The organism is Acidithrix sp. C25, from assembly GCF_904848545.2.
Window position 1 is genome coordinate 1,095,761 of sequence record NZ_CAJHCI020000002.1, and the last position, 57,671, is coordinate 1,153,431.

A 57,671-nucleotide genomic window follows, 5' to 3' on the forward strand; every position below is an offset into this window, starting at 1 on the left:
GTTCGTGCAAGGTGGCGTATCTCAGTCGCAATCGTCTCAATCGTCGCCGCCATTGAGGTCAATGCATATACATATTCAGCATGGCGATCCCTCGCTATAACTTGGGTGGCAGGCGTAGGAGTAAGACCAAGTGCGCCACAAACAATCTTTTCGACCTCAGGATCTATGTTCGAATAAGTTCCAACCGCACCCGACAATTTACCGACTGATATTCCAGAGATAGCTCGTTCCAAACGCTCATAATCACGGTTCAGAGCCAAACAAAAAAGAGCGAGTTTGTTGCCGAAAGTTGTGGGCTCGGCGTGCATTCCGTGTGTACGGCCTGCCATCACCGTATCTTTATATTCCACTGCCTTGTTGTAAAGCGCAAGTATCGCACCTCGCACTTGGCCGGAAATTGCCTTACCAGCCTTTACAAGAATGACCGAGAGAGCGGTATCTACTACATCCGAAGAGGTCAAACCGTAATGGACCCAACTAGCTGCGCTCACGCCGATATGAGACTGAACCACATCGACGAAAGCGGCCAGATCGTGATTTGTTATCGCTTCTCGGGCACCAACCTCATCCACAAAAGCCCGGTCGATCTTTGGCGCTAATCTGCGTACCAAAATGGCATCTTCACTTGGGATCTTTCCTAAGGTTGCTAACGCCTCGACGGTGAGCAACTCGACCTCCAGCCAAGCCGTCATTCGAGACTCATCGGAAAATATCTCGCCAATCTCTCCTATGGTATATCGATCGATCACTCTTTTGCTCCTTGGCCTAGTCGGATAATTAAAGTCAATAAGGACTAAAATAGTCCCAAAATTAGCTCATCAAATAAGACGCATCAAAACACGTCTCAAATACATATGACAATCTATTCGCCAACGATCCCTATTGCCGAAAAAGCAAACCTAGGAATCAGAAGTGATGCATAAACAATTAAATGCAAAAAGAAATCCTTAGCCAACAGATCTCGATCAACCATTAAGAAGGGATCCCTACTCTTCTCTCGCTGCTATATCCCTTCGGAATTGTGCCCCATCGAAGGAGATGCGATCTACCGCACGATATGCCTTGGAGATAGCGCCTCGGAGATCTTCATCAAAGCCACAAACTCCTATTACTCGACCTCCGCCAACCACAATTGCACCTTGGTCGGTCAATTTAGTTCCGCTGTGAAAGATTCGTACACCATCAAGTTTCGCAGCTTCGCCAAGACCGATGATCTCTCCATTTACCTTGGGCGACTCAGGATAACCAGGTGCGGCCATAACCACGACCACACCATTTTTCTTATTTGGCACGATTGCACTATCGAGGTCACCTTTTGCTGCGCTGAGCAAAAGCAATCCTAATTGGCCCTCTAGCTGCGGAAGAATAACTTGAGCTTCTGGATCTCCAAATCTCACATTAAATTCAATCAGCTTAGGACCCTCTTGGGTAATGATCAGTCCCGCATAGAGCAGACCACGATAGTCGATTCCCATTGAAGTCAACTTGGCCAAGGTTGGATGCACTATCTCGTCCATCGCCCTTTGGGTCATTCCTTCATCGAACCAAGCGACCGGAGAATACGCACCCATTCCACCTGTATTTGGACCAAGGTCACCATCACTCAAACGTTTATGGTCACAAGCACACGGTAATGCCAATGCGCTTTTACCGTCACAAACGACCATCAAAGAGATCTCATTACCAACTAGACACTCTTCTATGATGACCTTTCGCCCTGCATCTCCAAAACTAGTACCACTTAATTTTTGGGTTACATCCAAGATTGCTTCGTCTAAGTCGCTTGTTACAAGCACGCCCTTACCAGCCGCTAGACCGTCGGTCTTTATCACGTAGGGACCATCGGTTCCTCTTAGATAAGAAATAGCTAGTTCCAAATTATCAAAAGTACGATAATTTGCCGTAGGCACCTTCGCACTCGCAGCAATCTCTTTCATAAAGTCTTTAGAACCTTCAAGCATTGCGCCGTCGCGTCCAGGACCAAAGACCGACTTGCCCTGCTGGCGAAGGCGATCAGCGAGACCATCTACAAGTGGAGCTTCTGGTCCAATCACAAATAGGTCAGCTTCTAGCTGTGTTGCATCCAACGAAGAGGTACCACAAATTTGTGCAATTCCCGGATTGCCAGGTGTCACTGTAACACTATGACCCTCGCGAACAAGCGTGTCGGCGATAGCGTGCTCTCGCCCTCCACCTCCGACAACGACGATCCGCAAATGGGGACTCTGAGTAACCGCGGTCACCATTAACCCTGTACGAACTGTTCGCGCTCTGGTCCAACACCTATTGTCGTAATAGGCACACCAAGATTCTCTTTCAAGAATTCAACGTAGACCCGAGCCTCTTTTGGCAAGTCGCTAAGTTTTCGCGCAGCAGAGATATCGGTCATCCAACCTTGGAACTCTTCGTAAATCGGCTCAACCTTATGAAAAACACTCTGATGATAGGGGACCGAATCTAGGATCTTATCCCCATCTCGATATGCTACGCATACCTTTATTGTCTCAAAGCTATCGAGGACGTCCATCTTGGTAAGAGCAATCTCTGTCAAAGAGTTCAAGCGTGCTGCATGTCGCACCAAAACTGCATCAAACCATCCCGCCCTACGTCGACGTCCAGTCACCGTTCCGAATTCATGACCGATCTCTATGAGGCGATCGCCGGTCTCATCCTTTAGCTCAGTTGGAAATGGTCCAGCTCCCACTCGGGTGAGGTATGCCTTTGAAATTCCAATGATCGATCCGAGTTGTCGTGGTCCAATTCCGCTTCCGATGCAGGCACCACCAGCAGTTGGCGAAGAGGAGGTGACAAATGGATAGGTCCCATGATCTATATCCAAGAAGGTAGCTTGGGCGCCTTCGAGAAGAATCTCTTTACCCGCTGCCACAGCATTTTGTAAAATCTCAACCGTATCAGCGATATGAGGAGCAATCTTAGAGGCATATTCGCCTAGATAACGATCGGCAATCTCATCGCCCGAGAGCGGAAGACGGTTATATACCTTTGAGAGGACAGCATTTTTCTCACGCAATGCCACGTCGAGCTTTTGGCGAAAGATCTTTTCATCGAGGAGGTCTTGAACTCTAAGGCCAATTCGGTTGGCCTTGTCGGCATAGGCGGGTCCGATTCCCCTCTTGGTTGTACCAAGGGCATTCTTTCCAAGGTAACGTTCTGTTACCCTATCGAGCTCTAGGTGATAGGGCATTATCAGATGTGCAGAGCCAGAGACCAGGATGCGAGAGGTATCCACACCTCTCGCATTTAGCGCCTCCATCTCTTTGATTAAGACACCTGGCTCAACCACAACGCCATTACCAATTACGCAAGTGGCACGCTCGGATAAAATTCCAGAGGGAATCAACGAAAGTGCAAAAGACTCTTCCCCCACCACTACAGTATGGCCGGCATTATGACCACCCTGATAGCGAACCACATAGTCACACTGTGCGGCCATGGAATCGGTGAGCTTTCCTTTGCCCTCGTCACCCCATTGCGTACCTACTACGACCTTTACTGGCAAGATAGGCCTCCTTAGAAATCCCAGAACTTTTCCGGTGAAAAAGTCCAAGTAAATGCTAGGCGCATCTCAATCAATTAAGGGCAACGGCGAGGGGATTAGATGGATCAATAAAGGCATGAATTGTATCTCCCTCTCCGAAGGTTCCACTCAAAATAGCACTCGAGATCGCATTACCAAGAAGGCGCTGCAAAACTCTCCTAAGTGGTCTAGCCCCAAAGGCCGGATCAAAACCTTCGGTTGCAATTAAAGTTCGCAGGCCAGGAGAGACATCCAACGATATCTTACGAAGCGCCAATCGCTCTTTGATCTCATCGATCATCAGATCTGTAATTTTGTCTAGGTCATCCTGACTAAGGGAGTGAAATGTAATAATCTCATCGATACGGTTTACAAATTCCGGTTTGAAGAATGCCCTTGGATCTACAGTTAGATTCGAAGTCATGATCAAGACGGTATTGGTGAAGTTGACAGTTCTCCCCTGGCCATCTGTCAGCCGACCGTCATCTAAGACCTGCAAGAGAACGTTAAAGACATCCTGGTGCGCCTTCTCTAGCTCATCAAGCAAAACCACCGAATAGGGACGTCGTCGTATCGCTTCGGAGAGTTGTCCACCTTCGTCGTATCCAACATATCCTGGAGGTGCTCCGACTAAGCGAGCTACGGTATGTGCCTCTTGATATTCTCCCATGTCGATGCGGGTCATAGCCCGCTCATCGTCAAAGAGAAAGCCAGCTAGAGCCTTTGCCATCTCGGTCTTTCCAACTCCTGTTGGCCCCAAAAATAGGAAGCTTCCAATTGGTCGATTCGGATCACCAAGGCCAGCACGAGAACGCCGAATAGCATTGGCAACAGCTGAGATTGCATCGTCTTGGCCAATTACACGCCGATGAAGTTCATCCTCCATCGCCAGCAATTTACCGACTTCCCCTTCGAGCATCTTTGAAACGGGAATTCCTGTGGCATTTGAAACGACCCCCGCTATGTCGGCGTCGCTCACCTCTTCTCGAAGCATCTTCATATCAGATTGCAGCTCCTCAAGGCTGGCACTTTGGGCCTTTATCTCCTCTTCGATCATCGGGATTCGCGAATATAAAATCTCAGAAGCCTTATCGAGACTTCCCTCTCGCGAATAACGATCAGCGGCCAGTCGAGATGACTCTAGGGACTCCTTGGCTGTTCGTATCGTCTCGATCTTTTCCTTCTCAAGCTGCCAGTGACCAACCATGGTAGATCGCTCTTCGTTCAAATTCGCCAAATCAGAGTCGATCTTGCTCAAGCGATCAAGCGATGATCGGTCATCTTCTCCCTCGAGCGAAATCTTCTCGATCTCCAACTGGCGGATTCGTCGATCAACGACGTCAATTTCAGTTGGCATTGAGTCAATCTCAATACGCAAACGACTCGCAGCCTCATCGACCAGGTCTATCGCCTTATCGGGCAAAAAGCGATCTGTAATGTAACGCTTAGATAGCAATACCGCAGCCACTAGTGCACGATCCTGAATCCGAACACCATGAAAGACCTCATAGCGCTCCTTTAGGCCTCGCAAAATAGCAACTGAAGCTTCAACGGTTGGCTCTTCAACCAGAACCCTTTGAAAACGCCTCTCAAGTGCAGGATCCTTTTCGATGTATTTGCGATATTCATCGAGTGTGGTCGCTCCGACCATCCGAAGCTCACCTCGAGCCAACATTGGCTTGAGCATATTGGAAGCATCCATCGCTCCCTCGCCAGCTCCAGCTCCTACCACAGTGTGCATCTCGTCGATAAAGGTGATTACCTCACCATCAGAGGACGCAATCTCAGCCAAGACAGCCTTCAGTCTCTCTTCAAACTCACCTCGATATTTCGCTCCAGCCACCATTGATGCTAGATCTAAGGCAATTAGACGCTTGGACTTAAGGCCTTCTGGCACATCGCCTTGTACGATTCTTAGCGCCAAACCTTCAACGATTGCTGTCTTTCCTACGCCCGGTTCTCCAATTAAAATAGGATTATTCTTAGTTCTCCTCGACAGAACCTGGATCACCCTACGAATCTCTTCATCTCGGCCAATGACCGGATCGATCTTTCCCCCAAGGGCAGCTTTAGTTAGATCTCGACCATAACGCTCAAGAGCGGCAAAGGTCTCCTCTGGATTTTGAGAGGTCACCCTCTGGCTACCTCGTACCTCTTTGAGTACGCTAAGCATAGAGGCCCTGTCGACTTCAAAGAGAGGTGCCAACTCAAGTAAAAGGTGTTCTACCGAGAGATAGTCGTCACGCATCTCAGCACGATTGAGGTCTGCCATCTTGACTAAATCCAATAGCGCCCGTGACATAGTTGGATCAGCTCCAAAGACCTTTGTCGACGAATCAAGACGTGCCACAATCTTGTTGCGTAATGCTAGAGGCGAGAGGTTCAATTTCGACAGAATCGGCAATGTAAGTCCCTCTCCTTGGCCAATCAGTGCAAGTGCCAAGTGATCTGGAGTCACCTCTGGATTCGAGCGAGCTTTAGCGTCTTCAAGGGCCGCTGAAAGCGCCTCTTGGGTCTTTTGAGTCCATTTGTTAGTATTTATCGTGCTCATATATTAATCCACCACCTATTTCGGGTCCCTAGCTCCGCAATCGATAAACTGAGCCAGAAAATCTTCTAAAAAGCAAACAAGATCCTTGGTCAAACAATCAAACAGTTATTCGCGCCTAAAATTCTCTACCAAGAGATCTAATATTACGTAATCATAATTAATTCAAAGACAAAAAAATAGAAACTTTATCCCCTTTTAATTGGGGAAAATAATCCTGATAAAACAAAAAATCCCAAGAAGCAATCCAAGTTTTATGGACCTCGATTGGCCTTAGTTTTTAACTTTATTCATGGTAACTTCGGATCTATTTTGCGACAATCTCATCTTCGAATTATCACCCTGGACTAACGTCGAAATTTAACTTAATCAAGGGTCATAATTCCAGGTCGATTAAAATGGGCATGTGTTACGGTCTAGCTTCTACTGGGTTGGCTTCTACTGGGTTGGCTTCTACTGGGATAAGCCCTAGGTGATATCTTGTCTGGGGTTGTCTTATGCGGGGCGAAATTAAAACTGTTGGAAGCTGTGTTACCAACAAGATGCCAAAGCCACTAGCTACAAAACCACATTACAGTCAACAATTCTCCCAAAAAAGCAAATTATAAATTTCTCGACGCCCAAATAACAAAGCGACCATTGCTAAAGAAGTGATGCGAGAAAGCGCCTATACCAAAGTCCTACGATCTAAGGCTTCGACCAATATGTCGCCCTTTAAATTCATGGAATGTCAAGGCTACGACAATACTACCGATCAAATTGCCAGGATAAAAGAGTCATTTCGAAAAGATCTCCAAGACCTACATCTAATCGACCTCCAAACCCAAGAAGAAGAGCGCCTTTGATTAAGTCCCCTGAAAAAGATCCCGACCGCTAGATACGCTATGGCAGACGCCCTAAACCCAAAAGCCCTAAAATCAGGTTTTCCAAAGTTAGCTACCACAACGACAACAAAGCACAACTGGGGGATTTATTGCCTGTTTGAAAGAGCCCGGTTGGAATCAACAATTAGGAATCACTAGGCAAAAACGAACTTCCGACAAAGAGCACCTAAAGTGATGCATTCAAAACACAACTCGCTATCAAAATTACAAGAGAAAGGCAGCTCCCAAATGTCGTTCAAGATAGATCACAAAGACACCTCAATGACAATATAGAATCTGGGCTATTTCGGTAATAAATGACCGAAAAATCACTCTGATTCGAAGATAGCTCGCTTTCGGCAAAAGGACACGTTAAAATCCACAATTATGAAAATTTAGCCACCAAAGACTCCCAAAGCATCTCAACGATTCCAAAAGAACTAATCGTTATTTCCAATTGGAAACCTATAGTACATAAATGGAACAACCGCCTGGTTAATCGGGACTAGATCCCTTCGATATTGACGATGGGTCTCATCCACCTCTTCTTTTTTGGAATCTTTAATTCGTTTGATCTCGCTCTTTAGCTCCATCACCTCCTCTTCAAGTTCCAAAATTCGCCGAACACCCTCTAGATTCACGCCAGCTTCAGTTAGATCCGAGATTCTCCTAAGTCTCTCAAGATCACGCTGAGAATAGCGCCTGGAGCCACCGCTAGTACGCTTTGGATCCAAAAGACCGCGCCGCTCATAGATACGGAGCGTTTGCGGGTGCACTCCTGCTAGTTCGGCCGCGACAGAGATAACATATACGGCTCTAAAAAATGATTCATTATAAGATTCGCCTGCCATGGCACCTCCTTAGTGATATAACAAGAAAGGTCACTCAAAGAAGAGTCGAACTAAACCTCCTTAGGTAGGATCCGTGCTAACTCTTCAACTAATTTACGTTGTTCATCAGAGAGATTCTTTGGAATAACGATTTCAATCGTTACCAAAAGATCACCTGGCGTGATCCTGCGACCCGAGGGTGCTACGCCATATCCCTTGGCTCTCAAAACCTGACCAGACTTAGTGCCTGCCGGAACTCTAAGCTTCACACTCGAACGCAATGTCGGAACCACAATGTCGGTTCCAAGCGTCGCCTGGGGAAAAGAGATCTTAGAAGTGGTAACCAAGTCATTTCCGCGCCTGGAAAATCTTGGATCCGCACCCACCTTAATGGTGATATAAAGATCTCCACTTGGGCCCCCATTTCGTCCCGGTCCACCCTTTTGTTTGAGCCGAATGCGTTGACCATCTTCGACTCCAGCTGGAATTCGAACATTGAGCTTTCGATTGGAAGGAACCGTTCCTGTGCCTTGGCACGAATTACAAGGTAAGTCGACTCGTAGTCCCCTGCCACCACAGGCGGGACAGGGTTGAGAAAAGGAGAAAAAACCTTGATTCTCATTTACCGAGCCACTTCCTTGGCATCTCGCACAGACAACCGGAGAACTACCTGGCGCTGCACCAGTTCCATGACAAGTTCGGCACTGGGCCTCCCCAATCACATTTACTGAGGTGGTAAGGCCTTCAATGGATTCGATAAAGGTAATCGACAATGAAGTATCTACGTCGCTACCACGCTGTGGTCCAGCTGTAGGATTTCGCCTACCTTTATTGAAGAGGCCACCAAAGACGTCTCCCAAATCCTCGACTTTGAAGTTGAAGCCTGGCTCTGATCCTCCACCTCCGCCTCCGGTTCGAGGCATAAATGGAGATTGATCCTTAAAGGAGTCGTATTCACTTCTTCGTTTAGCATCTCCGAGCACCTCATAGGCGCTTGAGAGTTCCTTGAACTTCTCCTCGGAACCGGGATGGGCATCGGGATGATATGCCTTGGCCAACTTACGATAGGCATTTCGGATATCTTTTTCGCTTGCCGACTTATCGACACCCAAAATTGAGTAGTAATCCTTTTCGTACCACTCGCTGTTAGCCGACATGGGCTATCACCCCACTACCTTTACCATCGCTGGTCGAATCGTCTTACCCTTCCAAAGGTATCCAGATCTAAATATTTCCGCCACCTTGGCTGGTCCGTCACCATCTTCATGAGCAACAGCTTGATGGATCTCAGGGTCAAATTCAGCACCGACCTCTTCGATAACCACTAACCCTTCATTTGCAAGCGCGCTGAAAATTGGCCTAATTGTCTTTGTTACCAACTCTTCGTCAGGAGCACCAACTTTATGGGCTAAGAGCGAGGCTAAATCATCGAGACTTGGTATCAATCGCTCCAAAAGCGCTACTACTCGTCTTTCAGATGCTTCGGCTTCCAATCGAGCCGTTCGTCGACGGAAATTGTCGAAATCTGCCTTGGTGCGCTGTAGTGCATCCAAATAGTCGTCGCGCTCTTTGGTGATCTGCGAAACCACATCAGCCAAATTATCCCAAGAGGGAACCTCGTCATCGGCCAAGGTCTCATCTATAAGATCGGGAACGATAACCTCATCACCATTTTCCGTAAAATCATCAAAGATGGCTCCGCCGTTGCCGTCGATCTCTTGGTTCTGATCGCCAAACGTACCATCGTCTGCCCTCGTAATTGCTCCTTCGGCTTCCAAAGGCGCATCCGAATCGCTCATTGGTATCCTTTCGGTAAATATCTTCAAACTTACAATGCGTCTATCGCAAAGATCTACTCATAGCACTGTGGGAATCTAATTTCATCAATAAAATTCACTTAGATGCCACAGTGCAACCCAAGAGAGATTTGCAACTCTACATAAGATTGAACTGGTGGCCTTTTGTAATCGGTCAAAATCACAAAAGGCCAATAGCTCCTATGAATAGAGTCAGCAACTCATTAAGCGTTTAGGGCTTGGGGTCGTCGACGATCTCTGCATCGACGACTTCATCGTCACTAGCGGCACTTTGAGCACTTGCATCCTCTTGGTTAGGCGCACTAGCTGCTGCCTTGGAAGCCTCTTCGTAAAGGCGTTGAGTGAAATCTTGCGAGGACTTCATGAGGGCATCTGTGGCATTCTTGATAACCTCGACATCACTGTCGGCAAGCGCCTTCTTGAGTGTCTCAAGGGCGGCCTCCACAGTTTCCTTCTCGTCACCCGAGAACTTCTCACCTTGCTCCTTTAGCAGCTTCTCAGTCTGGTAGACCAAAGTATCGCCGTTATTTCGGATATCAGCCTCTTCGCGACGTCGCTTATCGTCAGCTACGTGAGCCTCAGCATCTTTGACCATTCGATCGATGTCATCTTTGCTTAGCGTGCTCTGTCCTGAGATCGTGATCGACTGCTCTTTGTTGGTAGCGCGATCCTTAGCAGAGACATGAACGATACCATTGGCATCGATATCAAAGGTTACCTCAATCTGAGGAATCCCTCTTGGTGCAGGAGGAAGGCCAACAAGCTGGAACTTTCCAAGGGTCTTATTGTACATGGCCATCTCGCGCTCACCTTGCAAGACATGAATCTCAACCGAAGGCTGACTGTCGTCTGCGGTGGTAAATACCTCAGTACGCTTGGTTGGAATCGTAGTATTTCGCTCGATCAACTTGGTCATCACTCCACCCTTGGTCTCAATACCAAGGCTTAGAGGGGTAACGTCAAGAAGTAGAACATCTTTTACTTCGCCCTTTAGAACGCCAGCTTGCACCGCAGCACCAATTGCTACTACCTCATCGGGGTTTACACCCTTATGAGGCTCTTTTCCTGTGATACCGGTTACTAGCTCTTGAATAGCTGGCATACGAGTCGAGCCACCTACCAAGACAACGTGATCGATCTGCTCTTTGGTTAAGCCAGCATCGCGAATTGCTTGCTCGAATGGCCCACGACAAGCTTGAGTTAGATCCTCGGTTAGCTCTTGGAACTTAGACCGAGTTAGCTTGAGATCAAGATGCTTTGGTCCCTCTGCATTAGCAGTGATAAAGGGAAGGTTAATTGTGGTTTCACCAACGGCGCTAAGCTCAATCTTGGCCTTTTCGCCAGCCTCTTTGAGCCTTTGCATCGCCATCTTGTCGCCAGAGAGGTCAATTCCCTCTGTATCCTTGAAGGTCTTTACGAGCCAATCGATCACACGTTGATCCCAGTCATCGCCACCAAGGCTTGTGTTTCCACTTGTCGACTTGACCTCAAAGACACCGTCACCAATCTCAAGAACTGAGACGTCGAAGGTGCCACCGCCTAAGTCAAAGACTAAAACCGTCTGATCCTCGCCCTCTTTGTCTAATCCATAGGCAAGTGCTGCTGCAGTTGGCTCATTGATAATACGAAGGACCTCAAGGCCTGCAATCTGTCCGGCCTCTTTAGTCGCGGTGCGCTGAGCATCATCAAAATAAGCAGGAACCGTAATTACGGCTTGATTTACAGTATCGCCAAGGTAGCTCTCAGCATCTCTCTTTAACTTTGATAGAACACGTGCCGAAATCTCTTGTGGAGTAAAAGGCTTCCCATCGATATCGATGGTCCAGTTTGTACCCATATGGCGTTTTACGGAACGTATTGTGCGATCTGGATTGGTAATTGCTTGGCGCTTGGCGACTTCGCCGACAAGAACCTCTCCAGTCTTGGAAAAAGCTACGACTGAAGGGGTCGTACGACCACCTTCTGCATTGGGTATTACTACCGGGTCGCCGCCCTCAAGGACGCTAACGACCGAGTTGGTAGTTCCGAGGTCAATTCCTACGGCTTTTGGCATCTTTCTAAATACCTCCTAGTGAAGTTTCATACACATTATATGTGCAATAAAGTTGAGTGTACTCATATCAACTTTGATTTTTGAGATTTTCTTTCCAATTCTGAAAGATTTTTTGAAAATCAAGGCTACCTTTAGAGCTTGTTATGGGACAATTGATACTTTTACGACACGGCCAGAGCACCTGGAACCTAGAAGAGAAATTCACAGGATGGACAGACATCGACCTTACCGAAAAGGGCGTTGAGGAAGCAATAGCTGCCGGCAGGCTTATGGCCAGCGAAGGCCTAGCTCCCGACATCCTTCATACTTCACTATTGCGTCGAGCTATCAAAACCTCGGATCTTGCCTTAGAAGAGCTAGGTCGTAGTTGGATCCCTGTCTATCGTCACTGGCGATTAAACGAACGACACTACGGAGCCCTTCAAGGCCACACTCGAGAAGAGATGAAGGAACGCTTTAGCTCAGAGCAAGTTCATCAATGGCGACGCTCCTATGATGTTGTGCCACCGGCACTTGATAGGAACGACCCAAGTCATAGTCGTCACGATCTTAGGTATAGCGATTTAGCACCAGAGATCATTCCGGATGCTGAATGCCTAAAAGACGTTAGAGAAAGGATGCTTCCTTACTTCTATGACGTAATGGTCCCCCAGCTTCTAGCAGGAAAGTCCCTTTTGGTTTCAGCCCACGGCAACTCTCTGCGAGCCATGGTAATGCATCTTGAAGATATCGACCGCGAAGAGATCCTAACCCTTGAGATCCCAAATGGACTACCCATCGTCTACGACGTCGATCAAAACCTCAAAGCAACACGCACCCACTGGTTGGGACGAGACTAGTTACTTGGCATCAAGTCTCTTTGGCTAAGACTTCCTCGTTCTAACATTGGCTTATTACCAGCGTCTTCTTGGGAGGCGCTGGTCTCTATAGTTCTGCATGACTCTGTGTAGCTCTTTATGGCTCTTATTGCTTATTTACACTTATCGCTCTGTATGACGCTTATGGCTCTTTGATAATTTGATAATTTGATAATTTGATAATTTGATAATTTCAAGCGGCTCTCCAAGAGCACCATTATTAGACATCACCATCCAAAGCCTAGATTTTAAAGCCAAAGCGTAAAGCCGAGGTGTAAAACCAAAGCGTAAAACCAAAGCGTAAAACCAACTCCGGCATCAAACAGGGCTAATAGTCCTAATAGGTTGATCTCAAAGATAGATCTAGATCATGGGTTCGCCGATTTCAGCGCCTTCGCCTTATAAAACGCATGAAAAACGGGGTCCTCATCGATCTTGCAGCTGGCAACCCGGGCAGCTCCAAATAACACCCCAAAGATAATAGAAAGTGCTATTGTGGCGTTGATATCTTAGCGAAACGCCAAGTGAGCAAAGCGTCCAAAGATAACAATATAGCGAGGGACCCATGGCACTTTGAATCGAAATAGCGACCAATTTCTCGACCGACGGCGATTCCTAAAAGGTGCACTAGCTGGTGGTTTGGCCGCCCTAGCGGCGTCTTGTGGAAATTCAAAGACGATCTCAAAGGCAATCGCGATACCTCCAGCTGGGTCAGATCTAGGGGCTATCGAACATGTGATCTTTCTGATGCAAGAAAATCGCTCCTTCGACCACTACTTTGGAACTTACCCCGGAGTTCGAGGTTTCGACGATCATCCAAGTGGCCAACTCGGTGCCTTCTCCCAAGCATTTGCCGCAAACACCACGATACCTCCACTCGGGCGTCTCCTACCATTTAGGCTCAACACCTCATCTAAGGTTGGAGAATGCACCTTTGACCTGGCGCATGATTGGCAGACGCAACACGAATGCTGGGACCACGGTTCGATGGCTAGGTTTGTGAGCACCCATACCGACCCTTTGCATGAAGGTGTGGCAAATGGAGTCCTCACCATGGGATACTATCTTCGACAAGACCTTCCATATCACTATGGGTTAGCCGATGCCTTCACCCTTTGCGACGGTTATCATGCCTCAGTCTTAGGACCAACGCATCCAAATCGCCTCATGTCGATCTCCGGAACGATCGACCCTAACGGTAGCCATGGTGGCCCGGTTCTAATTACCAACTCCTCTCCGTCAGCACGATTTAGCGTCGATTGGACCACGATGCCCGAAGTACTAGAGGATGCCAATATCAGCTGGAAGGTCTACACGCCACCTGGACCCCTATATAGAGTTGACAACCCAGAAGTTCTTTGGATCTCTGACGCAATTCTTCCTTACTTCTCCCAATATCGCCACAAGGGGTCATCGCTCTACGAAAAGGCGTTTACGCCGACATTTCCCGACACCTTTATGACAGACATTCACAACGACTCGCTTCCATCGGTCTCTTGGGTAATTCCGCCTTTGGGCTATGACGAACACCCACCGGCTCCGCCTGCACTTGGTGCTTGGTTCATCGACCAGTTGCTAAGTGCGTTGATTGCATCACCAAAGGTATGGTCCAAGACGGTTCTCTTTATCTCCTGGGATGAAAATGACGGTTTCTTCGACCACGTTCCTCCTTTAGTGCCACCACCAGGCACCGAGGGAGAATACATTACCAAATCTCCTTTGGATGGATCATCTGGCGGGATCAATGGTCCCATCGGCCTTGGAATGCGAGTCCCAATGTTAGTTGTGTCTCCTTTTTCAAAAGGCGGTTACATAAACTCCGAGACCTTCGATCACACCTCACAACTTCGCTTCCTCGAAGAGAGATTTGGCGTTCAAGCACCAAATATCTCCAAGTGGCGTCGAAGTGCGGTGGGAGACTTGACTTCAACACTAGCGATGAAAGCCCCGAATTTTATCGCTCCAAATCTGCCATCGCCAATCGCTAACACCGCCTCCGAATTAGCAAGTCTTGGATGTGGCCCCGGCGACCTTCAAGAGGTCGACTACAGTCAGGCACCTTATCCGATACCCTCACCACAAACCATGGCAACACAAGAAGCGGGCACAGCCAAAAGAAGGCCTAGCCAGAGTTGAACCGAGTGAAGCAGTCGGCCAGAATATCTCTTTCGAAACATCGAAGACTCCACCAAAACGAACAAAAAGGTTAAAAAATAGATTTCTTTTCAAATTAGGTCGAGACCAAGTATATTCGACCCTATTAGAGTCACTCAAGAATAATCGAGCGACCATTTCAATTGCGCAACCATCGCACTCAGCTAACCCATGAAGATACAAATCCCAAGCAGATCAACATTCCAGTCCGCACTTGGCAAAATCTTCGACAAGATCAACATGCTCGCAAATGGAGATTGGAGAGAGTGGATCATCAGGCAACGCACCTCATATAGAGATTGACAATTCTCGGATCGATCCGCTTAATTTTGCGATTACTCCCAAGAGCTCAAAGACCACGGAAAAAGCGTCTCCCTGGTGAAATATTGCCATTTAAAGAAAAAGATTAATGGATAACGCTATATTTGTCGAAAATATATTTGTGCACACGAAGTGTCCGTTCTAGCGAATCCGACCTCTGATTGATTCAAGGTAGGTATCTGCAAAAACCTAGACCATGGGATCCGGTCGTTTACAACCTTACATCAAAGTTTAAAAGGACGACGTAATTTCATGAGCAACTACGAATTCACAAATAACTGGTTTCAAGGTACGACCAAGCCGGTATGGGATGCAATTTTTCCGCAATTAAATCCTAGAAAACTTCTAGAAGTCGGGTCCTTCGAAGGAGCGGCCACCACATATATAGTCGAGACCGTCGGTGCATTGGCAAATGTCGAACTTCACGCCATTGACACCTGGATCGGTGGCATCGAGCATATGGAACAGGGCCTCGACATGTCATTGGTCGAAAAGCGCTTTTTATATAACATTGAGCTAGCCAGAAATAGTATCGACAATCGCCTTGATCTTCATATACACAAAGGAACCTCGGACTTCTTCCTCTCTAAATTATTCGCGATGGGTTTAGGCGAATATTTTGACTTTATCTACGTCGACGGATCCCATCAAGCTCCTGATGTCTTAACTGACGCGGTCCTTAGCTTTAAATTACTTAGAGTTGGAGGAGTATTAGCATTCGATGATTATCTGTGGTTCGAACAGCTCCCCTACGGACAAGATCCAATCCGTAGTCCGAAACCTGCCATCGACGCATTTACAATGATCTTTGGGCGCAAATTAAACTATATCCACGTTGGGTATCAACTCTATGTAACCAAAACCGCCAACTAAATAAAAGTGGCTTATAGAGATCTCTGACGAACCACGAGACAGACGGCAAGAACGAGTTTTAGTTACAAAAAATAATAATCTCACTTGCACATGTAGTTCTCTAGGACTTGATGCTGGGTTCAATCAAAAGCCACTAATTCCACAAAACAAAAGCGACCAAATGCCGTTGATACGATCAACCAGACTATCCAACCCAATTGCCGACTCAGGCCTACCTAAATGGGAAGCCTATTTCTTTTGCGCCGTTACGAAGATCTTTTAGTCACAACCAATAGGGCCACATTTTGGTTGGATTCAAAAAATCTCGCCAGGCGACCAATAATGTTGAACTAACTCTTGCTAAATCGACAAATTATTTCACAGTTCCCCTTAGATGTGGCCCCAGCCATCTCCAAGAGGTCGACTACAGTCAAGCGCCTTATCCGATACCCTCGCCACAAACCATGGCAACACAAGAAGCGGGCACAGCCAAAAGAAGGCCAAAACAAAGCTAAACAAACTGACTAACAGCCGTTATCTAGCAATAGGCCCTCTCCTGAGACATAACTCATCACAAGAAAGCAGGTGGCAGTGGTCTTTCGCGAATAGTCAGTTCATCCAAATAAGGTGATGTTATGAGTAATGGTGAAGAAAATAGCAAAGTCACACGATCCAAACATATTCCCCCACCCCTACTTTTCGTTCTGGCCACCACCTCGGCTCTAGCTTTGGATAAAAAATCCAAAATTAGGATAAAATCCGGAACCAAAATGACAGTTATTGGACGTCTCGCGATCCAAGTTGGAATCACAATATCTACTTGGTCGCTTTTGACCATGAAAAAACATAGTCAAAACCCAAATCCAAATGTAGAGAAAACAGAGCTAATTCAAGACGGTCCCTTCAAGTTCTCACGCAATCCAATCTATCTGGGAGCAGCCCTTAGTAACTTTGGAGCGGCAATAGCTAACGGATCTATTACCGGCGTTGTTCTCAATAGCGCAGTACTGGTTGTCATCGACAAAATAATCATCCCGAAGGAAGAAGCCTACCTAACGGCCACCTTCAGCGATGAATACAACACCTACCAATCTCGAGTGGCTAGATGGATAAGCATTAAGGGCTAACCCAGTCGAGTGAACCTCCCCGCCCTCACGGACGGGGAGGTTCACTCGACATCTTCAAATACGGTGGCACTTGCGCTGTTAATAGCTTGGTGGGCTTCACGCTCTAGCGTTTGCCACCGCTCAGTCCAAAACCATGTCTCTGATCCACCGAAACGCCAAAATGGGAACGCAGTACTATCTCTTCTTCTCTCTCAATCACCTCGACTTGGGCACCCGCCTTATCCAAGCCAAAGCGATTCAGGATACCGCTCGGAAGTGCAATAAGGCCACGATTTTGTACAGTAACAAAAATCTGCTCTTTACCCATAGAGTTATCGTAGCAATATTACCGTGGAGCGGGAATACTGCAGTTTTGAGGTTCAAGGATTGCGTCCCACCTGTTTGCGCTTTGGGAGATTCAGTGCGCGTACAAAGCCAGCTCAAAAAGATGATCTGGAGGTCATTATCGACCATAGAGCTCTCTTGGGGGGGGATTCGAGATACCCGAAACGCTTGAAACGCTTGACCAAAATGACCCCAATACCTCTGCGCTAGTGACCCCACTCAGCATCAATTTACAACGACGACACCGAAGTAATGGAGTCATTAGGCGTGTTCCCAATCGACCAAGAAGGGCCCGATCTCCTTTAGAGGAACGGTAGACGCGGGAAACCAACCACATTATGGGATATTCATGGCAAAAGATATATACCCGATGGGCTTTGTTTTAATGGTTACGATCCGATATCCATCTTCGATCCCGTGAATTAAATCAAATGATAAACACCAGTCAGTCGATCCACAAGCAACCAAAACTAACTAGATTCTGGCGCCGCTAAATTACCAAAGACCGTTAATCGGAAAACTGAGCAAATGTGCCACGTGCTCTGGCGCTCATCGATTAGGCGAAGAACCATAATGTGCGGACATGCAATACAATTACTACCGTGACTTTGCATAGACCGATGATACTTTTATTCTCCACGTTTCTAAGTGGTGCCATATTGACTGCTTGTGTAAAACCAACTGGATCAAAAGGACTACCTCCTGAGGGTGGAAGCCTAGGTGCCACCAGTGCCAGCAAAACCGCGACCTTAGGTGCAGGTGGAACCAATGCTCCAAGTTTAAATGGGGCGTCTACTGCTAAGCCACGCACCTACAGTGGTGCGGGTTTCCAAACTCCTGTCTTTTCGCCAACAACTGTTCCGAACTCAATTAATGGCCTGCCCAAAGGTCCAACTACGATCATGGTGGAAAAGACAAACTACGGAATGGTTTTAGCTGCCCCCGATGGCCATACTCTCTATATGCGACTTGGCGATACCCCAACCTATCCTGGCTGCAAAGCAACGTGTTCACTTGCCTTTCCTCCAGTGCTTACAAATGGCGCTCCACAAGCCTCAGGGGGAATCTTGGCCGGTTATCTAGGAGTTCTTACCTCCCCTACCAAGGGAGAACAGATCGCCTATGCTGGGCATCCCCTTTATACGTACTCAGGCGATACCGCTCCCGGACAGCTGAATGCCCAAGGCGCTGGTGGAATTTGGTTTGCCATAACACCTACAGGTGGGCCTCTCAAGGCACCCGCGGTAACCGCCAAAGGATAGACTTCCAAAACAACGCTCATCACTCCTTAGAATTGGCTAGTTTTTAGCTATGACAAAAAACGAACCCGTCGACTCCAAGGCGCAACACCTTCGCTCCATCTGGCTCTTTGCTGGATGTTCCAAGCGTGAACTAGCCCTTCTAGAACGAGCTTGCGATGAGGCCCTGGCGCCGGCGGGCAGTTCAATTTGCGAAGAAGGTCACTCGGGTAGGGACTTTTATCTAATTGTCGAAGGAGAGGCGCTGGTGACAAAAGCCGGAAAAGAGGTCGCAACCCTAGGGGCTGGCTCACACTTTGGAGAACTCTCACTACTGGATCATCTGCCTCGTTCGGCTAGCGTGACCGCCAAGAGCGATATGACACTTCTTGTTCTGAGTGCGAGAGAATTTACCTCGGTTTTAGAGGAGATCCCCGCCATGGCACTACGCCTCCTAGAGACCATGTCCATGCGCCTTCGCCAAGCTGACGAGCACGCCTACAACTAAGAATTGGCGATTGCCTACAACTCAAATCGTACGTACCACAAAAGATCTCGCCAAAAGATACCGATCACATAGAAATCTACAATATTTGGAGTAGGCTATCTCGGAATCGGCTGCTTTGGCGATTGTGGATCTCTTTGTTGTAAAGTTTTGTTGTAAAGTGTTGTAAAATTGGCGGTGGCGGGCGTTTCCTATAACGTGACAAACCCGTCACATTTGGACGATTTGATCTAAACCATTAGTTCGCTAGGTCATCCCCAATACCGCCAATATCGCGGCTTTAGTGATGCTGAAATCCCTCTCTGCTAAGCCAGTACGTACCCCCAGCGAAGCGGTATTGAGCTTCTCCATCAAAGCGACCCTCCGATCTTTGGTCGGATGGAAACACCGGTGTTGGTTAATGCCCATGAGGCTTCGAGACAAACGGACCAAGACGTTATTGTCATTCGATGTCACCAACACCGGGAATAGCGCTTCACCCAACCGCATCGTATCCCCGTGGCGTATCAATGACGATATGGATTTATCCTTCCTCGAATTCGACGATCCATAAATGAAGGTTCTTCTCAAAATCGCTGATAAGGTCAAACGGTCGCTGAGTATTCCTCTCTCTCTTGCGGTTGACGATCACAAGTCGAATACGAGACACTGATAACAAGTATGATGCAAATCGTAGCATTTGCGCATATCAGTATCTAACGGTGCACTCGAACTCTCAATACATATGGGACACTTAGCTCTTCAGCGACGTCGAGGAACGGTCCGAACGGGCTTGTTCATGCGAGTATCGACTTTTGGATGGGCAAGCTATCGCTCCAGATCCGTAAACGCAGCGATGACCTCGGGTGCCTCGAACGCCTTGTTTCGCCGTCCGACATTCACCTGTTGGAGAATCCCAGCTTCGACGAGCCGCTCAATCGCAGCGGCTGCCGGTTTGTAGGTCCGTCCCAGAAGCTTTGCAGCGCTTTCAGCGGTCAGGATTGGGGCACCGGGAAGGATCCCGAAGAAGGATGTCCGTTCCAGAGTTAGCCCGAACGGACCCCAGTCGTTCGCGCCACTCAAGTTCCAGTTCCGCAACCCGCTCCTCGTAGGTAATGGCGTCAGCCACAGACCTAGTGCAGGCACTCGCAAAACGACCGATCCACGTATTCACACCATCGATGGCAGCAGTGTCGTCAGGCGATCCGACGTATCGGAAAAGGGCAAGGCCATTGATGTAATCCCGCGCCCATGTGGCGAGCACCAACGACACCGGAGGGATGCTTCGCAGAGCAAGTCCACGACGCCGAAGGATCAGGTGTATAAGGGCTCGTCCGGTTCGACCATTGCCATCCACGAACGGGTGAATGGTCTCGAACTGCGCGTGAGCGATGGCTGCCTGCGCAATGGCTAGAAGGTCGTCGGTGCAAGAGAAGTCGCACAAATCTCGTAGGAGTTCAATGACGAGTTCCGGGGGTGGAGGCACGAAGTCGGCGGAGCACGGGTTGTAGGAACTCCCACCGATCCAGTTCTGCTGGTCCCGAATGATACCTGCGTATGGCTCCAGTAGTGTTCTGGCGAGTAGACGTCGGTGGATATCAAGAAGAAGATCGACGGTGATTGCCTCACCAGAGCCAATGCTTTCGACGGTGAAGACCAATACATCGATATTGTTGAGAACCTCGGTTGCGCTGACGTCGGATGCGGACTCGGCCATCCCTCGAATAACTTCGGCGTGCAAGAGGCGTCGAGCTCCGACCTCTAGCCCCTCGATACGTGACGAGGCGACCGCTTCAGCACGAAGCAAGATTCGAGCAAGCGCCTCGGTCTCAACCAGAGCTGCTGCTTGAGTATTCAAGCGGGCAATTGCGGCCTCGGCATCTGCTACATCGGCAGCGACCTCACCCTTTAGGCAAAAGCGACGACCCATAAGACGATCAGGGACGTAGGCCTCGTAAATACACGACGCCTGTCCCTCCGAGAAAGTCCGGTGCCACCGACATCGCTCGTCCAGCGCCGCTTCACAACCTTAGACATGAAATCTCCTTATTGGAGTTTAACATACAACCTCCAATAAGAATTCGTGGAGTTGGAGGTTACGAGTCGCCCAATCCTGCCGTTCCTGCGCTATTGGGTAGCGGTTGGGTTCAGAGATGGAGATAAATTTGAGCTTCGGCGATGCAGATGCAGGAGAAAATCTCACCTCGCGCGATTGCCTGACTATTGCGATTCTCTGGAGCACTATTGGCAGTGTCTTTGGACCACAGCACCAGTATCTTTGGACCACTGTACCGAAGTCTTTGGACCAGACTTTCCTGATCCCTCAAACCTATTTCTAAAGTTACCTCAATCGTGGTAGGTATCAGGCCTCAATATTGCTTGATCGCAAGTTATGAAAAAGTCACCAAAGATACCTATCGCATCCACTATCAACTTCCGCCTTTAGGTGCCCTTCGCTTTTAGTCACCCATCGTTATGGAGGTTAGTGGTCTTTGACTTCCTTAGTTTCACTCAAGTGACTTCTCGAGGATCTGGGCTACATCTAGGACTTCTACACCTTCTTTGGCTCCACCATCAGCGATCTTGGCCTTGACTGCGTCATCTAGCATGATCATGCAGTAGGGGCATGCTGTAGATACCATATCTGGATCCATCTCTAGAGCTTGATCCATGCGTTCTACATTGACTCTCTTGCCGATCTTTTCTTCTAGCCACATGCGAGCTCCACCGGCACCACAGCAAAAGCCCTTTTCTTTGTGCTTGTGCATCTCAACAGACGACAGTCCTGGAAGCGATCCAAGGACACTTCTTGGTTCTTCGTAGATGTTGTTGTGGCGACCTAGGTAACATGGGTCGTGATAGGTTACTTTGGCATCTTGGGTAATGGTTGGAACTAGTGCTTTGGCATCTACTAGCTCTTTGAGTAGTTGGGTGTGATGGATGACTTCGTAGTTGCCACCTAGGCCACGATATTCATTGGCTAAGGAATTAAAGCAGTGGGGGCAAGAGGCTATGATCTTTTTGGCTTTGGCTGAATTTAGGGTCTCTATGTTGGTCATTGCTTGGCTTTGATAGAGGTATTCGTTGCCTAGTCTTCGAGCTGGATCACCGGTGCAGCTCTCTTTCTTTGCAAGTATTGCAAAGGTGACTCCAGATCTATGAAGTAGGCGAGCAATCGATTGGGTGACCTTTCTAGCTCTTTCATCTAGTGCTCCAGCACAGCCAACCCAAAAGAGGTATTCGATATCCTCAGGGATCTCATTGGTGATTATTGGGACTTCAAAGTCAAGTTCTGATACCCAATCTCCTCGATGAGAAGAGCCAAGGCCCCATGGGTCTCCTTGGTTTTCTATGTTACGGAGCATGCCTTGGGCTTCACTTGGGAAGTCGCTCTCCATTAGAACTTGGTAACGACGCATATCTACAATTGCATCGATGTGTTCTATATCTACAGGACAAGCTTCAACACAAGCTCCACAGGTGGTACAAGACCACAGGACATCTGGATCTATGACACTTGGGACCAGCATCTTGGGTTCTTCAAGAAGTTGAGTGGTTCCAGCGGTTGTCAATAGGCGCTGGGAGGATTCAAAGAGGTGCTCTCTTAGATCCATGATAAGGAGTTTGGGAGAGAGGGGCTTTTGTGTATTCCAGGCGGGACACTGTTCTTGGCATCTACCACATTCTGTACAAGTTACTAGATCTAGCAGTTGCTTCCAGGAGAAGTCCTCTATCTTGCCTACGCCAAAGACGCTGTCTTCACTTAGCTCTTCTGGGTCCATGTTAGGTGTCTTATCTAGGGCACCTAGTGCCTTGGGACGTCGAGAGAATGCGATGTTGATTGGAGCTACGAAGATGTGTAGGTGCTTGGAGTAGGTGACAAAGACCAAAAAGCCCATGATGATGGCGATGTTACCCAATAAGAAGATGGTCTCAATTGCACTGTTGGCTGAATGGCCCAGGGGTGCTAGGGCGTTAGCGATTAGGTGGCTTGCAAATGCGAAGTTGGAATAGGGGAAGTCACCTGTATTTACTTGAGCGGCTCGATAGACCAATAGGGTTATGACAACTAGGGCTATTCCCGCCAGTACTAGCCATGCTGCAGAGTTATGTGATCCATAAAAGCGAGATGCTTTAGCCTTTTTCTTAGGTGCATTTATCACTCTGATTATTGAAAAGACGACCAAAGAGACTAAGACAGCTACAGAGAAGAAGTCTTCGATAAAGCCAAGCCATGAGTCATGGCCAATCAGTGGAATGGCGAAGTTGGATTGAAAGAGAGCTCCATATGCCTCTATGATCGTTGCGATCAAAATGGTAAATCCCCAGAAGGTAAAGAAGTGTGCAATTCCTGGGACTGTCTTGGCGAGGAGCTTTCGTTGACCAAGTACCTCTGTGAGTTCAGTTGAAATTCGAGAAGCTATGGTTGATGAGCGATTTGGGGCTTTAGCTCCAGATCTCACCAACTTCATAATAAATAGCGCTCTATTTAGAGCTATGGCCAATGCAGCCACAGTAATTACTAATCCAACGATTAGACGCATCTAGCCTCCAGGGATCTTCATCGGTGCCAAAAGATTCTAACGAGTGCTCATTTCGTCATTTAGTCGCCATTTAGTTTGAAACAACCAATTGGCAAAAGTATCCAATTGGTGGAACATCCAAATAGATTAGAGGAAAGAGCAGTCATAAAATAGGCAAAAACTAATGTTACCACCAAGTAACAAATCTGCCAACTCTATAGATGGTTATTCTTCGAAGTTCTTATGGCTCATAGATGGCTGACGCAGTCACCCCCCCCCCAAATAACAGTCGATAGCGAAGATGGTTATTCTTCGAAGTTCTTATGGCTCATAGATGGGGTTGGGCCGCTTTGATTTTGGTACTTAGAACCAAGGCTCTTAGAGCCATATGGGATAAGGGCTGGGGTTGTCATCTCCAAAAAGCTGATCTGTCCGATCTTCATACCTGGATAGACAGTTATTGGGAGATTGGCTACATTGGAGAGTTCCAAGGTGATATTGCCACTAAAGCCAGCGTCGACAAAGCCAGCGGTTGAGTGAATCAAAAGGCCAAGACGGCCAAGGGATGATTTACCTTCCAGGCGGCCTACTAAGTTGTCTGGGATTCCAATGCGCTCAAGAGTTGAGCCTAGGACAAATTCACCTGGATGCAAGATAAAAAGACCATCGAGATCTACCTCGATAACTTCAGTTAGATCCTTTTGTTCGACACGTGGGTCGATCACCTTAGCTACATGGTTGCGAAAGATACGAAAGAAGCGATCGACACGTAGATCTATAGATGAGGGTTGAATTGCATTTTCACCCAATGGGTCAACTACTATTCGTCCAGCCTCAATCTCAGAGCGTATGGTGCGATCGGAAAGAATCATACAAAATAACGATAGTAAGAGAGATTGGCACTGACGAACGAGGTCGGGGGAACTTTTGATTCATTTAAGGGCTAAAGACAGATCAAAAAGCTTAGAAGGCTCTTGGTGCGAGGAGGGGAGGCCGACAAGCTGACCCCCTTAGGAGGGGAACCCTAGGTCAATCTGGCCAATCTAAGTCAATCTCATGACAGATTCAACTGTGCTGCCTTGGCCCTTATCTAAATCAGCCTCTAAGGTAACGAACCTGTGATACTAAGGACAGACAATAGGATCATCCTTGTCGTAGCTGTAATAATCCATTTGAGCAATTACCTAACGCTGGGCTATTCAATGGCAAACCAATCCGCTCTATCGTCACAGGCACCCTCTAATGTTTCAATACTTGAACCCGAAGTTTGTCGGTCGGAATGACATCCATTGCCTGTTCAGCGACTCTCTCATGGTGGGTGAAGAGCAGCACCTGCATTCTGGAAGAGAGCTGTGCCAATACAGCCAGACCTGCACTAGTGCGCGCATCGTCGAAATGTACGAATAGATCATCGAGTAGCAACGGTAAGTTTCGGGTACCAAAGGCATAGTGTTCAAGGCCAGCAAGACGCAGTGAAAGATAGAGCTGATCCCGGGCGCCTACGCTCAATGCCCCAACGTCCAACGAGCCTCCGGATGTAGCCGTAGCAAGAATCACAAGGTTGCCTTTTTCATCGACGTCGGTATCAATTCCAGAATATTCTCTAAGGGTAAGCTGACTAAAGATTTCACTTGCCCGTCGAAGAATCGGCCCCTGATTTTGAGAACGGTACTCAACAATCTGTTGTTCTAAAAGATAGCGAGCCACCATGACCCGGACATACTCATCACAGTTATTCTCAATATCCGCAAGGATGAACTGCGTGCGCTCGGCATCTAGGGCTGCTTCATCAGAGTCATCGATCGATGCCCTCTTGACATTAAGACCACCGATGACCACAGCGACCTCTTTGCGCTCTTGATCACAATCATCAAGTTCGCCAGACAGCTCTTTGATCAGCGCGTCAAGGTCGCTTCCGGCCAAGGAGTCAACTTCCCCCAAGAGCACATCAAGTGAAACACCGCTAGCACCATATAGATCGGTCTCTATCTTCTCAATTTCCAAAATAAGTGTCTCGGAACGCTTCTTAGATTCGATCGCCGCTATCAATGACTGTTCATCGGGAACAAATGCCTCCTTGATCAGCGCATCTATCTTCGCATTTGCATCTGCTTTGGACCTACTAATCCTCTCGACCTCAAGAACCTTACTATCGCGTTGTTCTCCTAGAGCCCGTCGTGTCGCATCGGCGTTCTGTTGAATCTTAAGTAACTTTTGAAGGGCATTGATTCTCATCTCTGTTGAGGTGGCATCGATCGTGAGATGTGAAAGGAAGCTCAGAACTGCCTTCAACTGCTCTTCGACCTGAGAGTTTCGCCGCTCCATCCCAAAGACTCGACGTCGCTTTTCATCTAATTCGCTCTGCTTATCCTCGATCATCTTGAGGGTAGACAACAACGATGAGACATCTTGGGGTTTGGTCGTACCATCAACACCCAAGGGCGCAATTGCCTCGCTCCACTCAACTTCCCATAAAGCAAGGTTGCTCTCAGCGACAACCACCGCGCGTTCGTGCTTTTCCATCAAGCTACGATTGCCTTTGATCTCTTGGTCTACCAATAATCTTTGGCGATCCAGGGTCTCTGATCTCAAACAATGCTGTTCTGCCCGTTCAAGTAGAGCAACCAGACTCAAGGTGTCCTGGGGTATATCTCCAACCTCACCGAGAAGGCCACGCAGATCATTGACACAGCGCAATATCGTTGCGCTCACTTCGCCTTCTTTTGCATCAAGATCTCTAAGTGTTAGCGATTGCGATCCCAGTTCTCGTGCCGCCTCCAAGAACTCATCCATCTCAGCCCGGCTCGAAGCCACAACTCCAAGTGGCTCCCATAGCATGGCCCACTCTCGACCTGCGACCTCGCACTCACCACGGCGCACCTCGATCAGTCGTGCATTTTCCTCAATCAAGGCGAGATCGAGGGCACTTTGGCGCTCTAGGTTGGCTCGCTTTTCCACATCCCTGGCTTCATGCCAGCCCCTATCGGCAATCTTGTCAGCCCCACTTACTGCGGCTTCATAAGCCCGGTCAAGTGACTGGCCATCGCTCCATACCTGGGCTTGTGCCTGGGCTTGGGCTTGTGATTCGATCGCCTCGCCTTCCAGCCAGACTTGGCGCACCAGGGCCCATCCTTCATCGCGATGGGCACGGGCAAGAGAAAGTTCCTCGATAGATGGCGGGTCTTTACGTTGAATGAGCCCTTCGAGATCATCTTTTATCTTTGCCAGCTCCGCATCAATTCTTCTACCTTCACCAAGTGCCTCTGCAAGTGCTGCATTTGCTTGCATAACGTGTTGAGCAACATCATTAACTCGTGCTAGCGAAGGTAACGAAAGCTTGTCGCACTCTCTTGGGCTTATCGTAAGACCAAGAGATGCAATTGAGGAATTGATCTTGGTTTCGAGTCCTATGATCTGTTGTCGATATCCCTCTAGGCTCAACTCGAGCTGACCAGCCTCTCGGATCCGAGCTAGAGCTACCCGTAAGTTCGAGATATCGGAGGCTTCAGGTAGCAGATCACGATCATCCATGTTGCGACTAAGAGTAACCTTTATCTCATCTCTTGAGAGACGTGCACCAACTAAGGCGTCGTCTATCTTTGGCCATGCCTCCCCTAGGCGTTGGATCTGTGATCGTTCAACGTCACTAATCACGGGCATAGCCTTATCATCTCTGCGACAATTCTTTGGAACCCGTCGAAACAACACTTCAAGCTCCCGCTCGAGGTCTCCAACCTGCTTATTGAGACTAGGTAGATCCTTTAGGTTCTGGCGAATTCCTCCAAGTTGTTCACTTAGGTGTTCGATCTCCTCAGAGCGTGAAAGTAGGGGTTCGTCAACGTCGATCTCAGCAAGTCTCATATCAAGCTTTTCAAGATCGGGCACGAGTGTTGCAAGGCTGGCTAGGCATTCTCTACGGATCTCTAGGGATTCATTGAGAAGTGACTGCATATTTGGGGTGACTCGGACATTTCCTAAGTCGATTCCCGAAAACTCCTGAAGAAGTTGGGCTCTTCGGCCAATTTGGCCCCTGGAAGATAGAACCCTCGTGGCTCGAACCAAAGCGCCAGAGAGTTCACGATAGCTCAATTCTAATTTGCTAAGTCGTTCGTTTGCTATATGAAGTGACTTATCGAGCTCCTCAACCGCAGAAGAACTCTGACTATGTGCCTTGACCGCCGAAGTCGACTCTTTGTAGCTCGTTAGAGCTGCATTTATCCGTGGTTTCGAAGCCCCGGATTTGAATAGTTCGCCTGCTTTTGCATCCAACTTGGCCATAACTGAGTTCAGTTGCGTTAGACCAGTGCTGGCAGCAAAAAGGGCTCGCCCTAGCTCGCCTTCGTTCTTTAGGAGAGACTGTCCACCTGAGACAATCTCCTCATGGCCGATTGAAAAAAGGGAGTCATAGACTTCTGCCCCTACCCCACCGAGCACCTCGGCCATCGTCGCTTCGGAAATTGGAAGATCAGAACCAGATCGCAAGGATTGCGTGTTACGTTTGATCCGATAGACCTCAAAGTCACTGCCATCATTAGGGCGCACGATTGCACCTATGCGCAAGTCGGAGTTCGAATGAAGATACGAATAGGGACTGCGTAGAGGTATACCATAGAAAAGTTGTCGAACTGCCGCCATCGTCGTCGTCTTGCCCGCTTCATTGGCGCCGATTATGACGTTGACACCCTCTGCAAGTAGATCCAGCTCTCTTTCAGTGAACATCCCAAACTTGACAAGATTCAACTTTAGAAGCCTCATGATGGATCCGTTTCGCTCAAAAGGCTAGATATTAGATCACCGGCAGATTCTAACGTGGCTCGAAGATGACTTTCTGAGGTAGGCCCCACCGATTCCTCGCCGTTCAATCCATTCACCCGCAGCTCAAGGGGCAATTTATTACGCAGGTCCATAAAGACCGAAAGAAGGCTAGCGAACTCCTCTGGGTCGTCTTGTAGTTGCTTTGCCCTTTGTCGAATAGCCTCAACCACTTCACCATCAGCTCTGACGAAGTTGCGAGTACCCAGCACCACCTTCTCTATCCAAAGATCACCTCGGACCGCTCCAAGTCCACGAACCTCACTATCTAATTGCTCGGATCGCCTCCAAAGCTCTCTGTGGATCGGTGATGTGCCACTGATATTGACTCGAGCAGCCACAAGTCTTCCAGAGGCATCGATGACACTTTTATCTAGCACTTGAGATATCTCTGAGATCACCTCTTCGAAGGTTTGGGCTTGACTTACATCAACATTACAATTCGCCCATCGAACGACATCGAGTTCCAGAGGCGCAATTGAGACAACCTCTGCCTCTTGGGTGGTTACGAGCGATGCTCCTTTTGGACCAGTCTCTCGAATATGTCTACCTTGAAGGTTGCCCGCAAAGACAATATGGGGCTCAGTGGATACGACCTCTCGTTGGTGTACGTGACCGAGCGCCCAATAGGAATAACCTCTACTGCGGAGCATATCCACAGTAGTAGGGGCATATGAAGCATGGCCTACACGACCATCGAGGCTTGTGTGTAGGAGGCCGATGGTAAAAAGTCCGGGGTCTGCGCTAGGAAAATTTGCCACCAGATCGCCCGCCACCACTCGACTGGCATAACTTTGACCTACAACAGCTAGGTCCAGCTCATCAAATAGTTGAATCTGTGGCGCAGCGCTTGATAGCTGATAGACATTGGGAGGATAGGAAAGACGCTTGCTAACCTCACTGACTGCGTCATGGTTGCCAGCTACAAGCACAACCGGAATTCCCTCGTCGTAGAGTCGAACTAACTGTCTAATCCAAAATAAGCCAGTGCTGTAGTCCTTCCAGTCGCCATCAAAGATATCACCCGCTAGCACAACGAGATCCACGTCATTAGAGACCGCTGCACCCACGAGGTTTTCCACGGCACGACGAGTAGCACCTCGGATCTCTTGTATTGGTGCTCCCTCATATGCAGAAAGCCCCCGAAGTGGACTATCTATATGCAAATCGCTAGCATGCAGAAACTTCAACGGACCGCCGTCCCAAATCGAAGTTCCATGCGCCATTTCAAAATTCCTTGTCTCAACGCTCTGCCTTCATCGCAACCACCACTTCGCCTAACATAGCACGTATATGTAATGGGTATTGCCTTGGCCTCATGGTTAGTTCTACGCTGGGTTAAACGCTGGGTTAAACATCGACTTTGTAACTTGGTATTGCAACTAGGAGCTTGTCGTATCTTTGGAAAGCGGCCTCTAAACCACCACTAAAAGCCCAAACAGTTAGGTTTTGGCGCTAGTTCATCAATTTACCTCACACGCCAAAGCACTGCATCCGTCCCCGGCTCGGCTGAGATTGGGCTACTTGGCCTTTGGCCCGCATCGACAGTTGTTGCTCCACGTAGCCTAAAACCCTAGCAACAAGCTTTTAGCGGGGCGTATCATTCCGGCAAGATTCGCAACTGGTCACTAGCAGAAGACAAATGGATCACGCCGAGTGTGGCACAACGAGAGAGGTGGTCAACCACGGTACAGCAGCACACCAAAGATATTTCCAAGAAATTACGTCAACTGACTTGACAGTTACCGGAAACGAGGATGGTGACAAAGATGAATTCGACGAATGACGACCCAGCCTCTTCTCTAACTCAGCGATCTTTGTTGTCAACGCATCTATCTGGTTGGCAACGGTAGTGTTCATTAGCCGCAGCGAACCGATCTCAAAGTGTTAGAGTCTCATTCTCACTCCGCAGCGTCTCATTCTCGCCTCGCAGCGAACCGATGTCACTTTGGAGTCAGCGGCTTCGCCTGTGCTCAATTCGCTGGGTAGGATGGCGCATTCCACGGCCCTGTCACTCGCAGTTGCCTGAACGAGCGTAAGGATGTTCAAGGCGAGTTCGCCACTTACATTGCACGAAAGGTTGCCAACCTCAAGTCAAAGGGTTCCTTGGGCGTTGACGACAGGCCGTACCTTTGCCACGAACGAGCCAAGGTTGTCTACAGCGATATTTGAATGAGTTAATGTCCTCATGAGTATAGTATGGCTGGAAACGAAAGAAACGCAAGCCAACTATTGGGCCGCGAGGTGAGTGACTTTCTGCTGTAGGTATCGTAGCCTTCGGTGAGATCGCTCAAAGGTTTGCAATGTTTACCTGGTTAATGGTGTCTCTCTCCGCTTGTGAGCCATCGCCATAGCGGTGCATCGCAAGACCTCTCCGTATTCTTGGGTTGGAATCGTTAGTTGCGATAGAGGAAGTGGATCCTGAACTTTACCCAACTTTTCACCCAACAATTGTGTCCGCGAACATCCCACCCAGTCCGAGGCCGTCTCGGTATCCTTGCTAGAACGCTTCAATGAGCAGCAAAAATGAGACGTACTCGGATAAATAGGTTATCAATTCTGATACTTTGTAAACACCTCATAATCCCTTGGTCCTGGGTTCGAGTCCCGGTTGGCCCACCATTTTCAAGTATCTTTTGACAAAACGAGATAGCGCCAAACACGCTGAAATCCGATGATCCGGCATGGTCCAATTTGTAGTTGTCCGATCTCTATCTATAAGTGCGGCACCGTTGTCTGTGATATCAGCGATCAAGGTGCCCACTCGTATGCGAAGGTTGTCCCGGTAGGCGTTACTTCGCTGAGTTGATGCGCATAATGAGGTCGTTCACTCTTACTAAGGCTTCATCAAGAGAGTTTCCTACTCTCTCGTTTTCTTGGAGGTTTCTCCAAATTTCGTCCCATCCTGGGTAAGCCCCAATGACGGGTGGCCATGGCTGAGCGCATCTAACCTCTAATATCGTGATGCAAGCTGATCTGGTAGCCGATAGCTCGTTGTGTACATTTCCTAGTTCAGCAATTAGCAAAATGTCAACGAGATCGCGTGCCCGATAGTTGGGGCGATCTTCGGTCGGAGCTTCAGTGCAGGCATGAAGCTTTTGAGCAATCTAAAATCTTATAGGTAGGAATGCTATTGCAGCGGGCTCGATGAGCTGCACACGCTTGAGACTGATTGCGAGAGCGATAACTTCTGGTTCGTTTAACGAAGCGGCTTCTTCGGTAGACATTTCGAAAGGGATGGTCATAAAGTCTTTGTTGCGATAAGCAAGTTTGATTTTGAAACGTATTGCGGTGGTTGATCCAATCAAGGTTTCGATAGGTTGTGGTTCGGTCACTCTTCCAGTAAATCCACACCACCCTATTTCAGCTTTCTCCGTTATCAAACTAACTGCCAACTCTAAGTTGCCACGAAATGCGGCATCGAGATCCTTGGTTGCTCTTGCTTTAGTTCCGAAACGCATCACGAGGGCGGAACCTCCCTTGAATGCGATTCTAGGTATTCCTTGATCGTCGGATAGTCCATCGAGCATCTGGGCGATGACGGAAATGCCAACAATGTGACGAAGTCGAGCTACGATGATCTCCTCCGATTTGGACCATTCCGTCAGTAATCGCTCAAGACGGTTTTTGTCACCGGGCAATGGTTTTTATTCATTCATGGTGCAATGAATTTTTGGATGTGCTTCTGTCTGCTAGTTGGACGCGAAGGCGAGCTTCGGTAATGGTGCCGATCAATTCACGAGCTTTGGCATTTGCAATGGCCTGTGCTACGAGCTCACCTGAAACCCCCGCCTTTATGACGTCATCGATAGCCAATTTTGGTGTAATCACTCGGATGTTGTCCACTTCCTCGATGTCGCTAATTTGTAGATTTCGTCGGCGTATTCTGTATCGTTCCTGCCCTTGACGTCGAGGCTGGTAATTGGGAGGAACTACTATTTCTATCTTCATAGGGTTGACGTCCGCTAGGTTCCAAAGGGCAAGCGCAGATTCCCCAGCAATAACACCTAATCCGTTAGCCCACAATACGGCTTCTTGGAATTCATCCCTTTCTGTGATGGGAATGGCTACTAGTCGGTAAAGGCCCCAACCTCGATGTTCGAGACGACCAACGGCGGCAAGTTGACGGAGTATTGCTGGGTTGATTGAGAGTTCTCTCGCTTGAGCAGCGCGGATGAAGCCATGTTGGTCGAAAGCCCGCTCTAAAAGACGCTCGTATACAGTCAATGCTCTCACCCTCATCAGTTTAGTTCACACAACGGTAATGCACAGGGAAAGATAAAAATGGTAGCAAAAAGGTAGTTATTTACTACGCTTTTGCTCGAATAATAGAAGTTCTATTGATTTGATCTCCATTTTTGCTTACTTGCTTTAATGCTTTAGTGTCGTTTGATGAGTTTTGTGGTTACGCTATACGATACTTACGGAAGTGTGCTGTGAAAGATTAGCTACCGATTGACGGGTGGCGAACTCTTATGCCAACTCGGTATCCGATGTGCTGAACGAAATTCGGTCGGGCAGGAAATCGCGCAAGCAAATGGAGTTAGCGGTCTCCCTTTCCATTGCTGGTTTGGCAGTCGCCTACTATGTATTGAGGATGGCGACTTTGCTGTGATGGATGGAGTACGGGACTTCAGAACGGTGCGCTGCTGATCCAGCGCTAAGTGTCCTTAGACTTCAAATGGGAAATATCTAAAGTGGGAAGTTGGACGTCAGCGATCTGAAAAATTGCTTCGATGGCGAAGTGATCAAGGAGCTCATGTTGGATCTAGGGGACTCTTTGTTCTATCGAACGAACCCTCCGAACTTGTGGACAATAGCGCTGTCTTTCGGGTAGGGGTGTCTGCAAGCTGCTCTGGATACTTTGTCCGAGCGTGATTTGATCGTTGGGCTGTAATCCCATAGTTCATCAACTACTGGATTAATTTAGCTTGGGGACATGAGTAGGTAGAACTTTCCAAAATCGATGGGATGCGCCAATCAAACATCAACGGGAGCAAGCTAGGACTGATACCGGTGCTCCTTTTACCGATCAATGAGCAAGCCGTCATCGTCGAGTATGTGTTACGGGCGTTGCTTTCGGCAGATGCGATTCAGTTTCTTGTTGGAGCGACATCAGGCGTAATGGATAGAAGCTGACAATCTGTTCGCGCAAAAGCCTTTCCGGGTCATTTGTCAGCTGCTAGTCTATGGGTTTTATCATTTATAGACCGAAGATCTCCGTTTATCATTGGAGTCACCGATGGCGACGTACGCCAGTGCCACGTCACCGCAATAGTTTTGAGACTTCTCTAATATGAGCAAAGGCCAGAGTTCCTCGACGTCACGTTCGTCACCCCGCCAATCTGCTATTCCCCTGACAGCAAGCGCGTCCGAAGTCCACGAGCCCCTCAAACTCCCATAGCTCATAGTTGGCTCCTGTATGGCCTGCCTAATGTCAGGCGCAGATTGCACACGAGGTTGATTACTATCCAAAAGCATGGCGGGAATTCATTTGGGCATGTTCCCGTCCATGGTCCCTTCCATGCGCTGGTACAGATCGGTGACGACGATGCTACTACCGATTTCTCGCGGCGGGTTGGTACCTTCTCCCGCTTGTCAACGACGAACACCGCCGGAGTTGCATACGGCAGCGGTACACCTGTAGCGGGTGGATCCGTGTAACACATTGCTCGTTTCACGGGCGAAAATGCAGCGAATCGTGGAGGCCGAGTTCGTTGCAGAATTGCTCTAGAGGTTTCTGGACCAGGGAGATGCCGGTGAACTGGAATGAGAGTTCAGTCCTACAGACGATCCGTCGGTGATCGGCGAAGTAAGTACAGCAAATCGGGGAGTATTTTCTAAAATCAAAACATGGTGCGAATCGCTAGAAATGCCAAGAGTCGGGTATTAGAGGCCCTTGGCGATACCAGAGTTGTTGTTATACAGGGCGCTAGGCAGGTGGGGAGACGATACTCATTAGAGAGATCGTCGATTCTAAGGACGGACGGTTAGTTTCATTTGACGATCCAGTTGCGGCGAACGGCGCCCGTGAGGATCCAGTCGGGTGCCTCAACTCCGACCCAGGTCGTCTTTTGGCTATTGATGAAGTACAACGTGTCCCTGAATTAGTTTTAGCACTAAAGTTCGTAGTCGATGGCGATAATCGTCTGGGTAGGTTTCTTTTGACTGGATCGGCCAATCTCCTCAAATTACCCACTATCGAAGATAGTCTTGCTGGTTGGGCTGAGATTATCGAGTTGTTCGGCCTAAGTCAGGGTGAGCTCATAGGGCATAGGGAGAAGTTCATCGATCGGGCTTTGTCCGGTGAAAGATTCATAAACCATACAAGTGATCTGAGCCGAAGTGACTATCTCGAACTAGCTGTTGCGGGGGATATCCCGAGGTCTTGAATCGTGCTCCGGGAAGGCGTCGTGACCTTTGGTTTGATAACTATGCTAATGCCATACTTCGCAGGGAGGCTGAGGATATCTCGAACCTTCAACATGTCACGGAGCTGCCAGTGATCCCGAGAATGTTGACTGCAAGAAGTAGCGGAGAGTTGAACGTTGCCGACTTGGCTCGCGACACCAACATTCCTCAACGTACCCTGACTCCTTATCTAGAGTTGCTACAGACCTTATATCTGACGCAGAACATACCGGCGTGGACAACCAACCTTTCAAAGCGCGTTGTATCTCGTCCAAAGGTTTCACTTCTCGATGCAGGCTTGGCTGCGCGACTTATGAATGTTTCATCTAAGGGTGCCTCTTTAGATGCCAATCCGAATCTAGCTGGCGGCTTGGTTGAGACCTGAATTACCGCATAAGAGCACTGCTCTATAGCGGAAAGCCCAACTGGCGGGTACTTGATTCAATCGTGGTGAAATAGCTAAGCCACCAATAACCGCCTTCATTTACCAAAGACAACAAACAACAAGATGGTCATCGTGTCAGTGATGCCCTTTGTCTTGGCGTATCTGGGTTGACTAAATAGTTTCATATGGTCTTATCCATGGCGCAACTATAGATACCTATCAGACAAAGAAGATCACTTGGGGCTGATAAAGAGTGTTACCGCATATGAAATCGAGTACTCCACCCCAGTAGAAACGGAAGAGTCGCAAAATGTACGCAAAAATTTACGCAATGTGGTCGAAATATGGTCTGAGCATGACTTTCGGGAGCTACACGAAATAACTCGGCATTAAAAACAGCCGCTGAAGAGCTAATACATCTGGAGCGGGCGACGAGAATCGAACTCGCGTTCTCAGCTTGGGAAGCTGATGTTCTACCGCTGAACTACACCCGCGTATAGCCCTAATCTAGCCGTTTGAAAGAAGTTTTGAAGCCAGTTTTACAAGATTGGTTTGTATCGACGGTGTAATGGCACTATATGGGTATCAGCGGGTATCAGGGGTATCTTACAAATCAAAGTCGGTGCGATTTCAAGTTCAATAGCTATCAAAGAAACGACCACTACCGCGCAATCATCTATTGCCTTTTCCACCGGGTAGAGTCCCCTGCTGTCGCAAATGAAATACCAACAAGCATGCCGTCCCTGATTCGAGCGCGACAATTCGAGCTACACAACTGAAAGGAACTGCATTGTGATCTTCCATTGGAACGTACCTTGTCATCAAAAGTACGCTCAACCCAGCTAACATCCCCTGTCAAAAAACTACCCAGCTAAAGCAACTAAGTGAAAATTTACCCAAGGTACAACTCCAAAAAGCAACGAATCAACTTTGATGTTGCCTGCCAAGTTCGCTATCGGTCCAATGGCGAGTAATCCAGTGGCCTCATTTGGCCATGATTATCCCTATTTGACCGTAACTGATAGGCAAACTTCCAAATTGACGGTGACCAATCTCTCTATAGATAAACCAAGGTTCACTACTTGTGATCCAGCGCTCCCAAGTTCATATTGAGCTTCATGAGACCTTGTCGGCCCAGGTGAATCAGGCCCAGGTGAATCAGGCCCAGGTGAATCAGGCCCAGGTGAATCAAATCGAGAGCGGGGCATCTATCTTCGTAGATGGCGGTCTAATGACGGTCATAGAAACAGAGATAGCGTAAAATCATTGGGGGTCACGCTCAATGGCTATTTTTGAATTAACTATCCCAACCCTCTTTTGCGCAGATAACCATGACGGCCTAAAAAACTCTAGGAGCACTGGTGATGGGGGCGTTTTTCAAAGGAGATTGACAGTGTCTGGGACATATTGATAAAGCACACACTAACCATATCCCCACAAATGACCTAGTCCATGTGCTGGCCTTGCAAGGCAAGCTCCAAGAATCACCGGAACCCGTGCCTTACACAATTAAGTTGCTCGAGATAAAGACACAGGGATGAGCCTCAATCAAAGGACGCTGTCTGCTTGCGAAAGAACCTCAACCAGCTATCGATCCGACACCTTGGGATGAGCAGGGATAACTCGAAATAATAGAGTGAAGGCCCAAAAGCAAAAACATTCTCGCCAAATAGGCACAATGGGAATTTGAAGATCTTGGTGGTTTCCAATTCAATAAAAACTTTTTCTGTCCACGAGCTCCACAATCTCTATCGCGCTGCCAAAAATCAAAAGGTGCCACATCCTTGGAGTTATGAGATCAGCTATATCGAGTTACTAGCCCCCATAACGGATCGCCACGTCGACTTAGGTCGATCTAATTTCATTCACGACGACTGCGACCCTGCCACATAAATGGTATTGCATAAGCCGTGTCGGCTCCCACAAAATCTGTCGCCGACATCATCAATGGTTCAAAATTGCACCCAATGGTCGCTTGAAAGTCTTAATCTTGCTCACTCCTACCTTCCATCAGTTCTCTACAGCCTGCGTTTTCCAAATTAATCTCCAAATTAGAGGTGACATAAATTCACTTGAAATAACACAACCAACCTCGCCTCAACCCACAGCTCCAACCGGGTAAATTTTCTGATCATTACCCAAATAATTCCACAGCTTGAAGGCTCCAACTTCTTTCCCAACCAAAAACACCAAGCGATCCCTTGTCGATGAGTTCGAAGCCAATTAGTTTCCAATCCTATTGTCAAAAAAATAAAAGCTGCTAAAACTCAGACTCAGCAGAGTCCTGGCTAGGAGGTTTGGCCAAGGTGAGCATTCGCATTAATAGCAAGACAACCGAGCAAAAGAGCAAGATTCAGCAAGGATACTTAACTAACTTTGGGATCTGGTCGATAAAAAAATAGTTGAAGCTCGACCGGCTCCATCGTAGAAATGGATTAAATAGCGTGCCATGTAGAGAATGCGGTACCTTCTGCGTGCCAGAACAACAAGAATTTGATCGAGTCTTACTCTCGGTCCCATCGATGGAGTTACTAATACTCTTAGAAGAGTCAATGCGCCGTGGCGGCTTTGATTTTGAAGTTAACGGCCTCTCACTAAAACACAGTGGTGCAGATTCAGTTACAGCGCTACAGTTTCTCGCATGTCAGGCGAACCTCTCAGACTTTCAGCAACGCGAGATTCAACTCCTCACCCTTCGTTCTGGTGAAGAAGTCACCTTTGATGTCATGCGAGGTGTCCAGAGTCTCGATAAATACCGACGCTCTATGGGACATCCAGAAGTGCGCAAATGTCTCGAGAACAAAAGAATTGAGACTCACTTTCAGCCCGTGGTGGAGATAGCAAGTCAACAATTACATGGCTTTGAGGCACTATCTCGAGGACGAAACGAGACAGGAGAAATCATCTCACCCACGGTGCTCTTTGAATACGCGCGAGCCAACGATGCCGTGTTTTTCCTGGATCGCCTTGCTCGAGAAACCGCCATTCGCACAGCCGCAGAACTGGAACTTCCAGGTCGCATCTTCATCAACTTTCTTCCCAATGCAATCTATGATCCGCGTCAGTGTCTGCGCACCACCCTAGAGATAGCTGATGAGGCAAACTTTGACCCCAGTCGAATCGTCTTTGAGGTAACCGAGACCGAACGCATCGAAGACATGGACCACCTTGGTCGTATCTTCGACTACTACCGTCACAACGGCTTCAAAGTGGCACTAGATGACGTAGGTAGTGGATATGCAGGTCTCAATACATTAATTGACCTCTCGCCCGACATCATCAAGGTCGATCGCGAAATTATCATTGATATTGACCGCAATCCACTGAAACAGTCGATCTTCCGCGGCTTAGCAACTGCTGCCAGAGAGCAGGGGATCGAGGTCGTAGCCGAAGGTATTGAGACAAAGGAAGAGTTCGCTTTCGTTGCCAAAAACGGTGCCACTCTCGCACAAGGCTTTCTCTTTGCCAAACCTATGCGCAATCCCCCGACCAATCTCATGTGGCCCAACCCCTCATAGTTCAAAAACCATAACAGCTAATTCGATCTAAAGGTAAAGCTTGGTAATCAGCAAATAAAATACTTTAATCTCCCTGAACGCTAGGACTCGGTCTCTTTCAAAGTTTTTCCCTTCGCAAAAAAAAACAAGTGGCGCACCGTTCGGATGGATAAGTGAAACGGTTGGCCCCCTAAACAAGATGGCCCTGCAAGGAAATAGCTATTCAACTCTAAAATTACGACCTACGAATTAGCCTCTGGCGGACGCAGTCCCTAAGCAATCCTCTTGCGTATCAAATACGAAGGTGGTCTCTTTATTAATATGCAACTATTAATATGCTCGATTTCCGCTACTACAAACTTTTGGCCGATTCACATCAGTGGCCAATAAATCAACTGAAAATCAACTAGGCGTATTGGCATCGGGTGAAAAAGTCAACCATTCACAACGGCATTAGTCGCTCAGTTTGTCAACGGCCATTACAAAATGCATGAATATGGCCATTTGGCATGAATGAATATAGCCACGAAAATTGCATACAGGATGACCGCCTAGCGTGACGGCCCACTCTCGGGTCTCCTGGACCCGAGAGTGGGCATGCAAAGGCGGTCTGGCTATCACTTTTTGAGAAAAAAGAAGAATGAAGGCCCTTATCTTGGGGCATTATGGATTTATACCACTCCTAATGCCAAGAAAGGGCCCAAAGTGAAGGATAGCAAAGAATCCATGGAAATTATTGAGGCTTACGATCTTTTTAGATCGTATAACGGAGCAGCGCAGTTCGTTGGCTGTTCTCCTAATACCGTAGGGAAGTATGTTCAAGCACGAAATGCCGGACAACTGATACGACAGGGTCAATATGAGAGGCGTCCTAAGGCCACCGATAAGTACGCTGGCGTAATTGAGGAAGCCGTTGACAAGTCTAAGGCTAAGGTCCGGGCTAAGGCGATCCATGTCAGGCTGGTGGCGCTCGGTTATAGCTCTCAATGGCCATCAAAACTTGCATTACCCAAAAGTCTACGATGTCCAGCCAAAGTCGATTAGCTATCTCCATGGGAAGCACAATTTCTCGAGCCACAATCTCACCAGGAAACAATCTCACCAGGAAACAATGTCTCCTTAAAACCTTGGGCTTTGTAAGTGAGTTTTGATGCTTTAGGCCGTTTGGTATTGCCCTGTATTTCGAAAAGAGCATTGAGATGAGCTAAAGTCGATATGAATCTCATCCACCATTTGCCTTCTTTATCTCTCTTGACTCTCTAGAATGAGATCTACCTAGGGATCTGCTCAAGGATCTGGTTATCTAGCTCATTAAAGCACGTGATAAAATTTCATGTCAGATATCCTCAGCCTCATTTGCACACAAGGCACCTTTTCGTGGTATCCAGATATCAGGTTTTTCAATCACTAGCTTGTCCAGGTAACATTACATCGATACCCTAAGTGAGAACACCCCATTTCTTTTGCGATATCCCAAACTGATCGTTTCCTTACCAAAGCTGGCGTATCGAATCTAAAGGGCCAGTTCGCCGAGGATATTCATGAACGCTATTGAACAGGTTGGTCGAGAAGAGAAAGCGACACCATCCACAGCCTCCGTGCGGTTGATGGGTCAATCGCCCACTCCTTTACAGCGTTACCATTAGCAAACAAATCGCTGTCGTTAGGGACTGTCGGTGCTTCGTTGCAGTCACTAAGGTAATGGCCTCCAGTTTGAGAAAATTCATGGCTCACAGCTGCAACAAGGGTGGTAGCTGCCCCTTGCTCGGCAGTCTTGTAGACAAAGACACCCGCTGCTTTGCTTCTGCCAAGTAATCCCTTTGCTTCTGCGTGAAATCCCTTTGCAACCCGCTAGCAACACCACCAGGATTGACGGCATTAGCTACAATGCCATCTGCTTTCCACTGGCGTGTAGCTTCGACCACAAAGAGCGAGTCCGCCGTTTTAGACTGAGCGTAGGCAACTTGCGGATCATAGTCGCGACGTTCAAACTGGATATCGTCAAATACAACCGGTGAACGCATGTGACCACCAGAGCTCAGCGAGACAATACGTGCGTCACCCTGAGCACGAGCGCCCTTGGCTAGCCCTACTTTCGGCGTGCGTCATGAATGAAAGAGGTTGTAAATCATGTAGAAGCTGATAACAATCACACTGCAATGCTACATAGATGATGGAGGTAGGCCCTCCGGGATCGCCTTTTGGGAGGAGATTCCAAACCACCGTACGGGGCATTAGCTAAAGACTGTTGTCCAAAGCGGTACGGAAAAGTTAGAGCAATGACTCTTTCAGGTATGAGTTAAGAAGACGAGTGAAAACAAACCACTGACGAAGCGTTCGAAATTGGTATGGATGATGTCGAAACCGAGGGACGTCGAACTTTCGGGACAACTTGGAGACTAACCCAATTAGTGCTCCTTGGGCATCCGGCGTGTAGGTGGCGTGAGCTTAACATCAGGCGTTTATGTGGAACATGAGAACCCAGTCCTAGACGTTCTTGGCTAAGCCCACATGGGCTAAGCCCAAAGATGAGGAAAAACCTACAAGTTGCAGATCAACAAGAGGGAAAGTACCAAATGCCTATGGATTGGGGGCGGACCATCCCGTAGTAGCTACGAAGTCCTTGTAATGAGGATGTAAGCCAAAGAGATGGAGTAAACAGCAGATCTAGTTGTAATTGGCAAATGAACAACTTCTCAAGGTAAAAGTTGAGGGGGAGGGATCAAATGTCAAGACCACGACAAGAAAAAGCTTTTGACAAAAGACAAGTACGTCGTACTTAAAGCATACAAAGAGGCAAAAGCCAATCGAGGAGCACCAGGGATTGATAAGCAGTCCATCTCAGTCTTTGAGATGGATCTAAAGAACAATCTCTACCAACTCTGGAATCGAATGGCTTCTGGAAGTTATTTTCCAGCGGCAACTAGATATGTCGAGATAGACAAGTCAGATGGCGGTAAAAGAATCCTAGGTATTCCAACCGTCAAAGATCGCATCGCCCAAGGGGTAGCTAAAGCCTACATAGAGCCAAGATTGGAAGAGGTCTTCCACGAAGACTCCTATGGTTACAGGCCGAATCGCTCAGCCCATGATGCCATTGAAAAAGCACGCAAGAGATGTTGGAAGTACGATTGGGTCATTGATCTAGATATCAAGGCCTTCTTCGACACAATAGATCATGAACTGCTGCTAAAAGCTGTCTCTATGCACGTATCAGAGCCATGGATAATTCTCTACATCAAACGTTGGTTGAAAGCTCCAATGCAAAACAAAGATGGACAACTAATAGATCGAGAGCAAGGATTACCCCAAGGCGGGGTGATTTCTCCGATTTTGGCGAATCTGTTCTTACATTACGCTTTTGACAAATGGATGGTAAAGAACTTACCCTATGCCCCGTTTGAACGATACGCGGATGACCTTTTGGTACATGTGGAAACAAAGAAACGAGCCGAAGAGATCCTAGAGGCTATAGGTCAGAGAATGACGCAGGTCAAGTTGGAGTTACATCCACAAAAGACCAAAATCGTCTATTGTAAGGACTCCAACCGTAAAGGAGAGTTCGAACAAATACGCTTTGACTTTCTAGGATTTACCTTTGCACCACGCTACGCCCGCAATAAGTTCAAGCAGCAGTTTAACAACTTCCTGCCAGCGGCTTCAGATAAAGCGGTAGAAGAAATGGGCAGAGAACTTAGGCGGTTTCGTATTCACCTCCAAACAGGCCAAACCATAGCCGAACTCGCCAGGCTTTACAACCCGGTGATCTTAGGCTGGATCAACTACTATGGACGCTTCTACAAATCCAGATTAGGCCAACTCCTCCGTCGTATCAATATCTATTTGATTAGATGGGCACGCAAAAAGTACAGGCGACTTAGCATACGAGCAAATGCTTGGAAATACCTATCTCAAATAGCCGAACGTGAACCCAATCTTTGGGCTCACTGGTCATTTGGGGTAATACCAAAAGTCGGTTCGCTAGGAGCCGTGTGAATTGAGAGGTTCACGCACGGTTCTGTGAGAGCGGGGAGGGGAAGTTCCTCCCCGCCACTCGACAACCACCCCATGAAAGCCCAGTTCATGACCATATTGGTGTCTGGATTTGGGCACTACAGTTGAGCAATCACCTTCTTGGTTCGAGCTAGGGTATCTACTACTCCAAGAATAGAGTAGATCTCTTTTTGGGTAGAGTTTGGAGTAGAGGAGATACGAAGGTTATGTAGACGTTTGTTATCATCTAACATCGTTACGTTCAAGCGGCTATGGGTAGACACTTGAGCAAGAATGCCGTGAACACTTCTTTTGTCACCGGCTTGAGATAAGCTAAGTGCAATTGCTCCATAGAGGTGATAAGCAACTACTGAGATAAATAGATGAGCAGCGGTACGACTAGCTAGTTGGTGATAGATCGGTCTCATCCCTAGATTGCTCTTTAGGGCTTTGAATGCATCCTCTACCTTTGTTAGGGTCATATAGAGCTTCCAGATCTCTTCTGGTTCTAGATCGTTCCTATTGGTCTCAATCACATATGCACCATAGAGAGTCTCAGCTGCTTCTTTTACTTTTGGTTTCTCAGTCAAAACCAGCTCTTTGACTTTTTGGTCATCGCCAGTTATGGCATCTATCTCATAGCGACGTGCAATAGAGCGATGCTCTTGCTTTAGCTTTCCTATTCTTGAAGCCACAGTTGTGGCATTGGAATATTGACCACGCTTAACTGAGTCAGCTAGTTTGTCAAATGCACTCTGGAACTTAGTTTGCATACCTATAGCAATTGCCTCTTCTTTATCCCTGCGACGCTCTGAGATACATAGGATCTGCTTTATCTTGTTGTCCATGGAGTCACTTGCGTATGGTTGAGCTCTATTGGAATGGTTGGCTTGGGGTTCATTGCTCTGGGAGTGCTTGGCCTGTGGACCGCCAACTTGTGGAGCAGTATCCATCGAATCGATACCGAGGGACTCGCCGCCAAGTGAATGGTTAGCTTGTGGATGAGCGCTGAGTGATCCAGCATCGATGAAATCAACACGCATCGACTCACTGCCCATCGACTCGATGCCCATCGACTCACTGCCTTGTAGATGAACAACTATTTGCTCAGAATCCACCTCAGCACCCAGGTTACCACCCGACTCAGCAGCTTCTCCCTCGGCACCCGACTCAGCAGCTTCTCCCTCGGCACCCGACTCAGCAGCTTCTCCCTCGGCACCCGACTCAGCAGCTTCTCCCTCGGCACCCGACTCAGCAGCTTCTCCCTCGGCACCCGACTCAGCAGCTTCTCCCTCGGCACCCGACTCAGCAGCTTCTCCCTCGGCACCCGACTCAGCAGCTTCTCCCTCGGCACCCAGGTCAGCACCCGCCTCGGCAGCTTCTCCCTTGTCATCCATCTCACCACCCAGGTCATCACCCAGTTCTTTGATGTAGATGCTCTCATTGGAGGAGTTCTTGATCTCTAAGAAGGTATCTTTTCCTTGGCGTAGTTCAGCTAGATAGTGTCTAGCTGCATTAGCGCGTGTAATTACCAGATAGCTAAGACCATAGGACTCAATCAGTGCGATGTTGTCATAAGTTGCTATCCCTCTATCCATGATAACCGTTGGGAGATCTTCGCTAAAGAGTCCCTGTCTTAGGTGACTAGAGATACTAGATAAGACATCACCAAGGGTTTCAGGCTCTGACTGATTACCGGGATATATGTGGCTATAGATCGGTAGTCCACGATCATCCACCAAAAGGGCAAGACTTACTAAAGTACAGTCGAAGCGCTTCTCTTTGGAGTGGCCATATTGGGCTAGATCATTACCAAGTGTTCGTCCCTCAAAATAGGCATTGGTAAGATCAAATAAAAAGAGACGCTTATTAGTTGGGTAAAGCTCATTCTCGGCTTTGATAAGTGCCATCTCGATTGAGTCTTTGGCTTCGTAGATAGCATCAGCTATCTCATAAATAGCATCTTTACCGATATTGCTAAGGTCTTGGTCTACCAATTCATAGAGTGCAGAGTCCTCTTTTAGGAAGCGATGTGTTTCAAGATCAGAAGAAGGAGCAACCAAACGAGCACATATTACAGCTTTAGCAATTGCTGTCTCTTTTTCACTAAGGCCACACCGTAGTAGTTGCTCTTTGATCTTCAATCTGTCATAGAAGCTACTAGCTATTAGTTCAGGACCTAAGCGCCTAATATCAGATGCCTCTAGAGATGATGTATTGACATTTAGGAACTCGGCATCTTTTGTGATTACTTCACGATCAGAGCGAAGTGTTTGAGTAACAGAAAAGCTAGATAGAACTTTATCGGCGATTGACTTTAGTTCTAGATCACCTTCAAACAAAGACTCAGAGCCAGCTAGTCTCATCGTCAATATCTGAGCTAGCTTCTTGTAGTCCTTAGGATCGATCTCAAGTCGTCCTAGATCCATAACTATCTCTTGGCGTACTTTATCTCCTTCGCGATAAGACCTAACTAACTGATGCTTTATATATTTAGTTCCAGTTGCCTTATTCTTAGTGGTCTTCTCGCGAATGAACATATAACAAGTATACCAGATGAATTACCTTGTAGGTCAATATTCGCAGCTAACTCTCAGCTTAGGGCACTACATCGGCCACTTGAGAAAACCGAACTTCATCTACCAGCATCTCCAAATAGGGGTTACCCCCAAATAGGGGCTAAAAGGGGGCTTAAAAGGGCTCTTGGGGGGAATTCAGTCGAGTGGCGGGGAGGAACTTCCCCTCCCCGCTCTCACAGAACCGTGCGTGAACCTCTCAATTCACACGGCTCCTAGCGAACCGACTTTTGGTATTACCCCAAATGACCAGTGAGCCCAAAGATTGGGTTCACGTTCGGCTATTTGAGATAGGTATTTCCAAGCATTTGCTCGTATGCTAAGTCGCCTGTACTTTTTGCGTGCCCATCTAATCAAATAGATATTGATACGACGGAGGAGTTGGCCTAATCTGGATTTGTAGAAGCGTCCATAGTAGTTGATCCAGCCTAAGATCACCGGGTTGTAAAGCCTGGCGAGTTCGGCTATGGTTTGGCCTGTTTGGAGGTGAATACGAAACCGCCTAAGTTCTCTGCCCATTTCTTCTACCGCTTTATCTGAAGCCGCTGGCAGGAAGTTGTTAAACTGCTGCTTGAACTTATTGCGGGCGTAGCGTGGTGCAAAGGTAAATCCTAGAAAGTCAAAGCGTATTTGTTCGAACTCTCCTTTACGGTTGGAGTCCTTACAATAGACGATTTTGGTCTTTTGTGGATGTAACTCCAACTTGACCTGCGTCATTCTCTGACCTATAGCCTCTAGGATCTCTTCGGCTCGTTTCTTTGTTTTCACATGTACCAAAAGGTCATCCGCGTATCGTTCAAACGGGGCATAGGGTAAGTTCTTTACCATCCATTTGTCAAAAGCGTAATGTAAGAACAGATTCGCCAAAATCGGAGAAATCACCCCGCCTTGGGGTAATCCTTGCTCTCGATCTATTAGTTGTCCATCTTTGTTTTGCATTGGAGCTTTCAACCAACGTTTGATGTAGAGAATTATCCATGGCTCTGATACGTGCATAGAGACAGCTTTTAGCAGCAGTTCATGATCTATTGTGTCGAAGAAGGCCTTGATATCTAGATCAATGACCCAATCGTACTTCCAACATCTCTTGCGTGCTTTTTCAATGGCATCATGGGCTGAGCGATTCGGCCTGTAACCATAGGAGTCTTCGTGGAAGACCTCTTCCAATCTTGGCTCTATGTAGGCTTTAGCTACCCCTTGGGCGATGCGATCTTTGACGGTTGGAATACCTAGGATTCTTTTACCGCCATCTGACTTGTCTATCTCGACATATCTAGTTGCCGCTGGAAAATAACTTCCAGAAGCCATTCGATTCCAGAGTTGGTAGAGATTGTTCTTTAGATCCATCTCAAAGACTGAGATGGACTGCTTATCAATCCCTGGTGCTCCTCGATTGGCTTTTGCCTCTTTGTATGCTTTAAGTACGACGTACTTGTCGATATCAAAAGCTTTTTCTTGTCGTGGTCTTGTCATTTGATCCCTCCCCCTCAACTTTTACCTTGAGAAGTTGTTCATTTGCCAATTACAACTAGATCTGCTGTTTACTCCATCTCTTTGGCTTACATCCTCATTACAAGGACTTCGTAGCTACTACGGGATGGTCCGCCCCCAATCCATAGGCATTTGGTACTTTCCCTCTTGTTGATCTGCAACTTGTAGGTTTTTCCTCATCTTTGGGCTTAGCCCATGTGGGCTTAGCCAAGAACGTCTAGGACTGGGTTCTCATGTTCCACATAAACGCCTGATGTTAAGCTCACGCCACCTACACGCCGGATGCCCAAGGAGCACTAATTGGGTTAGTCTCCAAGTTGTCCCGAAAGTTCGACGTCCCTCGGTTTCGACATCATCCATACCAATTTCGAACGCTTCGTCAGTGGTTTGTTTTCACTCGTCTTCTTAACTCATACCTGAAAGAGTCATTGCTCTAACTTTTCCGTACCGCTTTGGACAACAGTCTTTAGCTAATGCCCCGTACGGTGGTTTGGAATCTCCTCCCAAAAGGCGATCCCGGAGGGCCTACCTCCATCATCTATGTAGCATTGCAGTGTGATTGTTATCAGCTTCTACATGATTTACAACCTCTTTCATTCATGACGCACGTCGAGTGGCGGGGAGGAACTTCCCCTCCCCGCTCTCACAGAACCGTGCGTGAACCTCTCAATTCACACGGCTCCTAGCGAACCGACTTTTGGTATTACCCCAAATGACCAGTGAGCCCAAAGATTGGGTTCACGTTCGGCTATTTGAGATAGGTATTTCCAAGCATTTGCTCGTATGCTAAGTCGCCTGTACTTTTTGCGTGCCCATCTAATCAAATAGATATTGATACGACGGAGGAGTTGGCCTAATCTGGATTTGTAGAAGCGTCCATAGTAGTTGATCCAGCCTAAGATCACCGGGTTGTAAAGCCTGGCGAGTTCGGCTATGGTTTGGCCTGTTTGGAGGTGAATACGAAACCGCCTAAGTTCTCTGCCCATTTCTTCTACCGCTTTATCTGAAGCCGCTGGCAGGAAGTTGTTAAACTGCTGCTTGAACTTATTGCGGGCGTAGCGTGGTGCAAAGGTAAATCCTAGAAAGTCAAAGCGTATTTGTTCGAACTCTCCTTTACGGTTGGAGTCCTTACAATAGACGATTTTGGTCTTTTGTGGATGTAACTCCAACTTGACCTGCGTCATTCTCTGACCTATAGCCTCTAGGATCTCTTCGGCTCGTTTCTTTGTTTTCACATGTACCAAAAGGTCATCCGCGTATCGTTCAAACGGGGCATAGGGTAAGTTCTTTACCATCCATTTGTCAAAAGCGTAATGTAAGAACAGATTCGCCAAAATCGGAGAAATCACCCCGCCTTGGGGTAATCCTTGCTCTCGATCTATTAGTTGTCCATCTTTGTTTTGCATTGGAGCTTTCAACCAACGTTTGATGTAGAGAATTATCCATGGCTCTGATACGTGCATAGAGACAGCTTTTAGCAGCAGTTCATGATCTATTGTGTCGAAGAAGGCCTTGATATCTAGATCAATGACCCAATCGTACTTCCAACATCTCTTGCGTGCTTTTTCAATGGCATCATGGGCTGAGCGATTCGGCCTGTAACCATAGGAGTCTTCGTGGAAGACCTCTTCCAATCTTGGCTCTATGTAGGCTTTAGCTACCCCTTGGGCGATGCGATCTTTGACGGTTGGAATACCTAGGATTCTTTTACCGCCATCTGACTTGTCTATCTCGACATATCTAGTTGCCGCTGGAAAATAACTTCCAGAAGCCATTCGATTCCAGAGTTGGTAGAGATTGTTCTTTAGATCCATCTCAAAGACTGAGATGGACTGCTTATCAATCCCTGGTGCTCCTCGATTGGCTTTTGCCTCTTTGTATGCTTTAAGTACGACGTACTTGTCTTTTGTCAAAAGCTTTTTCTTGTCGTGGTCTTGTCATTTGATCCCTCCCCCTCAACTTTTACCTTGAGAAGTTGTTCATTTGCCAATTACAACTAGATCTGCTGTTTACTCCATCTCTTTGGCTTACATCCTCATTACAAGGACTTCGTAGCTACTACGGGATGGTCCGCCCCCAATCCATAGGCATTTGGTACTTTCCCTCTTGTTGATCTGCAACTTGTAGGTTTTTCCTCATCTTTGGGCTTAGCCCATGTGGGCTTAGCCAAGAACGTCTAGGACTGGGTTCTCATGTTCCACATAAACGCCTGATGTTAAGCTCACGCCACCTACACGCCGGATGCCCAAGGAGCACTAATTGGGTTAGTCTCCAAGTTGTCCCGAAAGTTCGACGTCCCTCGGTTTCGACATCATCCATACCAATTTCGAACGCTTCGTCAGTGGTTTGTTTTCACTCGTCTTCTTAACTCATACCTGAAAGAGTCATTGCTCTAACTTTTCCGTACCGCTTTGGACAACAGTCTTTAGCTAATGCCCCGTACGGTGGTTTGGAATCTCCTCCCAAAAGGCGATCCCGGAGGGCCTACCTCCATCATCTATGTAGCATTGCAGTGTGATTGTTATCAGCTTCTACATGATTTACAACCTCTTTCATTCATGACGCACGTCGAGTGGCGGGGAGGAACTTCCCCTCCCCGCTCTCACAGAACCGTGCGTGAACCTCTCAATTCACACGGCTCCTAGCGAACCGACTTTTGGTATTACCCCAAATGACCAGTGAGCCCAAAGATTGGGTTCACGTTCGGCTATTTGAGATAGGTATTTCCAAGCATTTGCTCGTATGCTAAGTCGCCTGTACTTTTTGCGTGCCCATCTAATCAAATAGATATTGATACGACGGAGGAGTTGGCCTAATCTGGATTTGTAGAAGCGTCCATAGTAGTTGATCCAGCCTAAGATCACCGGGTTGTAAAGCCTGGCGAGTTCGGCTATGGTTTGGCCTGTTTGGAGGTGAATACGAAACCGCCTAAGTTCTCTGCCCATTTCTTCTACCGCTTTATCTGAAGCCGCTGGCAGGAAGTTGTTAAACTGCTGCTTGAACTTATTGCGGGCGTAGCGTGGTGCAAAGGTAAATCCTAGAAAGTCAAAGCGTATTTGTTCGAACTCTCCTTTACGGTTGGAGTCCTTACAATAGACGATTTTGGTCTTTTGTGGATGTAACTCCAACTTGACCTGCGTCATTCTCTGACCTATAGCCTCTAGGATCTCTTCGGCTCGTTTCTTTGTTTTCACATGTACCAAAAGGTCATCCGCGTATCGTTCAAACGGGGCATCCGGGAAGTTCTTTACCATCCATTTGTCAAAAGCGTAATGTAAGAACAGATTCGCCAAAATCGGAGAAATCACCCCGCCTTGGGGTAATCCTTGCTCTCGATCTATTAGTTGTCCATCTTTGTTTTGCATTGGAGCTTTCAACCAACGTTTGATGTAGAGAATTATCCATGGCTCTGATACGTGCATAGAGACAGCTTTTAGCAGCAGTTCATGATCTATTGTGTCGAAGAAGGCCTTGATATCTAGATCAATGACCCAATCGTACTTCCAACATCTCTTGCGTGCTTTTTCAATGGCATCATGGGCTGAGCGATTCGGCCTGTAACCATAGGAGTCTTCGTGGAAGACCTCTTCCAATCTTGGCTCTATGTAGGCTTTAGCTACCCCTTGGGCGATGCGATCTTTGACGGTTGGAATACCTAGGATTCTTTTACCGCCATCTGACTTGTCTATCTCGACATATCTAGTTGCCGCTGGAAAATAACTTCCAGAAGCCATTCGATTCCAGAGTTGGTAGAGATTGTTCTTTAGATCCATCTCAAAGACTGAGATGGACTGCTTATCAATCCCTGGTGCTCCTCGATTGGCTTTTGCCTCTTTGTATGCTTTAAGTACGACGTACTTGTCGATATCAAAAGCTTTTTCTTGTCGTGGTCTTGTCATTTGATCCCTCCCCCTCAACTTTTACCTTGAGAAGTTGTTCATTTGCATTTCCTGTTCACTCCATCCCCTTGGCTCCATCCTCATTACAAGGACTTCGTAGCTACTACGGGATGGTCCGCCCCCAATCCATAGGCATTTGGTACTTTCCCTCTTGTTGATCTGCAACTTGTAGGTTTTTCCTCATCTTTGGGCTTAGCCCATGTGGGCTTAGCCAAGAACGTCTAGGACTGGGTTCTCATGTTCCACATAAACGCCTGATGTTAAGCTCACGCCACCTACACGCCGGATGCCCAAGGAGCACTAATTGGGTTAGTCTCCAAGTTGTCCCGAAAGTTCGACGTCCCTCGGTTTCGACATCATCCATACCAATTTCGAACGCTTCGTCAGTGGTTTGTTTTCACTCGTCTTCTTAACTCATACCTGAAAGAGTCATTGCTCTAACTTTTCCGTACCGCTTTGGACAACAGTCTTTAGCTAATGCCCCGTACGGTGGTTTGGAATCTCCTCCCAAAAGGCGATCCCGGAGGGCCTACCTCCATCATCTATGTAGCATTGCAGTGTGATTGTTATCAGCTTCTACATGATTTACAACCTCTTTCATTCATGACGCACGTCGAAACTGGGGCTAGGGCATCATGCAAGCCGCAGCTTAAGGCGAAGTGACCAAGATAATTGGTAGCAAATTGCAGCTCCCAGCCCTCTGGCGTTCGGAGCAGCGTACTTGGGATGATACCGGCATTGTTGATAAGCAGATGCAATGGGCCATTCCAGCGATCGAGAAAACTAGCTATCGAGGCACTGTCGGCCAGGTCCAGCGAAACTACCCTTACGCAGTCGTTACCAGTCGATCTCACTATGTTGTCAGCTACGGCTGAACCCGCGCTGATGTTGCGTACTGCTAACGTTACTTCGGCGCCAGCACCAACAAGTGCGCGAGCGGTCTCGACTCCGATACCAGAAGAAGCACCGGTGACGATGGCAGAAAGGTTGCTGAGATCGAGACCCTCTACCACGTCCCAAGCAGTACTAGTTCCATCGAATTTAGTCGTAAAAAGTGAATCGTGCATTGACAATATGGGGGCTCCAATGCGTATTTGCCTCGCATTCTACTCTCGCATTCGGCTAAATTTCACCCAATCGTTGCGCCCGCCCCTTGGACCCTAGCTCTTATTGAACGCTGAAGGTGCTATATCTTTTTGTAGCACCCCAGATGACCACGGTCCAGCGGCGCTCGAGAAAGCGATGACCAAAGGCAATCCAGAGGTTTTCTTTGGAAGTCATGAAATCCATCACTTGGGAGTTGGGATCGCAGTTGGCTAGCCATAAAAACTTCTCTTTAGTGACAGAGGTACCATATTTTTGGTCGATCCACATTCGCCTTGGCCAAGAGGTTCGACCAAGAAGACCAATCAAGAACATCAACCGGCCATTTCGCCAAGTATCTGCTAACAGGAAGCTGACTTGAAAAACTACTCAGGCGATGCCTTGAAAATGATCCAAAGAAGCCTCAATTGGAGATCTAGAAAGACTCTGGGTTATAAGATTCCAGATGAGAAAATAATCGCAGTTGTTGTGCTATCTAGTTGAATCCACCCAAGGAGTCCTTGCAAGTTCGCATGATGCGAGAAGGAGTAATGACATGACGGACACTGCCCTCAAATTCATCGCTAGTTTTCAGGCGGCGCTTGGCTCCCCGGTGCCGTTTTCTCCTGTGACGTTGTTGGATGGAGGTTCATTGCCCTCGGTATTTGCCGTGAGCGACTTAGCACAAGCTTCGATCGCCGTGGCTGGCTCGTCGTTGGCTTCGTTCGTGGCCCTGAATGATGGAAACACACCGCCAGGCGTGGTTGTCGATAGAAACTTGGCCTCGGCCTGGTTTGCTGGTTCGATCCGACCACAGGGATGGAATCTCCTACCGGCATGGGACGCAGTGGGCGGAGAGTACGAGTGTTGTGATGGTTGGATCAGACTTCACACCAACGCTATTCGTCACCGCACCGCGGCACTCACCGTTCTAGAGGTTCCAGAAGACCGCGATGCTGTCGCTGCTGCCGTCGGTACTTGGTCGGCTCAAGAGTTGGAGAGCGCTGTAATAGGTGCGGGCGGTGCCGCGGCTGTCATGCGACCAATTATGGATTGGCAGGAACATCCCCAGGGTCGAGCGGTTGCCAGCGAACCACTGATGTGGACACGGCGCACATCAACGGCTAGCCAGCGCAATAGGTTGTTTGGAAACAGAGAACGTCCCCTGGATGGACTGCGCGTGCTCGACCTCACTCGAGTTCTTGCTGGGCCAGTCGCCACCCGATTGCTCGCGGGCTGGGGCGCCGAGGTGCTGAGGATTGACCCACCCGACTGGGATGAGCCCGCGATTGTTCCCGAGGTCACCTTAGGTAAGCGCTGCGCCCGTCTCAATTTATCCACGCCAGATGGAAGGACTCACTTTCTCGAGCTACTCGCTTCGGCTGATGTCGTCGTTCACGGTTACCGTGCGGACGCCCTAGATCGCCTTGGACTCGGAGATGAAGTACGTGAGAACGTTTGTCCCGGGCTTATCGACGTGAGCCTCGATGCGTACGGGTGGACCGGCCCTTGGCAGCAACGTCGAGGATTCGACAGTCTCGTTCAGATGAGTTCGGGTATCGCCGATGCAGGTCGCCTTATGACTGGTGGCAGTCGACCGGCACCCCTACCAGTGCAGGCGCTCGATCATGCTACGGGCTATCTGTTAGCCGCCGCGGCGATTACTGGTCTCTCGCAGCGCCAGATTGATGGCGCCGGTAGCCGATGGCGGACTTCCCTTGCGCGTGTGGCCGATTTGCTAATCAAAGCGGGGCCATTGCAGGTCCCTTCCGATCCAAGTGACTCACCAATTCCACCTGATCCTATTGGTCCAATTGAGCGAACTGCTTGGGGCGACGCACTACGACTGCCGCCTCCAGTTGTTGTGCAAGGAGCCCCACTTCAGTGGGCACTTCCTGCTCGTCGCCTTGGCTCCGATCCTCCACAATGGCTTAGCGGCGAAAATGAGTGAGCACCAAGACGGATAGTGCATAACCGGAACTTCGGATTTATTCGGATTTAATTGTGGAAAGTTAGCTTCTAAATCAGAATAAGCCACTGCCTTTGGGCCATAGGGATAACCGTGGACTCTTCCAATAGCACCTTGGGTGACGATCAATTACCAACTATAGATCTCTAAAACACCCACCAGAACATCTATCCCATCTAACAACCTGAGACCACCTAAGAATTGACATGTCATCACCCTTAGTCTGAATCAGATTGATTGATGCTACTCGAATATAAGATCCTGCTTGATCCATGACCCGTCTTGAACCAAGTCCCCGTGTGTTGACCATAAACTGCGATAATAATACCACAATGGCCCCTTCGTCCAAATACAGGATTTGGGTCCCACTGAGGACCTAAATCACCAAGATTGCCTAACTCTGTGGAAAATTGCTAGGAAAACAATCTTGGAATGGCAGAACGCTTTGCGTTCTACCATTCCAATGTCCTTTGACCACTGGGATCTCTAGTTGATATCAAGATAGCTAGAAGCTAGAAGCTAGACAAGCTCATCTTCATAGGGCTACGATTTTCTATCTGCCAAAGAAAAAAAGGGGGGACATTAATGAAATGTCTATGTCGCAGTTGCTAAAAGCTCCCAATTGACCTTGCTAGCGCCAAGGAGCGTTCGAATGGACGAAGTTATGGAATCTCTAGTCAACGACCTAAGTCGAAACGTTTTTATCGCCTTCACCAAGTTTGACATAGCTTCAGGGGGTCCATTCGTGAAATGACAAGAGTGCCAAGTTAAGATCTCATCATTCTGGGAGGTAAGAGTTGCCCAAAGCAAGAAAAGAAGTTACAGTCATGAAGATTGATAGACTTACTCCCAGTCCTTTTAGCCAAATTGCCCTAGCCATAGGCGATAATACGCGTCGGCGTATGAATAGCAACTAACACACTTAGCAGCACGAACAGAGTTCACATAAAACGAAAGAATGCATTTCATGAGCAATCAAATGAACCTCAGGAAAATAGCCACATTGCCAGCTCACCTCGGAAGTCACCTAAGCTGTCCTAGGACTGCTAATAGTCAAGGCGCAGGGTCATTATCATGAAGGTAGCAGTCATTGGCCTTTGGCATTTAGGTTGCGTTTACTCCGCATCGCTTGCAAGTCTCGGCCATCAAGTTCTAGCCATAGATGAAGATCTTGCAAGGGTCAACGACCTAAGTCGAAACGTTTTACCCCTAGAAGAAACTGGTCTAGCGGACCTAATGCTCACAGGAGTCGCCAGCGGAAATCTCACCTTTAGTTCCGACTTCGACCTTATCAAAACCGCTGATGTAGCATGGATTACCATTGATACTCCAGTTAGAGATGACGACTCAGCTGACGTCAACGCAGTATTTGAAATCATCGACCGAGTTCTCCTACACCTTCGAAATGAAGCATTACTCGTCATATCCTCGCAACTTCCGCTCGGCAGTACTAGCCGCATTGAGAAGCGATTTGCAGAGCTCCGACCAGATCGTCACGTTGATTTCGCTTACTCGCCAGAAAATCTTCGCCTAGGAACTGCTATCTCTTCCTTTATGGAGGCAGACCGGATCGTCATCGGCACATCATCGCAGCAGGCCGAAAGCACACTTTCAAAGCTCCTAGCTCCATTAGATATACCGATAGTCTCAATGTCAGTTGAATCGGCTGAGCTATCCAAACATGCTCTCAACAGTTTTCTGGCGATGTCCGTGGCCTTCGCAAATGAAATTGCACGTGTCGCCGAACATCACGGAGCTAACGCATGGGATGTTGCCGCTGCCCTGAAATCGGACAGGAGAATAGGACCACGTGCCTATGTTACTCCAGGTGGTCCAATAGCCGGCGGTACGCTCGCCAGAGACATACATTACCTCGAGACTCTTGCTCATGAGGACCAAGTCCGGATCCCAGTCATTGAAGCGGTACTTGAGAGTCATAACGAACAGAAACTCTGGCCAATCAGAGCCTTAGTGCAAACCAAGGGTCCCAAAGATGGTCCAATACTCGTGCTGGGCCTCGCATACAAGTCTGGTAGCAGTACCTTACGACGAAGCTTCGGTTTAGAGGTAGCGCTACAGGCCAAAGAGTTAGGATACGACGTTCGAATTCTAGATAATTCCGCCGAAGCATTGCCTCCGGGCTTTGAAGGGCTAACCCGATTCGCCGACGTCAATACGGCTCTTGTCGACACGTCTGCAGTCATCATCTGTGCTAATGAAAGTACGGTAACTACTCTTCCCGGACTTCTTCAAGGAATCAAAGAACCGCCTTGTCTCATAGATGTGATTGGCGCCTTCAACTCTTCGAGTCAATTACTGACAGAGATTACGGTTTTATGTCCTGGCAAAGCAAGACGGGACAACTAGTCAAAGCTGCTACAACGCATCTACAGCGATGAAAGTCTCAAAAACGAAGAATCTAATTTATAGAGCTCACACTCTGACTTGCTCCTTGAAATCAAGCAAAGAGTATGGGAATGTCGTCGTGTTGAGATAGTCGACTAATTCCTTTGTGACTGGTTCAATCTTGGGAATGAAGCGATTGTGGGTTACAGCAGAGCGCCCTTGCTTCCAAACGTGTTCCTGGGGATTGAGTTGCGGAGAATACGGAGGGAAATGGACTGCTTCGATGTGATGCTCCCTAATTGCCTCTTGAGCGACGCTCCCTCTGTGCCATCCTGCCCCATCCCATATAAGCAGAATCTTCTCTCTTGGGTAGATCTTGCGGATCGCCAGCAGTATGGCCGCTGTTTCATGCATAGTCTGGCGCTCTGTTGCAAATGCATGCTCCTTGCCTGTCTTGAGGTTCAAAAACCCATAGATGCTCCGGTTCTTTCTGGTTCCATTGGTCTCAATTACAGCTGGTGTGGTTCCTTTCGGTATCCACACTTTCTGAGTAGTTGTCGCCTGAGTGAGAACCATCTCGTCTTCACAGAGAATCACCGTATCTGGATCAGAGAATGCCTCTTTCAGACGTTCTTGCTGCTCGTCTTTCCATTCAGCTACTGCTTGTGGATCAGCCTTCTCGTACTGTTTGCCCGGCAGATGGAAGCTGAACTTACTTTCCCGAAACAGAACGTAATAGCTAGTCCTAGAGGCATAGAGAACACCGTATCTGCGCTTGAGTACTGTAGCCAGGATCCGTGTTGACCAAAACGGGGAACTGCTATAGCCGTGGTCATTGGGAGTTGTAGTCGTGAGCATGATTGCCACTTCATCTCTTTGAGACTTTGAGAGAAGTACCGGAGCGTTGTTATGGCGCTTGTCCTTGAATGCCTCAGTGCCAATGCCGCGGAATGACCGTCGAATTCGCTGTACATGCTTGACAGAGAGGCCTGTCCTGTTGAGGGGACTCCCATCTTCAAGGGTGAGAACTGCCAGCGCCCGCTTATATTTGTCGATGTTTTCAGTCTTCGCCATGAATGCTTCAATAGTGGCGAGTTCCTCGGGTGTAAGCATGTCATGAGAAGATTAACACACCTTACAAGAAATTAAAAGGGCTCATTGGAGCATTTCAGAGTGTTATGCGAATAGCTTGTTCGCTATGAAAGCTTGGTTTAGCCTATCGAAAACAAGGTCGGACCAAGCTCATAGGCTTGCAGTTTGATCTAAAATCATTCATCCAAAAACCAACGAGCGCTTAGTTGATTCATACTTTCCTAGAATTACCAAAGCTTATTTAAAGCACATATTCTCGTTCAGCTACCAGCAGCCGAACGAGAATGAGTCACCAACAAAGCTAGCAACACAAAAATCCAAACAATTACCTACTAATTGACGCATGCCTTCGATGGAATTAAAACTCCCATAACAATCACATGGACCAGCTAGATGTCAAATCAATAGAGAAACGCGCAAAAATCAAGCCTCTCTCGATGGCCATTAACACGAAGATACTTCCACGGAGGAAAGGAGTACGATTTGAGAAGTTGAAATGTGAAACTACCAAAGACATCGCCAATAATAGATACCTTTCTAGAGCAGCGACAAAAGGTTGTCTATCTGAATCTTGCTGACAACGCTGAA

General features: G+C 48.0%; 41 protein-coding genes, 1 tRNA gene and 3 pseudogenes (2 of these 45 running past the window's edge). 19 read left to right on the forward strand and 26 right to left on the reverse strand.

Features of this window, described 5'->3' with window-relative positions:
- From purB to ACIDITHRIX25_RS98035, 4 genes are all read right to left on the reverse strand, one after another.
- Positions 1-749 carry the 5' portion of an adenylosuccinate lyase gene (gene purB, locus ACIDITHRIX25_RS98020; RefSeq protein WP_201733460.1) on the reverse strand. It extends 577 nt beyond the left edge of the window, so the window shows 749 of its 1,326 coding nt (coding positions 1-749); it begins with the start codon at positions 747-749; its stop codon lies beyond the left edge, outside the window.
- Positions 750-986: 237 nt separating this feature from the next.
- Positions 987-2,246, reverse strand: a complete 1,260-nt coding sequence (gene purD, locus ACIDITHRIX25_RS98025; protein WP_052604944.1) for a phosphoribosylamine--glycine ligase — start codon at positions 2,244-2,246, stop codon at positions 987-989.
- On the reverse strand, positions 2,246-3,520 hold the full coding sequence (locus ACIDITHRIX25_RS98030) for an adenylosuccinate synthase (RefSeq protein ID WP_052604943.1): 1,275 nt from the start codon (positions 3,518-3,520) through the stop codon (positions 2,246-2,248). The genes purD and ACIDITHRIX25_RS98030 overlap by 1 nt, the downstream gene beginning before the upstream one ends.
- 70 nt (positions 3,521-3,590) lie before the next feature.
- The gene (locus ACIDITHRIX25_RS98035; protein WP_052604942.1) at positions 3,591-6,089 is read right to left on the reverse strand and encodes an ATP-dependent Clp protease ATP-binding subunit; all 2,499 of its coding nucleotides are present in this window, start codon (positions 6,087-6,089) and stop codon (positions 3,591-3,593) included.
- A 650-nt stretch (positions 6,090-6,739) separates the two neighbouring features.
- Here ACIDITHRIX25_RS98035 and ACIDITHRIX25_RS98040 point away from each other — a divergent pair.
- On the forward strand, positions 6,740-6,931 hold the full coding sequence (locus tag ACIDITHRIX25_RS98040) for a hypothetical protein (RefSeq protein ID WP_052604940.1): 192 nt from the start codon (positions 6,740-6,742) through the stop codon (positions 6,929-6,931).
- Between the two features lie 458 nt (positions 6,932-7,389).
- Here the strand turns inward: ACIDITHRIX25_RS98040 and ACIDITHRIX25_RS98045 are convergent, their stop codons facing one another.
- The 4 genes from ACIDITHRIX25_RS98045 to dnaK form a co-directional block, all read right to left on the reverse strand.
- Entirely contained in the window at positions 7,390-7,800 is a 411-nt protein-coding gene (locus tag ACIDITHRIX25_RS98045; RefSeq protein WP_052604939.1) for a heat shock protein transcriptional repressor HspR, read from the reverse strand.
- Between the two features lie 50 nt (positions 7,801-7,850).
- Positions 7,851-8,936, reverse strand: coding sequence for a molecular chaperone DnaJ (dnaJ, locus tag ACIDITHRIX25_RS98050; RefSeq protein ID WP_052604938.1), 1,086 nt, complete (start codon positions 8,934-8,936; stop codon positions 7,851-7,853).
- A gap of 6 nt (positions 8,937-8,942) precedes the next feature.
- Complete coding sequence (locus ACIDITHRIX25_RS98055; protein WP_052604937.1) at positions 8,943-9,578, reverse strand: nucleotide exchange factor GrpE; 636 nt, start codon at positions 9,576-9,578, stop codon at positions 8,943-8,945.
- A 229-nt stretch (positions 9,579-9,807) separates the two neighbouring features.
- A complete protein-coding gene (dnaK, locus tag ACIDITHRIX25_RS98060; protein ID WP_052604936.1) occupies positions 9,808-11,649 on the reverse strand; it encodes a molecular chaperone DnaK in 1,842 nt (613 codons plus the stop codon).
- Between the two features lie 143 nt (positions 11,650-11,792).
- On the opposite strand from dnaK, the gene gpmA reads away from it, so the two are divergent.
- From gpmA to ACIDITHRIX25_RS98080, 4 genes are all read left to right on the forward strand, one after another.
- Positions 11,793-12,488, forward strand: a complete 696-nt coding sequence (gpmA, locus tag ACIDITHRIX25_RS98065) for a 2,3-diphosphoglycerate-dependent phosphoglycerate mutase (protein WP_052604935.1) — start codon at positions 11,793-11,795, stop codon at positions 12,486-12,488.
- 591 nt (positions 12,489-13,079) lie between these two features.
- Positions 13,080-14,642 (forward strand): phospholipase C, encoded by a 1,563-nt coding sequence (locus ACIDITHRIX25_RS98070; RefSeq protein WP_052604934.1) that lies wholly within the window; start codon positions 13,080-13,082, stop codon positions 14,640-14,642.
- A gap of 591 nt (positions 14,643-15,233) precedes the next feature.
- On the forward strand, positions 15,234-15,854 hold the full coding sequence (locus ACIDITHRIX25_RS98075; protein ID WP_201733461.1) for a class I SAM-dependent methyltransferase: 621 nt from the start codon (positions 15,234-15,236) through the stop codon (positions 15,852-15,854).
- A 614-nt stretch (positions 15,855-16,468) separates the two neighbouring features.
- The gene (locus ACIDITHRIX25_RS98080; RefSeq protein ID WP_052607024.1) at positions 16,469-16,960 is read left to right on the forward strand and encodes a methyltransferase family protein; all 492 of its coding nucleotides are present in this window, start codon (positions 16,469-16,471) and stop codon (positions 16,958-16,960) included.
- Between the two features lie 103 nt (positions 16,961-17,063).
- Here ACIDITHRIX25_RS98080 and ACIDITHRIX25_RS98085 read toward each other — a convergent pair whose 3' ends face one another.
- A complete protein-coding gene (locus ACIDITHRIX25_RS98085; protein ID WP_052607025.1) occupies positions 17,064-17,267 on the reverse strand; it encodes a hypothetical protein in 204 nt (67 codons plus the stop codon).
- 676 nt (positions 17,268-17,943) lie between these two features.
- On the opposite strand from ACIDITHRIX25_RS98085, the gene ACIDITHRIX25_RS98090 reads away from it, so the two are divergent.
- The 3 genes from ACIDITHRIX25_RS98090 to ACIDITHRIX25_RS98100 all read left to right on the forward strand — a co-directional run bounded on the left by ACIDITHRIX25_RS98090 (position 17,944) and on the right by ACIDITHRIX25_RS98100 (position 19,967).
- The gene (locus tag ACIDITHRIX25_RS98090) at positions 17,944-18,546 is read left to right on the forward strand and encodes a COG4315 family predicted lipoprotein (protein WP_052607026.1); all 603 of its coding nucleotides are present in this window, start codon (positions 17,944-17,946) and stop codon (positions 18,544-18,546) included.
- 49 nt (positions 18,547-18,595) lie between these two features.
- Positions 18,596-19,030, forward strand: a complete 435-nt coding sequence (locus ACIDITHRIX25_RS98095; RefSeq protein ID WP_052607027.1) for a cyclic nucleotide-binding domain-containing protein — start codon at positions 18,596-18,598, stop codon at positions 19,028-19,030.
- A gap of 676 nt (positions 19,031-19,706) precedes the next feature.
- The gene (locus ACIDITHRIX25_RS98100; RefSeq protein WP_200891335.1) at positions 19,707-19,967 is read left to right on the forward strand and encodes a hypothetical protein; all 261 of its coding nucleotides are present in this window, start codon (positions 19,707-19,709) and stop codon (positions 19,965-19,967) included.
- Between the two features lie 27 nt (positions 19,968-19,994).
- On the opposite strand, the gene ACIDITHRIX25_RS98105 is transcribed toward ACIDITHRIX25_RS98100, so the two are convergent.
- The 5 genes from ACIDITHRIX25_RS98105 to ACIDITHRIX25_RS98125 all read right to left on the reverse strand — a co-directional run bounded on the left by ACIDITHRIX25_RS98105 (position 19,995) and on the right by ACIDITHRIX25_RS98125 (position 29,567).
- A complete protein-coding gene (locus ACIDITHRIX25_RS98105) occupies positions 19,995-20,936 on the reverse strand; it encodes a Fic family protein (protein WP_200891336.1) in 942 nt (313 codons plus the stop codon).
- Between the two features lie 577 nt (positions 20,937-21,513).
- Entirely contained in the window at positions 21,514-23,550 is a 2,037-nt protein-coding gene (locus ACIDITHRIX25_RS98110; RefSeq protein ID WP_201733462.1) for a (Fe-S)-binding protein, read from the reverse strand.
- Between the two features lie 284 nt (positions 23,551-23,834).
- Positions 23,835-24,401: a dCTP deaminase gene (dcd, locus tag ACIDITHRIX25_RS98115; protein WP_201733463.1), complete on the reverse strand. Its 567-nt coding sequence runs from the start codon at positions 24,399-24,401 to the stop codon at positions 23,835-23,837.
- A gap of 367 nt (positions 24,402-24,768) precedes the next feature.
- Positions 24,769-28,269: an AAA family ATPase gene (locus tag ACIDITHRIX25_RS98120; RefSeq protein WP_201733464.1), complete on the reverse strand. Its 3,501-nt coding sequence runs from the start codon at positions 28,267-28,269 to the stop codon at positions 24,769-24,771.
- An 11-nt stretch (positions 28,270-28,280) separates the two neighbouring features.
- Entirely contained in the window at positions 28,281-29,567 is a 1,287-nt protein-coding gene (locus ACIDITHRIX25_RS98125) for a metallophosphoesterase family protein (RefSeq protein ID WP_201733465.1), read from the reverse strand.
- A 416-nt stretch (positions 29,568-29,983) separates the two neighbouring features.
- Here ACIDITHRIX25_RS98125 and ACIDITHRIX25_RS98130 point away from each other — a divergent pair, with 416 nt between their 5' ends.
- Positions 29,984-30,127, forward strand: a complete 144-nt coding sequence (locus tag ACIDITHRIX25_RS98130; protein ID WP_201733466.1) for a hypothetical protein — start codon at positions 29,984-29,986, stop codon at positions 30,125-30,127.
- An 11-nt stretch (positions 30,128-30,138) separates the two neighbouring features.
- Here the strand turns inward: ACIDITHRIX25_RS98130 and ACIDITHRIX25_RS98135 are convergent.
- The 3 genes and pseudogenes from ACIDITHRIX25_RS98135 to ACIDITHRIX25_RS98145 form a co-directional block, all read right to left on the reverse strand.
- Positions 30,139-30,201: pseudogene (locus ACIDITHRIX25_RS98135) on the reverse strand (hypothetical protein); the annotation flags it as partial.
- 1,247 nt (positions 30,202-31,448) lie between these two features.
- Entirely contained in the window at positions 31,449-31,982 is a 534-nt protein-coding gene (locus ACIDITHRIX25_RS98140; RefSeq protein ID WP_201733467.1) for a nucleotidyl transferase AbiEii/AbiGii toxin family protein, read from the reverse strand.
- 10 nt (positions 31,983-31,992) lie between these two features.
- On the reverse strand, positions 31,993-32,568 hold the full coding sequence (locus ACIDITHRIX25_RS98145) for a type IV toxin-antitoxin system AbiEi family antitoxin domain-containing protein (RefSeq protein WP_201733468.1): 576 nt from the start codon (positions 32,566-32,568) through the stop codon (positions 31,993-31,995).
- Positions 32,569-33,312: 744 nt separating this feature from the next.
- On the opposite strand from ACIDITHRIX25_RS98145, the gene ACIDITHRIX25_RS98150 reads away from it, so the two are divergent.
- On the forward strand, positions 33,313-33,480 hold the full coding sequence (locus ACIDITHRIX25_RS98150; protein ID WP_160291702.1) for a restriction endonuclease subunit S domain-containing protein: 168 nt from the start codon (positions 33,313-33,315) through the stop codon (positions 33,478-33,480).
- A gap of 60 nt (positions 33,481-33,540) precedes the next feature.
- Here the strand turns inward: ACIDITHRIX25_RS98150 and ACIDITHRIX25_RS98155 are convergent, their stop codons facing one another.
- The gene (locus tag ACIDITHRIX25_RS98155) at positions 33,541-33,750 is read right to left on the reverse strand and encodes a hypothetical protein (protein ID WP_152625818.1); all 210 of its coding nucleotides are present in this window, start codon (positions 33,748-33,750) and stop codon (positions 33,541-33,543) included.
- A gap of 557 nt (positions 33,751-34,307) precedes the next feature.
- Here ACIDITHRIX25_RS98155 and ACIDITHRIX25_RS98160 point away from each other — a divergent pair.
- Together ACIDITHRIX25_RS98160 and ACIDITHRIX25_RS98165 are read left to right on the forward strand one after the other, a co-directional pair.
- Positions 34,308-34,733 carry an AAA family ATPase gene (locus ACIDITHRIX25_RS98160; protein ID WP_249685771.1) on the forward strand — a complete coding sequence of 142 codons (426 nt, stop codon included), beginning with the start codon at positions 34,308-34,310 and terminating at the stop codon, positions 34,731-34,733.
- Positions 34,730-35,137 (forward strand): DUF8612 domain-containing protein, encoded by a 408-nt coding sequence (locus ACIDITHRIX25_RS98165; RefSeq protein WP_201733469.1) that lies wholly within the window; start codon positions 34,730-34,732, stop codon positions 35,135-35,137. Before ACIDITHRIX25_RS98160 ends, ACIDITHRIX25_RS98165 begins: the two co-directional genes overlap by 4 nt.
- 420 nt (positions 35,138-35,557) lie before the next feature.
- Here ACIDITHRIX25_RS98165 and ACIDITHRIX25_RS98170 read toward each other — a convergent pair.
- A tRNA-Gly gene (locus ACIDITHRIX25_RS98170) sits at positions 35,558-35,631 on the reverse strand.
- A 590-nt stretch (positions 35,632-36,221) separates the two neighbouring features.
- Between ACIDITHRIX25_RS98170 and ACIDITHRIX25_RS98175 the strand changes: the two genes are divergently transcribed.
- From ACIDITHRIX25_RS98175 to ACIDITHRIX25_RS98185, 3 genes are all read left to right on the forward strand, one after another.
- Positions 36,222-36,398: a hypothetical protein gene (locus tag ACIDITHRIX25_RS98175; protein WP_201733470.1), complete on the forward strand. Its 177-nt coding sequence runs from the start codon at positions 36,222-36,224 to the stop codon at positions 36,396-36,398.
- A gap of 1,183 nt (positions 36,399-37,581) precedes the next feature.
- Complete coding sequence (locus tag ACIDITHRIX25_RS98180; RefSeq protein ID WP_201733471.1) at positions 37,582-38,655, forward strand: EAL domain-containing protein; 1,074 nt, start codon at positions 37,582-37,584, stop codon at positions 38,653-38,655.
- Between the two features lie 705 nt (positions 38,656-39,360).
- Positions 39,361-39,678: a hypothetical protein gene (locus ACIDITHRIX25_RS98185; RefSeq protein ID WP_201733472.1), complete on the forward strand. Its 318-nt coding sequence runs from the start codon at positions 39,361-39,363 to the stop codon at positions 39,676-39,678.
- Positions 39,679-40,182: 504 nt separating this feature from the next.
- Here ACIDITHRIX25_RS98185 and ACIDITHRIX25_RS98190 read toward each other — a convergent pair.
- A pseudogene (locus ACIDITHRIX25_RS98190) lies at positions 40,183-40,721 on the reverse strand (SDR family NAD(P)-dependent oxidoreductase); the annotation flags it as partial.
- 667 nt (positions 40,722-41,388) lie between these two features.
- Between ACIDITHRIX25_RS98190 and ltrA (ACIDITHRIX25_RS98195) the strand changes: the two are divergent.
- Positions 41,389-42,630 carry a group II intron reverse transcriptase/maturase gene (gene ltrA / locus ACIDITHRIX25_RS98195; RefSeq protein ID WP_201732520.1) on the forward strand — a complete coding sequence of 414 codons (1,242 nt, stop codon included), beginning with the start codon at positions 41,389-41,391 and terminating at the stop codon, positions 42,628-42,630.
- Between the two features lie 116 nt (positions 42,631-42,746).
- On the opposite strand, the gene ACIDITHRIX25_RS98200 is transcribed toward ltrA (ACIDITHRIX25_RS98195), so the two are convergent.
- The 5 genes and pseudogenes from ACIDITHRIX25_RS98200 to ACIDITHRIX25_RS98220 all read right to left on the reverse strand — a co-directional run.
- A complete protein-coding gene (locus ACIDITHRIX25_RS98200; protein ID WP_201733474.1) occupies positions 42,747-45,167 on the reverse strand; it encodes an IS1634 family transposase in 2,421 nt (806 codons plus the stop codon).
- 240 nt (positions 45,168-45,407) lie between these two features.
- On the reverse strand, positions 45,408-46,676 hold the full coding sequence (gene ltrA / locus ACIDITHRIX25_RS98205) for a group II intron reverse transcriptase/maturase (RefSeq protein ID WP_201733475.1): 1,269 nt from the start codon (positions 46,674-46,676) through the stop codon (positions 45,408-45,410).
- A gap of 689 nt (positions 46,677-47,365) precedes the next feature.
- Complete coding sequence (gene ltrA / locus ACIDITHRIX25_RS98210) at positions 47,366-48,607, reverse strand: group II intron reverse transcriptase/maturase (protein ID WP_201731844.1); 1,242 nt, start codon at positions 48,605-48,607, stop codon at positions 47,366-47,368.
- Between the two features lie 717 nt (positions 48,608-49,324).
- The gene (ltrA, locus tag ACIDITHRIX25_RS98215) at positions 49,325-50,593 is read right to left on the reverse strand and encodes a group II intron reverse transcriptase/maturase (RefSeq protein WP_201733476.1); all 1,269 of its coding nucleotides are present in this window, start codon (positions 50,591-50,593) and stop codon (positions 49,325-49,327) included.
- Positions 50,594-51,216: 623 nt separating this feature from the next.
- Positions 51,217-51,660 (reverse strand): annotated as a pseudogene (locus tag ACIDITHRIX25_RS98220) (SDR family NAD(P)-dependent oxidoreductase); the annotation flags it as partial.
- Positions 51,661-52,232: 572 nt separating this feature from the next.
- Here ACIDITHRIX25_RS98220 and ACIDITHRIX25_RS98225 point away from each other — a divergent pair.
- Both ACIDITHRIX25_RS98225 and ACIDITHRIX25_RS98230 read left to right on the forward strand, forming a co-directional pair.
- On the forward strand, positions 52,233-53,627 hold the full coding sequence (locus ACIDITHRIX25_RS98225) for a CoA transferase (RefSeq protein WP_201733478.1): 1,395 nt from the start codon (positions 52,233-52,235) through the stop codon (positions 53,625-53,627).
- A 1,092-nt stretch (positions 53,628-54,719) separates the two neighbouring features.
- Complete coding sequence (locus tag ACIDITHRIX25_RS98230) at positions 54,720-56,012, forward strand: nucleotide sugar dehydrogenase (RefSeq protein ID WP_201733479.1); 1,293 nt, start codon at positions 54,720-54,722, stop codon at positions 56,010-56,012.
- Between the two features lie 66 nt (positions 56,013-56,078).
- On the opposite strand, the gene ACIDITHRIX25_RS98235 is transcribed toward ACIDITHRIX25_RS98230, so the two are convergent.
- Entirely contained in the window at positions 56,079-57,104 is a 1,026-nt protein-coding gene (locus ACIDITHRIX25_RS98235; RefSeq protein ID WP_201733480.1) for an IS630 family transposase, read from the reverse strand.
- A 477-nt stretch (positions 57,105-57,581) separates the two neighbouring features.
- Between ACIDITHRIX25_RS98235 and ACIDITHRIX25_RS98240 the strand changes: the two genes are divergently transcribed.
- Positions 57,582-57,671 carry the 5' portion of a hypothetical protein gene (locus ACIDITHRIX25_RS98240; RefSeq protein ID WP_268749149.1) on the forward strand. It continues 39 nt past the right edge of the window, so 90 of the gene's 129 nt are visible here — the first part of the coding sequence; it begins with the start codon at positions 57,582-57,584; its stop codon lies off the right edge, out of view.

Bases quoted from the DNA above. Each gene is read 5' to 3' on its own strand.
- purD (WP_052604944.1), bottom strand. From the start codon at position 2,246: ATGGTGACCGCGGTTACTCAGAGTCCCCATTTGCGGATCGTCGTTGTC.
- ACIDITHRIX25_RS98035 (WP_052604942.1), bottom strand. From the start codon at position 6,089: ATGAGCACGATAAATACTAACAAATGGACTCAAAAGACCCAAGAGGCG.
- ACIDITHRIX25_RS98040 (WP_052604940.1), top strand. From the start codon at position 6,740: ATGCGAGAAAGCGCCTATACCAAAGTCCTACGATCTAAGGCTTCGACC.
- ACIDITHRIX25_RS98045 (WP_052604939.1), bottom strand. From the start codon at position 7,800: ATGGCAGGCGAATCTTATAATGAATCATTTTTTAGAGCCGTATATGTT.
- dnaJ (WP_052604938.1), bottom strand. From the start codon at position 8,936: ATGTCGGCTAACAGCGAGTGGTACGAAAAGGATTACTACTCAATTTTG.
- ACIDITHRIX25_RS98055 (WP_052604937.1), bottom strand. From the start codon at position 9,578: ATGAGCGATTCGGATGCGCCTTTGGAAGCCGAAGGAGCAATTACGAGG.
- dnaK (WP_052604936.1), bottom strand. From the start codon at position 11,649: ATGCCAAAAGCCGTAGGAATTGACCTCGGAACTACCAACTCGGTCGTT.
- gpmA (WP_052604935.1), top strand. From the start codon at position 11,793: ATGGGACAATTGATACTTTTACGACACGGCCAGAGCACCTGGAACCTA.
- ACIDITHRIX25_RS98075 (WP_201733461.1), top strand. From the start codon at position 15,234: ATGAGCAACTACGAATTCACAAATAACTGGTTTCAAGGTACGACCAAG.
- ACIDITHRIX25_RS98080 (WP_052607024.1), top strand. From the start codon at position 16,469: ATGAGTAATGGTGAAGAAAATAGCAAAGTCACACGATCCAAACATATT.
- ACIDITHRIX25_RS98085 (WP_052607025.1), bottom strand. From the start codon at position 17,267: ATGGGTAAAGAGCAGATTTTTGTTACTGTACAAAATCGTGGCCTTATT.
- ACIDITHRIX25_RS98095 (WP_052607027.1), top strand. From the start codon at position 18,596: ATGACAAAAAACGAACCCGTCGACTCCAAGGCGCAACACCTTCGCTCC.
- ACIDITHRIX25_RS98105 (WP_200891336.1), bottom strand. From the start codon at position 20,936: ATGGGTCGTCGCTTTTGCCTAAAGGGTGAGGTCGCTGCCGATGTAGCA.
- ACIDITHRIX25_RS98110 (WP_201733462.1), bottom strand. From the start codon at position 23,550: ATGCGTCTAATCGTTGGATTAGTAATTACTGTGGCTGCATTGGCCATA.
- dcd (WP_201733463.1), bottom strand. From the start codon at position 24,401: ATGATTCTTTCCGATCGCACCATACGCTCTGAGATTGAGGCTGGACGA.
- ACIDITHRIX25_RS98125 (WP_201733465.1), bottom strand. From the start codon at position 29,567: ATGGCGCATGGAACTTCGATTTGGGACGGCGGTCCGTTGAAGTTTCTG.
- ACIDITHRIX25_RS98130 (WP_201733466.1), top strand. From the start codon at position 29,984: ATGGATCACGCCGAGTGTGGCACAACGAGAGAGGTGGTCAACCACGGT.
- ACIDITHRIX25_RS98150 (WP_160291702.1), top strand. From the start codon at position 33,313: ATGCGCCAATCAAACATCAACGGGAGCAAGCTAGGACTGATACCGGTG.
- ACIDITHRIX25_RS98155 (WP_152625818.1), bottom strand. From the start codon at position 33,750: ATGAGCTATGGGAGTTTGAGGGGCTCGTGGACTTCGGACGCGCTTGCT.
- ACIDITHRIX25_RS98185 (WP_201733472.1), top strand. From the start codon at position 39,361: ATGGAAATTATTGAGGCTTACGATCTTTTTAGATCGTATAACGGAGCA.
- ACIDITHRIX25_RS98200 (WP_201733474.1), bottom strand. From the start codon at position 45,167: ATGTTCATTCGCGAGAAGACCACTAAGAATAAGGCAACTGGAACTAAA.
- ltrA (WP_201733475.1), bottom strand. From the start codon at position 46,676: ATGACAAGACCACGACAAGAAAAAGCTTTTGATATCGACAAGTACGTC.
- ltrA (WP_201733476.1), bottom strand. From the start codon at position 50,593: ATGACAAGACCACGACAAGAAAAAGCTTTTGATATCGACAAGTACGTC.
- ACIDITHRIX25_RS98225 (WP_201733478.1), top strand. From the start codon at position 52,233: ATGACGGACACTGCCCTCAAATTCATCGCTAGTTTTCAGGCGGCGCTT.
- ACIDITHRIX25_RS98230 (WP_201733479.1), top strand. From the start codon at position 54,720: ATGAAGGTAGCAGTCATTGGCCTTTGGCATTTAGGTTGCGTTTACTCC.
- ACIDITHRIX25_RS98235 (WP_201733480.1), bottom strand. From the start codon at position 57,104: ATGCTTACACCCGAGGAACTCGCCACTATTGAAGCATTCATGGCGAAG.